48 protein-coding genes and 7 pseudogenes (1 of these 55 running past the window's edge) are annotated in these 57,671 nt (G+C 57.8%); 35 read left to right on the top strand and 20 right to left on the bottom strand.

Features of this window, described 5'->3' with window-relative positions:
- Positions 1-651, bottom strand: partial view of a LysR substrate-binding domain-containing protein gene (locus AC1DE4_RS21420; protein ID WP_169682431.1) — the 5' portion only. 210 nt of this gene lie to the left of the window's left edge; the window shows 651 of its 861 coding nt (coding positions 1-651); its start codon is at positions 649-651; its stop codon lies off the left edge, out of view.
- 302 nt (positions 652-953) lie between these two features.
- Between AC1DE4_RS21420 and speB the strand changes: the two genes are divergently transcribed.
- The 8 genes from speB to AC1DE4_RS21380 all read left to right on the top strand — a co-directional run bounded on the left by speB (position 954) and on the right by AC1DE4_RS21380 (position 8,846).
- Positions 954-2,015, top strand: a complete 1,062-nt coding sequence (gene speB / locus AC1DE4_RS21415; protein ID WP_113161497.1) for an agmatinase — start codon at positions 954-956, stop codon at positions 2,013-2,015.
- Positions 2,016-2,072: 57 nt separating this feature from the next.
- On the top strand, positions 2,073-2,858 hold the full coding sequence (locus AC1DE4_RS21410; RefSeq protein ID WP_477882926.1) for a transporter substrate-binding domain-containing protein: 786 nt from the start codon (positions 2,073-2,075) through the stop codon (positions 2,856-2,858).
- A 36-nt stretch (positions 2,859-2,894) separates the two neighbouring features.
- Complete coding sequence (locus AC1DE4_RS21405) at positions 2,895-3,563, top strand: amino acid ABC transporter permease (protein ID WP_477882869.1); 669 nt, start codon at positions 2,895-2,897, stop codon at positions 3,561-3,563.
- On the top strand, positions 3,560-4,207 hold the full coding sequence (locus tag AC1DE4_RS21400) for an amino acid ABC transporter permease (protein WP_477882867.1): 648 nt from the start codon (positions 3,560-3,562) through the stop codon (positions 4,205-4,207). Before AC1DE4_RS21405 ends, AC1DE4_RS21400 begins: the two co-directional genes overlap by 4 nt.
- Before the next feature lie 406 nt (positions 4,208-4,613).
- Positions 4,614-6,245, top strand: coding sequence for a phosphoethanolamine transferase (locus AC1DE4_RS21395; protein WP_477882924.1), 1,632 nt, complete (start codon positions 4,614-4,616; stop codon positions 6,243-6,245).
- Positions 6,246-6,292: 47 nt separating this feature from the next.
- A complete protein-coding gene (locus AC1DE4_RS21390; RefSeq protein ID WP_169682443.1) occupies positions 6,293-6,646 on the top strand; it encodes a response regulator in 354 nt (117 codons plus the stop codon).
- A gap of 677 nt (positions 6,647-7,323) precedes the next feature.
- Positions 7,324-8,085, top strand: coding sequence for a carboxy-S-adenosyl-L-methionine synthase CmoA (gene cmoA / locus AC1DE4_RS21385; protein WP_477882864.1), 762 nt, complete (start codon positions 7,324-7,326; stop codon positions 8,083-8,085).
- Positions 8,086-8,096: 11 nt separating this feature from the next.
- On the top strand, positions 8,097-8,846 hold the full coding sequence (locus AC1DE4_RS21380; RefSeq protein ID WP_477882862.1) for a methyltransferase family protein: 750 nt from the start codon (positions 8,097-8,099) through the stop codon (positions 8,844-8,846).
- 296 nt (positions 8,847-9,142) lie between these two features.
- On the opposite strand, the gene AC1DE4_RS21375 is transcribed toward AC1DE4_RS21380, so the two are convergent.
- Together AC1DE4_RS21375 and AC1DE4_RS21370 are read right to left on the bottom strand one after the other, a co-directional pair.
- A complete protein-coding gene (locus AC1DE4_RS21375) occupies positions 9,143-9,946 on the bottom strand; it encodes a 2OG-Fe(II) oxygenase (protein ID WP_477882860.1) in 804 nt (267 codons plus the stop codon).
- Between the two features lie 689 nt (positions 9,947-10,635).
- Complete coding sequence (locus AC1DE4_RS21370) at positions 10,636-11,031, bottom strand: protein-tyrosine phosphatase family protein (protein WP_477882858.1); 396 nt, start codon at positions 11,029-11,031, stop codon at positions 10,636-10,638.
- A 194-nt stretch (positions 11,032-11,225) separates the two neighbouring features.
- Between AC1DE4_RS21370 and AC1DE4_RS21365 the strand changes: the two genes are divergently transcribed.
- The 8 genes and pseudogenes from AC1DE4_RS21365 to AC1DE4_RS21330 all read left to right on the top strand — a co-directional run.
- Positions 11,226-11,975, top strand: coding sequence for a phosphatase PAP2 family protein (locus tag AC1DE4_RS21365; protein WP_477882856.1), 750 nt, complete (start codon positions 11,226-11,228; stop codon positions 11,973-11,975).
- A 172-nt stretch (positions 11,976-12,147) separates the two neighbouring features.
- A complete protein-coding gene (locus AC1DE4_RS21360) occupies positions 12,148-12,816 on the top strand; it encodes a response regulator (RefSeq protein ID WP_477817470.1) in 669 nt (222 codons plus the stop codon).
- A complete protein-coding gene (locus AC1DE4_RS21355) occupies positions 12,806-14,236 on the top strand; it encodes a sensor histidine kinase (RefSeq protein ID WP_477882854.1) in 1,431 nt (476 codons plus the stop codon). The genes AC1DE4_RS21360 and AC1DE4_RS21355 overlap by 11 nt, the downstream gene beginning before the upstream one ends.
- A gap of 1,054 nt (positions 14,237-15,290) precedes the next feature.
- Complete coding sequence (locus tag AC1DE4_RS21350; protein ID WP_477882852.1) at positions 15,291-16,019, top strand: hypothetical protein; 729 nt, start codon at positions 15,291-15,293, stop codon at positions 16,017-16,019.
- A 13-nt stretch (positions 16,020-16,032) separates the two neighbouring features.
- The gene (locus tag AC1DE4_RS21345) at positions 16,033-16,608 is read left to right on the top strand and encodes a hypothetical protein (RefSeq protein ID WP_477882850.1); all 576 of its coding nucleotides are present in this window, start codon (positions 16,033-16,035) and stop codon (positions 16,606-16,608) included.
- Positions 16,550-17,110, top strand: a pseudogene (locus AC1DE4_RS21340) (Tn3 family transposase); the annotation flags it as partial. The gene AC1DE4_RS21345 and the pseudogene AC1DE4_RS21340, both read left to right, overlap by 59 nt.
- Before the next feature lie 15 nt (positions 17,111-17,125).
- The gene (locus AC1DE4_RS21335) at positions 17,126-18,694 is read left to right on the top strand and encodes a hypothetical protein (protein WP_477882848.1); all 1,569 of its coding nucleotides are present in this window, start codon (positions 17,126-17,128) and stop codon (positions 18,692-18,694) included.
- 6 nt (positions 18,695-18,700) lie between these two features.
- A pseudogene (locus AC1DE4_RS21330) lies at positions 18,701-19,129 on the top strand (recombinase family protein); the annotation flags it as partial.
- Positions 19,130-19,853: 724 nt separating this feature from the next.
- Here the strand turns inward: AC1DE4_RS21330 and AC1DE4_RS21325 are convergent.
- The 9 genes from AC1DE4_RS21325 to AC1DE4_RS21285 form a co-directional block, all read right to left on the bottom strand.
- Positions 19,854-20,735, bottom strand: a complete 882-nt coding sequence (locus tag AC1DE4_RS21325) for an ABC transporter permease (protein ID WP_477882846.1) — start codon at positions 20,733-20,735, stop codon at positions 19,854-19,856.
- Positions 20,736-20,750: 15 nt separating this feature from the next.
- On the bottom strand, positions 20,751-21,569 hold the full coding sequence (locus AC1DE4_RS21320) for an ABC transporter ATP-binding protein (RefSeq protein WP_477882844.1): 819 nt from the start codon (positions 21,567-21,569) through the stop codon (positions 20,751-20,753).
- Positions 21,570-21,656: 87 nt separating this feature from the next.
- Entirely contained in the window at positions 21,657-22,670 is a 1,014-nt protein-coding gene (locus tag AC1DE4_RS21315) for an ABC transporter substrate-binding protein (RefSeq protein WP_477882842.1), read from the bottom strand.
- Positions 22,671-23,391: 721 nt separating this feature from the next.
- The gene (locus AC1DE4_RS21310) at positions 23,392-24,768 is read right to left on the bottom strand and encodes a sensor histidine kinase (protein WP_477882840.1); all 1,377 of its coding nucleotides are present in this window, start codon (positions 24,766-24,768) and stop codon (positions 23,392-23,394) included.
- 690 nt (positions 24,769-25,458) lie between these two features.
- Positions 25,459-26,055 carry a response regulator transcription factor gene (locus tag AC1DE4_RS21305; RefSeq protein ID WP_477882838.1) on the bottom strand — a complete coding sequence of 199 codons (597 nt, stop codon included), beginning with the start codon at positions 26,053-26,055 and terminating at the stop codon, positions 25,459-25,461.
- Positions 26,056-26,305: 250 nt separating this feature from the next.
- Positions 26,306-26,965, bottom strand: coding sequence for a helix-turn-helix domain-containing protein (locus AC1DE4_RS21300; protein ID WP_477882835.1), 660 nt, complete (start codon positions 26,963-26,965; stop codon positions 26,306-26,308).
- 668 nt (positions 26,966-27,633) lie between these two features.
- Positions 27,634-29,406 carry an adenylate/guanylate cyclase domain-containing protein gene (locus tag AC1DE4_RS21295; RefSeq protein ID WP_477882833.1) on the bottom strand — a complete coding sequence of 591 codons (1,773 nt, stop codon included), beginning with the start codon at positions 29,404-29,406 and terminating at the stop codon, positions 27,634-27,636.
- 165 nt (positions 29,407-29,571) lie between these two features.
- Positions 29,572-30,117 carry a 3'-5' exonuclease gene (locus AC1DE4_RS21290; protein ID WP_477882922.1) on the bottom strand — a complete coding sequence of 182 codons (546 nt, stop codon included), beginning with the start codon at positions 30,115-30,117 and terminating at the stop codon, positions 29,572-29,574.
- A gap of 463 nt (positions 30,118-30,580) precedes the next feature.
- Complete coding sequence (locus tag AC1DE4_RS21285) at positions 30,581-31,681, bottom strand: nucleotidyltransferase family protein (RefSeq protein ID WP_477882831.1); 1,101 nt, start codon at positions 31,679-31,681, stop codon at positions 30,581-30,583.
- A gap of 228 nt (positions 31,682-31,909) precedes the next feature.
- Between AC1DE4_RS21285 and AC1DE4_RS21280 the strand changes: the two genes are divergently transcribed.
- Complete coding sequence (locus AC1DE4_RS21280) at positions 31,910-32,437, top strand: NUDIX hydrolase (protein ID WP_477882829.1); 528 nt, start codon at positions 31,910-31,912, stop codon at positions 32,435-32,437.
- Positions 32,438-32,471: 34 nt separating this feature from the next.
- Here the strand turns inward: AC1DE4_RS21280 and AC1DE4_RS21275 are convergent, their stop codons facing one another.
- A complete protein-coding gene (locus AC1DE4_RS21275; protein ID WP_025659551.1) occupies positions 32,472-33,422 on the bottom strand; it encodes a LysR family transcriptional regulator in 951 nt (316 codons plus the stop codon).
- Positions 33,423-33,518: 96 nt separating this feature from the next.
- On the opposite strand from AC1DE4_RS21275, the gene AC1DE4_RS21270 reads away from it, so the two are divergent.
- From AC1DE4_RS21270 to AC1DE4_RS21230, 9 genes and pseudogenes are all read left to right on the top strand, one after another.
- Entirely contained in the window at positions 33,519-34,394 is an 876-nt protein-coding gene (locus tag AC1DE4_RS21270; RefSeq protein WP_477882827.1) for a dioxygenase family protein, read from the top strand.
- Positions 34,391-35,452: a maleylacetate reductase gene (locus AC1DE4_RS21265; protein ID WP_477882825.1), complete on the top strand. Its 1,062-nt coding sequence runs from the start codon at positions 34,391-34,393 to the stop codon at positions 35,450-35,452. The genes AC1DE4_RS21270 and AC1DE4_RS21265 overlap by 4 nt, the downstream gene beginning before the upstream one ends.
- A gap of 54 nt (positions 35,453-35,506) precedes the next feature.
- The gene (locus AC1DE4_RS21260) at positions 35,507-36,787 is read left to right on the top strand and encodes an ABC transporter substrate-binding protein (RefSeq protein ID WP_477882823.1); all 1,281 of its coding nucleotides are present in this window, start codon (positions 35,507-35,509) and stop codon (positions 36,785-36,787) included.
- Between the two features lie 129 nt (positions 36,788-36,916).
- The gene (locus AC1DE4_RS21255; protein WP_477882821.1) at positions 36,917-37,636 is read left to right on the top strand and encodes an ABC transporter ATP-binding protein; all 720 of its coding nucleotides are present in this window, start codon (positions 36,917-36,919) and stop codon (positions 37,634-37,636) included.
- Positions 37,636-38,358 carry an ABC transporter ATP-binding protein gene (locus AC1DE4_RS21250; protein ID WP_025659546.1) on the top strand — a complete coding sequence of 241 codons (723 nt, stop codon included), beginning with the start codon at positions 37,636-37,638 and terminating at the stop codon, positions 38,356-38,358. Before AC1DE4_RS21255 ends, AC1DE4_RS21250 begins: the two co-directional genes overlap by 1 nt.
- Complete coding sequence (locus AC1DE4_RS21245) at positions 38,345-39,208, top strand: branched-chain amino acid ABC transporter permease (RefSeq protein WP_477882818.1); 864 nt, start codon at positions 38,345-38,347, stop codon at positions 39,206-39,208. The genes AC1DE4_RS21250 and AC1DE4_RS21245 overlap by 14 nt, the downstream gene beginning before the upstream one ends.
- 6 nt (positions 39,209-39,214) lie before the next feature.
- A complete protein-coding gene (locus AC1DE4_RS21240; RefSeq protein ID WP_477882816.1) occupies positions 39,215-40,330 on the top strand; it encodes a branched-chain amino acid ABC transporter permease in 1,116 nt (371 codons plus the stop codon).
- Positions 40,323-42,077, top strand: a complete 1,755-nt coding sequence (locus AC1DE4_RS21235; RefSeq protein WP_477882814.1) for an FAD-dependent oxidoreductase — start codon at positions 40,323-40,325, stop codon at positions 42,075-42,077. The genes AC1DE4_RS21240 and AC1DE4_RS21235 overlap by 8 nt, the downstream gene beginning before the upstream one ends.
- A 7-nt stretch (positions 42,078-42,084) precedes the next feature.
- Positions 42,085-42,973, top strand: a pseudogene (locus tag AC1DE4_RS21230) (intradiol ring-cleavage dioxygenase).
- A 99-nt stretch (positions 42,974-43,072) separates the two neighbouring features.
- Here the strand turns inward: AC1DE4_RS21230 and AC1DE4_RS21225 are convergent.
- A complete protein-coding gene (locus AC1DE4_RS21225) occupies positions 43,073-43,456 on the bottom strand; it encodes a winged helix-turn-helix transcriptional regulator (protein ID WP_025659541.1) in 384 nt (127 codons plus the stop codon).
- Between the two features lie 107 nt (positions 43,457-43,563).
- On the opposite strand from AC1DE4_RS21225, the gene AC1DE4_RS21220 reads away from it, so the two are divergent.
- Complete coding sequence (locus tag AC1DE4_RS21220; protein ID WP_477882811.1) at positions 43,564-44,577, top strand: zinc-binding alcohol dehydrogenase family protein; 1,014 nt, start codon at positions 43,564-43,566, stop codon at positions 44,575-44,577.
- A gap of 348 nt (positions 44,578-44,925) precedes the next feature.
- Positions 44,926-45,120: pseudogene (locus AC1DE4_RS21215) on the top strand (transcriptional regulator NanR); the annotation flags it as partial.
- On the opposite strand, the pseudogene AC1DE4_RS21210 reads toward AC1DE4_RS21215, so the two are convergent.
- A pseudogene (locus tag AC1DE4_RS21210) lies at positions 45,109-45,289 on the bottom strand (IS30 family transposase); the annotation flags it as partial. The pseudogenes AC1DE4_RS21215 and AC1DE4_RS21210 overlap by 12 nt on opposite strands.
- 832 nt (positions 45,290-46,121) lie before the next feature.
- On the opposite strand from AC1DE4_RS21210, the gene AC1DE4_RS21205 reads away from it, so the two are divergent.
- Positions 46,122-47,348 carry a metallophosphoesterase family protein gene (locus AC1DE4_RS21205; protein ID WP_477882809.1) on the top strand — a complete coding sequence of 409 codons (1,227 nt, stop codon included), beginning with the start codon at positions 46,122-46,124 and terminating at the stop codon, positions 47,346-47,348.
- A 3-nt stretch (positions 47,349-47,351) separates the two neighbouring features.
- Positions 47,352-50,828 carry an ATP-binding protein gene (locus AC1DE4_RS21200; RefSeq protein WP_477882807.1) on the top strand — a complete coding sequence of 1,159 codons (3,477 nt, stop codon included), beginning with the start codon at positions 47,352-47,354 and terminating at the stop codon, positions 50,826-50,828.
- 233 nt (positions 50,829-51,061) lie between these two features.
- On the opposite strand, the gene AC1DE4_RS21195 is transcribed toward AC1DE4_RS21200, so the two are convergent.
- The 4 genes and pseudogenes from AC1DE4_RS21195 to AC1DE4_RS21180 form a co-directional block, all read right to left on the bottom strand.
- A complete protein-coding gene (locus tag AC1DE4_RS21195; protein WP_025659533.1) occupies positions 51,062-51,319 on the bottom strand; it encodes a type II toxin-antitoxin system Phd/YefM family antitoxin in 258 nt (85 codons plus the stop codon).
- Positions 51,320-51,878: 559 nt separating this feature from the next.
- On the bottom strand, positions 51,879-52,892 hold the full coding sequence (locus tag AC1DE4_RS21190) for a nucleotidyl transferase AbiEii/AbiGii toxin family protein (protein ID WP_477882804.1): 1,014 nt from the start codon (positions 52,890-52,892) through the stop codon (positions 51,879-51,881).
- Positions 52,885-53,478, bottom strand: a complete 594-nt coding sequence (locus tag AC1DE4_RS21185; RefSeq protein WP_025659531.1) for a DUF6088 family protein — start codon at positions 53,476-53,478, stop codon at positions 52,885-52,887. Before AC1DE4_RS21185 ends, AC1DE4_RS21190 begins: the two co-directional genes overlap by 8 nt.
- 65 nt (positions 53,479-53,543) lie before the next feature.
- A pseudogene (locus AC1DE4_RS21180) lies at positions 53,544-54,002 on the bottom strand (transposase); the annotation flags it as partial.
- 348 nt (positions 54,003-54,350) lie between these two features.
- Here AC1DE4_RS21180 and AC1DE4_RS21175 point away from each other — a divergent pair.
- Entirely contained in the window at positions 54,351-55,088 is a 738-nt protein-coding gene (locus AC1DE4_RS21175) for a hypothetical protein (protein ID WP_477882802.1), read from the top strand.
- Positions 55,089-55,094: 6 nt separating this feature from the next.
- On the opposite strand, the pseudogene AC1DE4_RS21170 reads toward AC1DE4_RS21175, so the two are convergent.
- Positions 55,095-55,766 (bottom strand): annotated as a pseudogene (locus AC1DE4_RS21170) (transposase family protein); the annotation flags it as partial.
- On the opposite strand from AC1DE4_RS21170, the gene AC1DE4_RS21165 reads away from it, so the two are divergent.
- The 4 genes from AC1DE4_RS21165 to AC1DE4_RS21150 form a co-directional block, all read left to right on the top strand.
- Entirely contained in the window at positions 55,736-56,074 is a 339-nt protein-coding gene (locus tag AC1DE4_RS21165) for a DUF5372 family protein (protein WP_477882800.1), read from the top strand. The pseudogene AC1DE4_RS21170 and the gene AC1DE4_RS21165 overlap by 31 nt on opposite strands.
- Before the next feature lie 180 nt (positions 56,075-56,254).
- Positions 56,255-56,704, top strand: coding sequence for a helix-turn-helix domain-containing protein (locus tag AC1DE4_RS21160; RefSeq protein WP_477882798.1), 450 nt, complete (start codon positions 56,255-56,257; stop codon positions 56,702-56,704).
- Positions 56,705-56,726: 22 nt separating this feature from the next.
- Entirely contained in the window at positions 56,727-56,996 is a 270-nt protein-coding gene (locus AC1DE4_RS21155; protein WP_025662880.1) for a hypothetical protein, read from the top strand.
- Positions 56,986-57,671: recombinase family protein (locus tag AC1DE4_RS21150; RefSeq protein ID WP_477882795.1), on the top strand; the 686-nt coding region annotated here is incomplete at its 3' end. The genes AC1DE4_RS21155 and AC1DE4_RS21150, both read left to right, overlap by 11 nt.

The raw sequence follows: 57,671 nt of genomic DNA, 5'->3' as shown, positions 1-57,671 counted from the left end.
CGCGACCAACGTGGAAGCAACGCATGCCGTCTTCCATTTAATGTTCCGCTGCGACAACGTCGCGATGGTGCGGACATTCCAGGGGCAGCTCTCATCAAACATGATCACCGGGAGCGGCCTGCTTGCGTCGACCACGAAATCCGATCTGACAACCCAGGTGAGATACTCGGTCCAGATCAGGATGGGTTTCCGATTGAGGACGGTGATATCGCAAACAACGATATCGAGTTTCCCTTCTTCAAACATCTCTGCCAGACGCCGGTTGGGCTCGACGATTATGTCGATGTCGACCTTGGGGTTCTGAGCCCTGAAGTCACGAAGGATATTTATCAGTCGACTGGCGGCGAAGTCCTCGACGACTCCGAGACGGATGCGCCCTTGAAGTATCTTTCCGGTGAGCCGACGGCCGACCTCGTCGGAAAGGACCACGATCTCTCGGGCGTAGGCCACCATGATCTGGCCGTGAGCGGTGAGCTCAAGTCCCTTGGACGACCGGGAAAAGAGCGTTACTCCGACGAGCTCCTCGAGCTTGCGGATCTGCATGCTCACTGCCGCTTGAGTTCGGTGCAATTTGGCAGCAGCGCCGTTGACCGTGCCGATTTCGGCGACCGTCAGGAACGCCCGCAACAAATATGAATCGAGATCAAGCATTAGGCGGGTTCTTCGTCTGCGTTAAACCAGCCGTGCGACGGTCTCCGTCTTCGGCTTAAGCGTGGACATTGTACGATCTGAAGTTCATGCGCAACGGCCAGAAGCTTTGCCGTCGTCTGTAATGTCATAATCGCCCCCCACGTCCAGCCTTATAAGGTTTTCTGAACGGACCCGCTGCTGAATGCTGCACTGGGAGCGACTTGAGTATCAGAAATCGTTATAGGCCCTCACGAAATATCAAGGTTGTAAAGCCATTTGGCTCGGCGAATGATGGCATCTCGGATCAAACGGGGGAGCTTATCTTGACGATTGACCAGGATTTTCTGGAGGACCTACGCCGTCGCTTCGGCAATGCCGCCGGCGGTGAAATGCAGGATCCACATTTTCGCGAAGTTGCTGCAAGCGTCTTCAAGGATGGCGACAGCCGCAAATGGCCGTTTGCCGATCCGGCGACCTTCCTTGGCGCGTCCTTCATCGAGAACGGCATCAGGCCGGAGGTTTTGGAGGCCCTTGATGTAGCTCTTATCGGCGTGCCAATGGACCTTGGCGTAACCAATCGAGCCGGATCACGGTTGGGCCCGAGGGCTGTCCGGGCGATCGAACGTGTCGGACCCTACGAGCATGTTCTTCGGGTCGCGCCGATGGGCAAGCTCAAGGTCGCTGATGTCGGTGACGTTCCGATGAGAAGCCGCTTTGATCTCGCCGGTTGCCACGCGGACATCGAGGCCTGCTACCGCATGGTCGCCAATACCGGAGTGATCCCCTTGTCCGTGGGGGGTGACCATTCCATTTCCGGCGCGATCCTCAAGGGATTTGCAAGCCGTACTCCTGTTGGAATGATCCACATCGATGCCCATTGTGATACGGCCGGGCCATATGAGGGCTCCAAGTTCCATCACGGCGCGCCGTTCCGGGAGGCTGTCCTCGCCGGTGTCCTCGATCCCAAGAGAACGATCCAGATCGGCATTCGAGGAGGAGCCGAATACCTCTGGGAATTCTCTTTCGCTTCGGGCATGACGGTTATACACGCCGAGGAAGTCGCGGAGATGGGCATCAAGGCCGTCATCGCGCGCGCACTCGAGGTTGTCGGTTCCGGCCCGACATATATCAGTTTTGATGTCGACAGCCTGGATCCCGCCTTTGCGCCGGGAACGGGAACACCGGAGGTTGGTGGACTGCTTCCGAGAGAAGTTCTCGCTATGCTGCGTGGTTTCCGAGGCGTTAATCTCGTCGGCGGCGACGTGGTGGAGGTCGCGCCGCAGTATGACGCGACTACCAATACTGCCCAGATAGCCGCACAGGTGCTGTTCGAACTGCTTTGCCTTGCCATGTTCAGTCCGTCCGCACGCAAGCGGGCCGCCTGAAACAGTCGGACCTGTCGTCAAAATCCGGAACCAAGAAAAAGGGAACCTAAAATGAATATGAGCAAACTAGGAAGAACCATCGCCGCTGCTGCCGCATTTACTCTGGTCGGGCTGTCGGCACATGCCGACGACCTCGCCGACATCAAGGCCGCCGGCCAAATCAGTGTCGGCATTTTCTCTGATTTCCCTCCATTCTCGTCGGCCAGCGCCGACATGAGCCTCAGGGGATATGATGTCGATGTCGCCCAGAGCATTGCCGACAGTCTTGGTGTGAAGCTCAACCTCGTAAGCGTCACCGGACAAAACCGAATTGCCTATCTGAACGACAAGCGCGTCGATATTCTGATGAGCGTCGGCTTTTCCAAGGAGCGTGCCGAGGTCATCGATTTTGCTGCTGCCTACGCCCCGTACTACATCGCGGTCATAGGCCCGGCAGCTGTTTCGATCAAAGGCAAGGATGACCTTGCCGACAAGACAATTGCGGTTAACCGCGGTACGCTCGAAGACACCTCGTTGACTGCTGCAGCACCGGCATCGGCAACGATCCAGCGCTTCGAAAACTACAATTCGGTCATACAGGCCTTCATTTCTGGTCAAACCGAGTTGATGGTGGTCGGAAACGATGTTGGAGCGCAGGTCCTGGCACGCCAGGACGCGTTGAAACCCGAGCAAAAGTTCCAGCTCTTGACGTCGCCTTCGCACATCGYCCTCCGCAAGGGCGAGGAGGGTCTCAAGAGCACCGTCAATGACGTCGTTGCCAAGATGATCTCCGAGGGGAAACTCGACGCAAGCTCGAAGGCCTGGTTGAAGACGCCACTCAACCCTGAAAACCTGAAGGATTGATCGAAATGAGTGCTCCCCGCCGTGAAAGGATTGGCGATGTCCTATAGCCTTGGCTTCGACTGGCTCTGGGGCGGTGCGGGAGCGCTCGCATATGGTGCGGGCATGACACTTTTCCTGATTGTCTGCACCACAGTCTTCGGGACGCTTCTCAGTGTCTTCGGTGCTGCTGCGCGAAGAGGTCGGTTCGGCTGGGTGCGACGGGCAGTTGGCATCTATGTTGAAGTGATCCGGAACACGCCGTTTCTTGTCCAGTTGTTCTTCATCTTCTTTGGCCTTCCAAGCATTGGAATCCATCTCAATCCTGTAACAGCGGCAATACTCGCCATGACCCTCAACATGGCGGCCTATACGACCGAGGTCATTGGCGCCGGCTTGGATGCGATTCCGAAAGGTCAAAGCGAAGCGGCACTGGCGCTGGGGCTGAAGCCGAGACACGTGTTTTTTAAAGTCGTCTTGCCCCAGGCGCTAAAGGTTATCTTCCCGGCCCTGACAAGCCAGATCGTCATCATGATGCTGGAATCAGCCGTGGTCTCACAGATTTCCGTTCGGGAACTGGCGCAGGAGGCCGATCTTTTGCAGGCCCGCACGTTTCGTTCATTTGAGACTTATCTGGTCGTAACCATGATCTATCTTGCCATGTCGGCGAGCCTCAGGCGGTTGCTGATCGCTGGTGGTCGTCGGTTTCTTGGAGCGGGAATATCATGATCGAATTCACGTTCTGGGATATTTTGCGCAATCTTGCCTTCGCGACGCGTTGGACAGTTCTCTTGTCGATCGCCGCCTTTGTCGGCGGGGCAACGGTCGGCATCGCAATCCTCTTTGCTCGGATATCGCAGTCCTTTTGGCCACGGCGGCTCGCGTCAGGCTACATAGCGCTATTCCAGGGAACACCTCTGCTCATGCAGCTTTTCCTGATGTTCTTTGGATTGCCCATGTTGGGATTCCGGATTGAGCCTTGGACGGCTGCCGTGTGCGGGCTGACGCTCTATGCCAGTGCCTATCTGGCCGAGATTTGGCGGAGCGGCGTCGAGGCGCTTCCACGCGGACAATGGGACGCCGGTGCAAGTCTGGGTCTGCACCGCTTGCAGGAGCTTCGGCTTATCATCCTGCCTCAGGCGTTCCGGATAACTCGCGCACCGACCGTCGGGTTCCTGGTGCAGCTGATCAAGAGCACCGCCTTGACGTCCATTCTCGGCTTTGAGGAACTGATGAGGACAGCAAATGCGATCAATAACGCCACGTTCGAGCCCTTCAAGGTCTACGGACTCGTTGCTGCAATCTTCTTTGCCCTGTGCTATCCGTTGACTGAGTACGCGCGAAAGCTCGAGAGAGACGCCCCAATTCGTTGATAACGGCTTAGGGAGAGACCTTACGGATTTCCTGCATCGCACCAGCCATAGATTGAGATCATCCGTCGGCTGGGCTTCCTGCCGGGCCTCTACTTTGCCGGCCTTGACTTTGCCTCCACGCTTAATTCAGGCATCATCTTGGCGATCACCGAGGAAGCTCCTCGCCTTATCGAACGCATCGCAAGGCATTTATGACCGGCGAAGGCGTCGCCGTCAGCCAATTCCTGGTGCAGGGGCCATTTGTGTCCGTTTCATCCTCTTGGCGACATTGCCGTTGAGCGACGCAAAGGGCTCCAGTGACGGCAGCCGCGACCGTTGGATCACCTTCATCTCTTCCGATTTCAGGTAACTGTCAGCAACTCTCTCCAAAACGGGTGTTTGCATCGGAGAGGTAAAATTGACGAACATGCCTGCACATGCGAGCTCGCTGCGGCCGAGGATTGGAAGCATCCCGCTCTGCGTACTGACAAGCTGCTACATCCTACTATTCTGCAACAACACGTTCTGGCGGAAGGCAACTGACTATCTCGGAAGCGGAAGCGGCTCGCTATGGGCGTTGTACCTCGCGATGTCGGCGCTGTTCATTGCTGTAATTACTCCATTTTCGACTAAGTACCTCATCAAGCCGTTTTTGATCTTCTTGATCGTCGTCGCCGCCGTGGCGTCCTATTTCACAGACACGTTTGGGGCGGTTATCGACAGTGACATGATCCGCAACGCGATGGAGACAACGCCTGCGGAAGCGCAACACCTGATCACGTTCGAATTCATTGTTCACGTTGCGATCTTCGGGATCGTGCCATCTCTTGTGATCGGCTGGGTAAGGATTGTTCACCGCCCGTTCCTGAGAAAGGTTATCTGGAACCTGACAGCAATCACCGCCTCACTCGTGATCTTCGGAATCTGTGGGGTGACCTATTCGAGGGAGTACACCGCTACCGTCAGAGAACGGCGGGACATCACAAGGAGCGTCAATCCCGTCACGCCGATTGTCAGCACGGTTCGTTACATCTTGAACGCAGGGAAAGAGGCATCGATTGTGGTTCAGCCAGTCGGTGCCGACGCTACGGTCAAACCTCCCGAACCGCCTATCAACAAGCCGCGGGTTACGATAATTGTCGCCGGCGAGACTGCCCGCGCGGAGAATTTTTCGCTTGGTGGATATCCGCGCGAAACCAATCCGCGCCTCAAGGCCGCAAATGTCATCTATTTTCCAAATACAACCAGCTGCGGCACGGCTACCGCGACCTCTATTCCCTGCATGTTTTCGCGGTTCACTCATGCGGATTTCACCCACGCAAAGGCTATGGCGAATGAATCACTTCTAGACGTGCTGGCTCATGCAGGAATTGGCGTTGCCTGGTTCGACAACAATACGGGCAGTAAGGGCGTTGCTGATCGTGTCCAATACCTCGACTTGGCGAATTCGAAAGATCCGCGATTCTGCCAGGGAGGCGAGTGCCTGGACGGCATCTTCCTGGACAAGCTTGATGGCTGGTTGGACCATGTCAAAGGCGATAGCGTTCTGGTACTCCATCAGCTGGGCAGCCACGGACCCGCTTACTATCTACGATATCCCGAACATCAAGGTAGGTTCGTTCCCGACTGCCGTACCCCTGAGCTTGGCAAGTGTTCGACCGGGGAGATCGTCAATGCCTATGACAATTCGATCCTCTATACGGACGACTTCATCGCGACCGTCATCGACCGCCTCAAGTCCCGGTCGGGCAAGATGGCGACGGGCCTGATCTACATGTCCGATCATGGGGAGTCCCTCGGCGAGAAGGGGCTCTACCTTCATGGAACACCGTACATGTTTGCTCCCTCGCAGCAGACGCACGTGCCGTTCCTAACGTGGTTTGACAACGACTTCAGTAAGTCGATGGATCTGGACACGGATTGCCTCCGAAGAGAGGCACTTGGCGCGACGTCTCACGACAACCTGTTCCACAGCGTGCTCGGTATGATGAACGTGGAGACGTCGGTTTACGACAAGCGGCTCGACGTATTCGCAAAGTGCAGAAGTCGAAATTCGTGAACATCGTTTCCACGCGACAGCAACACAACAGATAGGAGCGCGATCGGGTGAATGTGCTTGTCGTCGAGGACAACATCGACATCGGGGACGCGGTATCGTCTCATATCGTGGCTGATGGGCATTGCGTTGACTGGTGTGTGAACCTGAAGGACGCTGCCTGTCGACTGACATCGAAGAAGTATGACCTGGTGCTTCTGGACCTGTGGCTGCCGGACGGCAATGGCCTATCCCTCCTGCGAGCTATCCGAAGGGAAGGTGACAAGACCCCGGTTATCATCATGACGGCGCAGGACCAATACAGCGATCGACTGGCGGGAATTGAGGGTGGGGCGGACGATTTCCTCGTCAAACCTTTCGACCTAGACGAACTCTCCGCACGAATGAAGAAGATCAGGCGATGAGGCGGGCGTATCACGCAATGAAACGGCCGTTTGGCAAAGCGCGAGTGAACTCGGCAGTTGCCGATCGGTCAATGTCCTTTGCTTTGCCGCTGTTGGCTACCGCAGGTCTCTTCCATTTCTTGCTTGAAGTCGGTGAGGACGATAGCGAGCTTGGGATCAGACTTTCCTTCTTTCGTCGAAACGCGCGGAGGATGTTGGCCTGCCTCTCGAACCTGCCTGGATCATTACGAGGATGGGGAACGCCTCTGTGGGGTGGCGGTTCTTCTGTTTATTACCATGGGCACGGTCGGTCTTTCTGTGGTTTCACGCCGAGCGGTCGAAGCCCTGTCCCTTCCTGTTTCGCTTGCAGGCAACGGGCTATCCAGCAACAGCCTGACGTTATGGGCCCTCGCGACGTTGTAACTCGTCTTTGGCGGTCGGTAATGCCAGTTTTACTGGCGGTCACGCTATGGTTTCGGCGGCCACAGGCAATTGTCGCCTCCCGATTCTACATATGCCAGCTTAGTACGTGTGGTGCGCACGGATCTTTGGGCTGGCTCGCCTTCGATGTAGTCCGCCAGCTGTGTCAATGGCGTCGCTTTCAGGTAACCGTCAGAATGCTGTGACAAAACCGTAGCGCGCCGGGTGTGCAGGGGAAAAGCACGCCCTTTTGACATGGCTATACATTTGGAGCGGACATGACCGATAAGTCTAGCCGTCTTGTGCTGCATACAAACTCGCGTGACGAGGTGTTTGCCGATGAAGGCAATGCTGTTGAGGATTTCTCATTCAACTCCACCGTCGCGAATGTCTTCGATGACATGGTGAGCCGCTCTGTCCCGTTCTACGGAGAGATGCAGCGGATGGTTTGCGAGTTGGCCCGGGACTTTGCTCAGCCTCAGTCCAACCTCTACGACATTGGTTGCTCGACGGCCACGACGCTCCTCGCACTAGACCACGTCGTCGACAACCACGTGGACTTCGTCGGTATCGACAATGCCCCGGAGATGCTCAAAAAAGCTGCTGAGAAGATCGAGGAGTCGGGAACGAACCGATCTATCGAGCTCGTCACAGGCGACCTTCACCGCGGCTTCTCCGTGGAAAACGCCAGCGTCGTGACGATGTTGTTAACTTTGCAATTTGTACGTCCGCTCTTCCGCGAGCGGGTGATGAAAACGATCTACGACGGTCTTAACGAACACGGATGCTTGCTGCTGATCGAGAAGTTGACCAGCGAGGACACGACCTTCAACAGGCTCTTCATCGACCACTATTACGACTTCAAGCGGCGTAACGGGTATTCCTCGATCGAAATATCAAAGAAGCGGGAGGCGTTGGAAAACGTTCTCATCCCTTACCGCCTCGAGGAGAACACCCAATTGCTCAAGGAGGTGGGCTTCAAGAGCACGGAAGTGTTCTTCCGTTGGTATAATTTCTGCGGCATCGTCGCGGTTAAGTGAGACAAGAAGCCATGAAGGATCTCATGCTGTCGATCGGGAATTTCTTTTTCAAATATCGAAACCAGGCGTTTCCGCTCATCATTGTCGCATTGTTTGTCGCTGCGCCGCCGGCCGCGACGGTTCTTGGCAGTGCGACGCTCGAACGGTGGAAAGACGCCGCCGCACTGCTCATCGTATCCGCGGGTTTGATACTGCGCGCAACCGTGATCGGTTATGCCTACATCAAGCGTGGCGGCCTGAATAAGCGGGTCTATGCCAAGGACCTGGTCACGGAAGGCATGTTCGGTGTTTGCCGCAACCCGTTGTACGTTGGGAACATGCTCATCTACTCCGGGCTCTTCCTGTTCCACGGCAATCCAGTGGTCGTTGCCGTCGGATGCTTGTTGTTCGGGTTTATCTACCAGTGCATCATTTACGCCGAAGAGGAATTCCTGGCTGACAAGTTCGGGGAGGCATACAGCGCGTACTGCCGGGACGTCCCCAGGTGGGGGCTCAAGCTGAGTGCATTCTCGGCATCCACGGAAGGAATGGCATTCAATATCAGGCGCGTTATTGCCAAGGACTACTCGACGATGTCGTCAACGCTGATCGCGCTGGTGGCTACCGAGTTCTACAGGGTGGCGGCAGATTCCATATCGGATCAGGAGCTCTCTTATGCGATGGTGCTTGTCGGGCTTTTCGTTGCGGTGATTGTACTTACTGGTCTGGTGAGCTCGATGAAGAAAATGGGTGTCTTTGACGAACTGAAAGCTGCACGCTGAAATCTCCTTCGCGTGAGTTTCCTCGGGCCGAACCGCAGGACTGGCTAAGGTTCTGGAGTTCGGTTTTGAGTTTTGGAGGCGCGAGAGAGTGTCCTCGCACTGGGCGATCTTGAAGACCGTATCGACTGGCCGGCTGCCGGTTTTCACCGACGAGCCGACGACGCCGAGCATTGTCTGCCTGCCAGGCGTTCTGTCGTGAACGGCTTCCACATATGGTACCCCCCCGGGTGACGGTAACTGAGCGCTTAGGGGCAGACGGAATGCGAAGGAACGTTAAAGTGCCCGGTGTGGTGCTACTAACCTGGTACTTTGAACAGCGCGCGTGCACGATCGACAAGCTTGCGCCCGACGGAGCGTCTCGGCATTTCAAAAATGATGTTGAAGAGGCGGCGGTAGCTGTCGTCGGGAGAGGTAAGTGCTGTAGCGCCGTGCCAGGCCGACGACGTGTTCTTGAAGAGAAAGCTGTGGTTGTCGGTGATACGAGCCGCAGTGCTCGTCTCGAAGTCCGCGAAATCGGGATTCATAGCTTCGATCTTCTTGCCGCCGAGTACCAGCGTGGCGCCCCCCCACTCGGGATTCCAATCATCGCTCGTATTGAAATAGAGAATATGCGTCCCGATCTTTGGTGGGGTGTCGAGATGCGGCGAGACCTCGGATCCCCGCGAGCCAACGTGCCAGGCATAGCGCGGGATGAATGTGGAAACTCCGAGCGCACGGCGAATGAAACGTTGGTATTCTTTGCTCGTCTCTAGTTCGTCCAAGAAACCCTGCCAGGCCGCGGGCAGTTGTTCGCGACCGACAACGCCACCCGCTTCCGCTGGCCTGTCTCTATGATAGATCGAGTCCTCGTAGGCCAGATAGTGGCGGTTGTGCGGGCGCTGACCATGAGATCGACGTATATTGTTGTGGTGTTCGAACAGCTCAAGCGATGGGAAGTTGGTATAGAGGGACTGAAATCCCTCCCGGGTCAAAAAGCCGCCAATGTTCTCCCAAGGAAAGGGTGCCCTTTTCCTGAACGCGTCAAGGTCGAACTGCCGCAGCAGTTCGTAGTCAATAAAAGTCCCCTTCATAGAATGCCCCTCCGCTGCCTCTTTCCCCAAACCGGTACTTCAAAAATTGCGTAAATTGCTGACCCGAACCTGAAGCGGGCGCCATAGGATGTTGATTTGCTCGCGCTGACGCAGAATTGCTGCTGTTGCGGGCGAGGCTTCGGCTGATTAACTGTTGGATCAGGATATACAGCATCGACTCCAGCGCGCCAACCTCGCCCTGACGGCCCTGCAGTAGACGAGGTGAAGGTTGTTGCGGACATTCTTCAGATTCGGCTACGATCGCGATTTCGCTCGGCCCGTTGTCCGGAATGGACGGCCCGGGCGGAGAGTCCTAAGTCGGTATATGCGGCGACCTGGCCTGTTCCTTGGTGGCCCCCAAGTAGAATTAACGATCATGGCGCGTCGCTTCTGGAGTGATGCCGTTCTGTGCGGTCGGCGTGTCTTCTGGGTGCAGTTCGAAATGTCGGCCATTTCCCGGAAAGGGACGTAACTGAAGCGGCTACATGGTTCAGGCGGTTGGTGGGCGTCATCTCGTTGCGAACGGAGTTCCTCGGAAGCGATGGCGGGTACCACGACAGGCGACCGTGTTTCGATCGGCCAAAAAAGCCAGCTTCTAATTTAGTCCTAAGAGATCGCCACCGCCGGGGCAGAGTTCGCTGATCTTCGAGGACGGCACCCCGTCGTACTGTGCAAGACGGACGGATTGGCGATACGGCCGAAGAATCCAGCCTAACCCCTTATCCCGAAATGATCTTCCAGATCTTCCCAGCTCTTATCCATGGCATATGCTGACGAAAGACGAGGGATACCAACATGGCCAAAATAGTAAGATAGCTGCCGCTCGGCGGAAGGCTTGCCATGAGCTCTACAAGACGGTCCGCCTGCTCAGGTGTGAGAACCTGGGAGGCCGACATCGGGTAGTCAACATGCTCGACGCCAAGTTTGCCCGCGGTCGCGAGTTCCGCGAAATAGCATGTTCCCTTGTCGCCAGTCGCACGCAAATTGATGATCGATTTGATATCGTGGCTGGAGACATACCTCGCAAGTTGCCGGGGAGTAGGTTGAGCCGAGGGATACAATTGCCCTTCAATCACTGTGTGGAAATTGCGGAAAGTTTTCGGAACGCCCTGCACGAGCCTGCTCTTCCTCGGGCTGATGGTCGCTATCGTGATCTATATGACGCTGTCCTAAAGCTCGAGCGAGCCGACAGAAGCAACCCGTTAACTGTCGCAAAAGGTCATCGTCGGTATGATTTGCCGGTTCAGGTGTTTGTCAGGCTGATGATGGATACGCGACAATCTCAGGCTTCATTCGTTGAGATTTGAATATGGTGAGACAGTCGGTCTATACGCCAGCCCCTCCGGCCACAGCAGTACTCGCACTAATCGGCGCATGGTTCGCGTTGCTGGCCACGTTCTATCTCCATCCTTCCCTTGACGTCGAGGTGTCCTCGTTCTTCTTCACCGGCCCACTATGTGAGGCAGCTCTTCCAGATTTTGTCTGCGGGTACTTCCCACTTCGTCGACTGCAGGTCGTCGAACACGTAAGGCAGATACTGTACGTGCTTCCATACGCAGCGGCAGCGCTGATTATCGTGGTCGGCGCGAGTGGCGTTCTTTCAACGGAAATCCGCAAGCGCATTCCGATGGGCAGACTAGTGGTTGCGATCGTAAGCCTTTGCTTGGGGCCGGGACTAATTGTAAACGGGTTTCTGAAATCCTATTCGGGCAGACCTCGGCCTGTACAGACGAGTCTCTTCGGCGGCCCCTTCGATTTTGCAGCAGCCGGGACGTTCGTTGGCGAGTGTGCGAAAAACTGTTCCTTTGTCTCTGGCGAAGCCTCCGGGGCAGGGTGGATGCTCTGTCTACTCTTCCTGCTGCCGTCCCGTATTCGCCTGTGGGTTGGACCGCCATTGGTCGCAGGCTCGTTGATAATGGCAGGTTTGCGTGTCGCAGTTGGTGCACACTACGCGTCTGATGCGTTGCTTGGCTGGCTATTGGCGATCATCCTCTTCATGGCATTGCTGATTGTCGAAGCCCGGATTGCCGACAAGCTGAAAGTCGGCTGGCCGCGGTGAACGCCCAGCCTATACGGCGCGGCGCGTTAATCCAGCAGTTCTGCCGGGTTATCTCGAAAGCCCGTCTTAACCGCCGCCGACTCTCGACGGTCTTAAGGTATCTCGCACACATGGGTTTGTATTGAAGCTCTCTCGCATTCAACAAACGGCTCGCATGTGCTAGGGACAGACTATGAAAATCTTGATCGTTGAAGACAATAAAGAACTTGCCGATTGGCTCGGCAAGGCGCTTCGGCAAGCCCAGTATGCAGTGGACATCGCCTTCGACGGCGAAGATGCCGAGTTGATGCTCAAGGTCGCGAGCTATTCGGTGGTCATTCTTGACCTCTCCCTTCCCAAGATCGATGGCATGACGCTGTTGAAACGCATCCGTCAAAGTGGCGAGAAGGTGCCCGTGATTATTCTGACGGCCAATGCCAGCCTTGACGGTCGGGTAGCCGGGCTTGATGGCGGCGCGGACGACTACCTCGCGAAGCCCTTCGAAATCGCGGAATTGGAAGCCAGGATCAGAGCGGTCGTACGGCGCGGGCAAGACAGGGCCGCGCCCGAAATCATGGTGGGCGATCTGAGATTTGCTGGCTCAACGCGTCAGTTCTTCATCGGCGGTGAACCGCTAGCCCTTACTCCGCGCGAACACGCGGTGCTGGAATACCTGGTTATGAAGGTGGGGACCACGGTGTCAAAGGCCACGCTGTCCGAAAGCGTATTCGGTTTCGATGACGAGGCCGACCCGACTGCAATCGAGATTTATGTTCACCGTCTGCGCAAGAAGCTTGAGAGAAGCTCAGCGCAGATCGCGACGTTGCGTGGTCTAGGCTATCTGCTCCGAGATGCGCAGTGATATGCGGCTGGCGTGGTACAACTATCCGCGGTCGGTTTTTGGGCGGCTTCGCGAAAGCCTGCGAGCGCAACTGCTTGCGTGGGTGATCCTGACGCTCTTCGGTGCGATCTGCTTCAATCTTTACGACAGCTTCCGAACCGCAGACGCCGCGTCGAAGCTTGTTACAGATCATACCTTGCTTGCCTCGGCCCGCGTCATCGCGGAAGCGGTTCGCGTTGACGCAGGAGGTACCGTTGAGGTTGATGTCCCGCCTGCGGCAATCGAAATGTTCGATACCGGATACGAGGATCAAGTCTTCTACCAAGTCATTACGGCTTGGGGAAATCTAGTCGCGGGATATCCCGAACTGCCATTGCCGACTATTGAACGGGTAGGGCAGGATCGCGCCTTTCGTAATGCCGGGGTACGAGCGCTCACGCTGAACCACCCGGTTGTTGGGCTCCCCAAAGACGGCGAAATCGCCGTGACGGTTGCGGTCACGCACAACGCTCAGTATGCGTTGCGGCGCCGTCTATGGTTCTCGGATTTCACGAAGCAGGTTGTCCTCGTCCTCCTCGCGGGCGTTGTCACGATTATTGGTCTCCAGCGTGGGCTCGCTCCCGTGCTTAGATTGCGCGATGCGGTTCGTGAGAGAGGTCGAGATCGGCTCGACCCCTTGTCACCGTCGATGGTGCAATCCGAGCTGCGCCCACTTGTTCTCGCGCTCAACGACCATATGGAGCGGGTCCAAAACCAAATGGCCGCTCAACGGCGATTTGTCTCGAACGCAGCACATCAACTCCGCACGCCCCTGGCGCTCATTTCAACGCAGGCCAGCGTTGCGGCAAGGGAGAAAAATACAGAGCGCCGCGATGAGGCCCTACAGGCGCTTCGCAACAGCACGCATCAGATATCGCGACTTGCCAGTCAACTCCTAACCCTGTCCCGTGCAGAGCCTGGAAGCAGACGGCCACGGACAGACGTTGTCGATCTCGTCGCCGTTGCAAGGGAGGTACTGGGCACGCAAGCCGAGGAAGCGCTTCGCCGCGGCATCGACATCGGGCTCGAGGAGAATGGTTCCGTCGACGTTGAGGGCGACGGCACCATGTTGCGGGAGATGCTGGTAAACCTCGTTGACAACGCCATCCGCTACACGCCTGCGCCGGGCCGGATCACTGTGGCCGTAACGCGACAAAATGGGACAGCCGTGCTTCGTGTCGAGGACAACGGGCCGGGAATTCACCCAATGGAGCGCGAGCACGTCCTCGAGCGCTTCTATCGCATTATCGGCACCGAAGGGGAGGGAAGCGGCTTGGGGCTAGCCATCGTTCTTGAGGTTGCGACGGGTGCCGGTGGAACCGTTTGGCTGGATGACGCCAAGGGTGGCGGACTGGTGGTAACCGTTCGGCTGCCTGCAAGAGCCAAACACTGTGCGTGTTAGCAGGCCCCAACATGCTCAGCCTCGCAAGAAACCAGGCTGACAGGTCAAGGCAAGTTGAGGGCCCTTCAGCCACCCGGAGGCCGGTCTGTCGCAACAGATGATTGGCTAGCACCAAAAAAATAGGGCCATCGACAGTCGAGGCCCAAGGTGTGGAGGTTTGAAACCTCCAGAGGGGAACGGTCGGTGCATGGGATGGGAGGTATTACCCACGTTAATCACCGACTGCACAACATATACGGGCATTTAGTCGACAAAGCAATGGACTGGATCCATCCCCGGGCAACTCTGCGCAGCTGAATAACACGCATAGGTTAGCATCGGTCCATCCTGGTTTTCAATGGTGGCGCTGCGTTGACGATAAGCGACGACACACTGCGGTTGTCTACGTCAGCAGCTGGCCCTGCGCAGGGCTGCATCAGAAAGGGTCTTACAAGGGCTGGGTGCCCACGAGGAAAGATGCTGCCCCAGTTGGCCCTGTCGGCTCGAAGCTGGGATTTTGGCCAAGTTGAAGAACGTTGTGGGAACGCTGCGGGGATAGTTGACGTGTGATTTGCCGGGGGCCGACATTCCGCTTCTGTTTTGTGGAGTGGAGTGACGAGTTTGAGCATTTCGCATGAAGATTTGGCCGAGCGGTGGAGCTTGAGTTTTTCCGATATCGAATTTGTAACCGGTAAACCGACGTCGGCGCGCCTTGGTCTGGCAGTTCAGCTGAAGTTTTTCGCCGCGTACGGCTTTTTCGCATAGGATCACAGTGCCATTCCCGCCGATGGTGTCTCATATTTGGCCGAGCAGCTTGGATTTGATGCGGATACCATGCACGAGTACGATTTCGCTGGTCGAACTGCGCGCCGGCATTGCGCCGAGATGAAGCGCGCCGATCGGGAGGAGCTGACGTTATGGATTGCCTGCCGAGTTGTGCCCGACCGGGCAGTCGGCCGGCGCAATGCTGGATGAGGTTTTTCTCTGGTGCCGGGATCGGTGCATATACGGTCCGTCGCCGAAAGAACTCGAACGCTTGGTGCGTTCGCAACGGTAGCGCTATTTCGATGACCTGATGGCCGAGACCAGCGCTCGCCTGTCTGAACGCGCCGTCGCATTGCTGGAAGGATCGATCACCGATCCGGACGGTCCGACCGGCTTCAACACGATGGGAGGTGATGCTGGACAGGCATCACTCGACAACATCCTTGGCATGACGGCGAAGCTTGCCTTCATCCGAAAGCTCGATCTGCCACAGAATATTCTGGCGACCGCGGGCAAGGCATCGGCGGAGCAGATCGTTCGCCGTGTCTCCGGCGAAAAGGCTTGGGAGATGCGCCGGCACGCGCCGGCCAAACAGATCGGCCTCTACGCGATCTATCTTTCGACAGGACAAGCGCAGCTCACGGACGCCATGGTCGATCTGCTGATCGAGACGATCCACAAGATCGGCTCGCGCTCGAAACGCAAGGTGGTCGGCGAAATCGCCAAGGATATCGAGCGCGTCTATGGCAAGCTAAAGGTGCTGGTCGACATTGCCGTCGTCTCGATCGACGAACCGGCGGGGCGGGTCTGCGATGTTATCTTCCCGATCATCGGCAAGGAAAAGCTTGCTGCCATCATCAAGGAGAGCCAGACGAAAGGCGCTCTCGACCGGCCGATATATAAGGTGATGCGGGCGTCCTGGGCCAATCATTACCGGCGCATGTTGCCTAGCCTGCTCTCGGTAATGGAATTCCGGTCGAATAATGGTCTGGCGTCTGGTGTTGTCGGCATTGGAATGGATCAGAAGCAAGATGGATGACGGATGCCGGTCTGTGTCTGCGCAGGATGTGCCTATCGACGAGGTGGTCCCAGCCAGATGGCGCAGCTCTGTCATCGATGACGACGGTCGGGTCAACCGGATCAGCTATGAGCTTTGCGTGCTCACGCAATTGCGCGATTGCATCCGCTCCAAGGGGATCTGGGTGTTTGGTGCTGATCGTTACCGTAATCCCGACGATGATCTTCCCAGGGATTTCGAAGTCCGGCGTGACGCCTATTATTCCGGCCTCAACCTGACCCCGGACGCACGCGCCTTCACAGCTGGCATTCGGGCGGAGCTGGAAGACGAACTGCGGCTTCTGAACGAGACGATCCCGCGAAACGACAAGGTCAGGCTGCTGTGGCGCGGCGAAAACCGCATATCGATCACACCGTTCAAGCCCCTGGCCGAGCCGAAAGGTCTGGAAGCGGTCAAGGGCGAGATCGGTCAACGCTGGCCGATGACAGGGCTGCTCGATGTGCTGAAGGAGGCAGCGCCCAATACCGGTTTGCTGGACGCCTTCGAAATCGAATCTCCTGCCGATCCTTTCCAGCGGGATCAGCTGGGAAGAGATCGAGCAGCAGTATGACGAAATGGTCAAATACACCGCCGCCATGCAGACGAGAACGGCGGATCCGGAGGCCATCCTGCGGCGGTTTGCCCGCGCTGAGGTGACGCATCCGACCTATAAGGCGCTGAGCGAACTCGGCCGTGCGGTCAAGACGATCTTCTTGTGCCGGTACCTTCGCCAGGAGGCGTTTCGCCAGGAAATCAACGAGGGGCTGAACATCGTCGAGAACTGGAACCGCGCCAACGGTTTTGTGTTCTTCGGCAAGGGCAGCGAGATCGCCACCAACCGCATCGATGAGCAGGAAATCTCCGCCTTGGCTTTGCACCTGCTGCAGGCATCACTGGTCTATGTGAACACGCGCATGCTGCAGACCGTGCTGGTGGAACTGAAATGGGCCGGCCGGATGGCGCCGGAAGACTATCGGGACCTCACCCCGCTCATCTACAATCACGTCAATCCACACGGTCGATTCGATCTCGATTTGAATTGTCGGATCGACTTTGATCGGCTGGCGGCATAACTTTTGGAGACGATAATGGTCAAGATCGCTGAAGCATGCCTGAATGTTCTCTACCAGCACGGGTTGTCGTCGGCACAATTCCAGTTCTGGTTCGAGAGAGCAAAGTATGATCTCCTGGCCGATGGCATGGCCTGCGACGCCATCGTTGCGGAGGTTGTGCAGTCCATGGACAATCATCCTGATGCGGCAACCTTGTTCGGATTGTTGCTGGATGAGGCCCGAATGGGCATCGAGAATGACAGCTCATATGGAATGGCTTTCCTGGAAAATGCAGAAAAGGCCATCAAAGCTCACATTGCCGCCGACGCGTTCGAGCCGCTCCACCGTTTGAAAATCGCGGGTCTGTATCGCCGTTCCGGGCTGCCCGTGCCAGACATCCTGATGCTCGATCCGGAGGGGGAAAGCGCCGCCGTCGAGGTTGCGATGCCGGATCTTGATGGCGCACTTGCCGTTCTAGCGGCGGAAGTTGAGGCTGAAGGTGGTGGCCCGTACGAGTTCTTCAGCGGCCTGGATGAGATGACGGCAGGAATGCCGGACGATGTCAAAGCCGGGTTTATTCATCATCTTATGAGCCTCGATAATCCCTTTTTGGAACGCTGCGCGCTCTATTGGCTGGTGTCTGGGGCAGCATTGACCCGGGAGGCCGTGGCTGCCGGCCTACGAGAAAGGCTCATGCGCGGGGAGCTGGCGCCTGAAACCTTATCCTATTTACCGATTATTCGTGGCTGGTTGCCGGCGAGCGCCGCCCGGACGGCTATCGATGACATTAGCAAGCTGGCTCGGCGACAAGGTCTTGCCGATGTTTCCAATCAAAACAGGGCGAAGCCGATCGTCAGCGACATCATGGCGACCACGGCTGACGGTGTCGGAGCGCAGGGCATTACGATCGTCGGAAAACTGCAAGACCGGACATTTGTTGCGATGATCCTGTTAAAGACCGGTTACGGCATCAAAGATGCCTTTGTCATTCGTTGCCGCTCAAAGCGCGAGGCAAACAGCATCATCTCCTATTCTCGCCAGGAAACAAACAGCGTCAAAATAGATAGAATGGCTGCCGAGCTGCTGCTGGAGGCGGCTCTGGCGGATGGGATGGAAAACGGCCATCCACCCGCGCCTGGCTTCATTGACGTCATGGAGGCTTGCGGCTTGAGCCAATTGCAGCCCCAGGAAAGAGATCTGCAGGCTTTGCTGGAACATGCCGATCCACAAAGGGAAATCCAGAATGCGACAGCGGCACAACTGGATCGGATGCTTCGCAACGAGTCCGCACTGGATGCGCTCGTCCCGTTCGCCGATAGCTGGTTTGAAGACACAGCAGAAACACGCACCATTCTCCAGGGCTCGCGCTCGTCGCGAACAGTTGAAAAAAGGATCTGGGCCTTTCTCGAAGGGCGGCGAGACATTTGGGCGAGACGATTTTTGCAAACCGCCATCATTCTCAAATCGGCCAAGAAGGAGCGAATGTCAAAAGCACTGGCAGCCGCAGCCTTCGCGCTGATGCACAAGCATCATCTACAGGACATTCCGCTCATGGAAGATATCGTTATGGCCACACTGGATTCAGGCGGCGTATCTCCGTGGTGATATTGCGCCTCGCTCGAAGGCCGGCCGCAACTGACGACCATCCTCGACTTCATCCATGCCGGCGAAACCCTCGTCATCACCCGCATCGACCGGCTGGCCAGATCTCTGCGCGATCTTCAGGTGATAGTCGACCGGCTTAAGGCCAAGGGCGCGCATCTGGTGGCCACCGAGCAGCCCGTCGATACCTCCACAGCCGCTGGAAAGGCGTTCTTCGACATGCTCGGCGTCCTCGCGGAGTTCGAGACCAATCTGCGGCGCGAGCGACGAGCTGAAGGCATCGCCGCTGCCAGGAAACGTGGCATCTACAAGGGCCGCCCGCCGAAGATTGACCGCGCAGAAATCCTGCTTCGTCTGCAACAGGGCCACGGGCCAAGCCAGATTGCCCGTGATCTCGGCATATCGCGCGGCACGGTCTATCAGGTCCGTAAAGGTGTTTCCCCAATGAGCAAGGCCGCCCGCGTCACCCGTTTGACACCAACTTCATGCGAAAAAATCCAGGCCCTTATGCTCGAAGCGTGCAAAACGATCGCCGCAGATCACGGACTGGTCATCGAAAGCGCCGGATGGCGTGGCCTGGAGCCCGGCTTCGCGTTCGAGCCGTCGTTTCGTGTCAGTATTCCCGCACCAGATGGAAAGCCGCTTAATCTGAAAAAGGAGATGTTCGCTCTGCTGGCCGAACAGTACGGCCTGGAAGCGACTGACTTCGGACGCGAGTTTATCGCCAGCGGTGAGCGCTTCCGGATCACGGGCATTGATCCGCGGCGGCCCAAATATCCAATCTCGGTGGAGCGTATTCCCGATCGCCGAGGCTTCAAGTTTACCGCCGACAATGTGACTATGCTGCTCAACGCGCAAGTCAAACCCTGACGTTCACCAATCGTTCTTCAACTTGGCCAAAATCCCAGCTTCGAGCCGACGGGGCCCAGTTGCCGCGCTGGATAAGTGGACGGGTCGGACACCTCGTAGCTTCGATTCTTCAGACATGCCGTCGCGCACCGAATTTGAACGACGACTCTCTGCGAAGGAGGAATTGCTGGACACGTGTCGTGTGATGGCAATCTATTGCTTAAAAGCAATAGATTATTGCGGTTTACGCAAGAAATAGATGAGGCCGGGCCCGTACGAACCCAGCCCCATGGTCCTTGGGAGGACTAGGTGCTTATTGCGTGTCGATGTGCTGTTGCGGACGCCATTTGGCGAGCCTGTTTTCGATCAACGTCATGATGAATTCCGCGAAAAGCGTAACGACCATCACAAGCAGGATCGCGGCATACATTCCGGCAGCATCGAATGTTCCTTTTGCGATTGAAATCAACTGGCCGATGCCGAACCGAGCTCCGACGAACTCGCCGACAATCGCACCGATAATCGCAAAGCCGAAGGATACGTGCAGGCTGGCGAAGATCCAGCTCATGGCAGAAGGGATCACAACTGTGCGCGTTACTTGCCAGTCAGATGCTCCCAGGATGCGAGCGTTGGCAATCATGTTGCGGTCCGCCTCGCGGACGCCCTGGAAGGCGTTGGCGAACACCACGAAGAACACCATGATGAAGGCGAGGGCAACCTTGGACGGTAGCCCAAGGCCCATGATCATGATGAAGATCGGCGCGAGAACCACACGCGGGATCGAGTTGATCGCCTTGATATAGACCGAGAAAATGTCCGACAGGAACTTGTTGCGGCCAAGGCCGATGCCGACGAAAACGCCGGTGATCGATCCCGCGAAGAACCCGATCAGGGCTTCTTCCATTGTGACCCAGAGATTGTACCAGAGCGAGCCTTCAGTGGTTCCCTGCGTCGCCCATTCGTAAAGCCGCTGCATCACCTCGCTGGGGCTGGAATAGAAGAACGGATCTATCCAGTGCATGTTGGAGGAGAGCTCCCACATGCCGACGACAGCTACCAGGATAAATACCTGCCAGAATAGAACGAGGTTCTTCCGGCGCTTTATGGCTTTCAGCGCACTAGCTTCAATTTCGGCATCAGAGGTGCCGGCGGAGAAGATTGGCGCGGTTCGGGCCTCGAAAGTCGTGTATGCCATGTCTGATTGCCTCCCTTAGGCTGCTTCGCTTGCGCGCCTATAGCTGGTCTCGACCTCTTGCCGCAGGTCGTCCCAGATCGTCTTGCAGTAGTCGATGAAGTTCTGGTCATAACGGATCTCAGACACAACGCGCGGGCGGGGCAGGTCGATCGTGTAAACCGACTTCACGGTCGCCGGACCTGCGGTCAGCACGTAAACCTTGTCGGCGAGCGCGACGGCCTCTTCGAGGTCGTGGGTGACGAAAATGACCGATGCTTTCCGATCCGCCCAAAGCTTCAGGAGTTCTTCGTGCATTACAGTGCGGGTCTGGACATCCAAGGCCGAGAACGGCTCGTCCATCAGCAGGATTTCAGGTTCATTGATGAACGTCTGCGCGAGCGAAACGCGCTTGCGCATTCCACCGGACAGTTGATGGGGATAGTGATGGATGAACTTGGATAGCCCGACGCGTGCGAGCCAATCCTTTGCACCTTTCTCGGCTTCAGCCCGCGACTTGCCACGGAAGAGTGGACCGGACATGACGTTGTCGAGGACATTCTTCCAGGGGAAGAGAGCGTCGGTCTGGAACACGAAGCCAACACGAGGGTCTATGCCGTTGATTGGGCCGCCCATCAACCGAACTTCACCTGCACTTGGCTTCGCAAGACCTGTGACCAGATTGAGAGTGGTCGACTTGCCGCAACCCGTTGGGCCGACGACCGCGACGAACTCTCCGCGGCCAACCGTCATGTTGAAATCGCGCAGTGCCGTCAATGACTTTCCGGTCGGGGAAACAAAGCGACGGCTAACATTGACCAGCTCGATCGCTGGGATCTGCTTGTTGTCCTGATTCATGGTGATACCTGTGCGTGGTTTTGGGGGCGCACACGCGATGCCCAGGGTGGGAGCCACTTCCGACTGACGGAAGTGGCGCAACGTGACTTACTTTACGTTCTTTACGAACTCAGTCGTGTAAGTCTTTGACAAGTCGATCTGCTTGCCTTTGACGTTCTTCGAGAATTCCGAAAGGACCGCCAGGACTGTCTTGGGACCGTCTTCCGGCATCACGCCGTCTGGCGTGAACATTCCCTTGCCCTGGTCGAGTGCCTTGACGTACCCGTCCTTGTCGCCGACGTAGAAGTCCTTAGGCATCTTGTCTGCGATCTCGGCCGCCGAGTGCGTATTGATGTAGCGGAGCGTCTTCACGAACGCATTGGCCAGCTTCTGGGCCTCGTCCTTGTGTGCATCTGCCCAGGAGGTTTCGACGTAGAACGATGCCGCCGGATAGGTGCCGCCAAGCGCCTGTCGCGTCGCCTCGACAGTTCGCATGTCTACGAGGACAGTTGCTTCTCCTGTCTTCAACATGCGCGAGATCGTCGGCTCGGTCGTCATCCCACCCTGGATCTGATCCTGCTGCATGGCGGCGATGAACGTCGCGCCTGCGCCTACGGGGATGGTGACGACGTCGCCGGGCTGCAACCCAGCCTTCGAGGCCATGTAGAGGGTCAAGAAATTGGTGGACGAGCCAAGACCCGTTACGCCAAGGCTCTTACCTTTGAAGTCTGCCGGCGACTTGATGTCCGGTTGCTTCGTGGAGGCGAGTTCAACTTCGCCTGGTGCCTGGCTGAACTGCACGATGGACTCGACGAACTTGCCCTTGGCCTGCAGGTCGACACAGTGGTCATAGAAACCAACAACGCCCTGGACGGCACCTGCAAGCAATTGGTTCTCGGCGTCGACGCCTGCGGCTTCATTCAGAAGCTCGACGTCCAGGCCTTCATCCTTGAAGTATCCGAGGGATTCGGCGAGCTTTGCAGGCAGGTAGATTTGCTTCTCGTAACCGCCAACCATGATGGTGATCTTGTCAGCGGCGCGGGCCGTGGATGCACCAAACGACGCGGCGGCGATCAGTGCGGAAACAGCGATGCTATTAAAAAGACTGCGTGACGAACGCATTAAGGTCTCCTCCAGTATGAGTTACGCATCGCCTGTCATCACGATACAAGTGCTTCCTCCACGATGCAGCTCCTTGGTAGCCGCTCGAAGCTTTCAACTGGCTTTCAGTGGTTCGGCTAGCGCGATAGGGCCTTCGTAGAAAAGCACAATCTTACGAAAGCGTATAATCGTGGACAGAGTGCGGAGATTTTAAGGGCCGGTGTTATTTGCGATTGCCACGACCCCCGAAGCCTCGATGAGTTTCGTTCCCGCCCAGAAAACATTACACGCGCGGCATGTGCCGGCCCAGCCCCGATACATTTCTGATCAACCTCGATGGGTCAACGGATCGAGGAAAACGCATGGCGTTTCTTCTCAGCCACATCGGTCTCGCTTTCGAAAGGGTATCGGCGATAGATGGGCCAAGCTCCAGCATCCGATCGATGACTTCGACGAGCGTGGCCTGCGACACCGACGACCAAATCGCCACGAGACTGGCTGATTTCTCGGCCACGCCGAGTTGGTAATCCGCCCGTTTTCAACGGAGCTCCACAGTAGAATTCACGCGGCCATGTCAGTTTCTTTGCGGGCTTGAGGCCGCCGATGCCCTTACCGGGCCGTTCGTTGTTGTAGGTCCTGGCCGCTGCGTGGCAAATTTCGGTGCCCACACAATGCCTTCTCGATTTCAGTAGGACAATTGTGGGCGCTTTGGTCGCCTTCTAGCGACGGCCACATCAACGCCTTAGGACTGCTTTGTCTCGCGGTGACATCGAGCCTCGTCGACTGTAAGCGGCTGCCGCCGGTTTGACGACGCTATCCCGCCCGTCGCCTTTGGTAACACTATCTCGAAGATCGCTCCCCGACCTTGATGGTTCTGGCCAGAAAGCTCCCCTCCAGCGCGCTCTACGATACGGCGAGAAAGAGAAAGGCCCAAACCCATACCCGAAACTTTAGTCGTCGAAAATGGGACAAAGAGGCTCTGCAGCATATTCTCCTCGATACCAGGTCCCCGATCCCGTACTTGTATAGAAATACGATCGTCAGTGCGCCGAGCACTGATCGCGACAATCCGGTCTTTGGCGTCAAGATGCTCGCCCACCTCCAACGCATTGCGAACGAGATTGTAAACGACCTGTTCAAATTCAACTCTGCCGATTTTGCAAAGCAGCGGTCCCTCGTCGAAATCGAGTGCGATTTCGAAACCACACTCTGCGAACAGAGCTTGCATGAGGGTGACAACCTCACGTATCGCCGCAACTATGTCGGTGCAGGCTGTGTCTGTTGGCTTCGGGCTTACGAAGCTTCGGACATTCCTGATGATTTCGCTCGCTCTCTGCGCGTCTTTCACGTTCGAGGAAAGAATACTCGTCACGTTCGCCTGGGGTGTCGACGTGGCATCCATCAACTTCACACCAGTTTGGCTGTTGATGAGAATGGCTGTCAGTGGCTGAATCAGCTCGTGAGCAATTGCTGCCGCCATTTCCCCAATCGCGTAGACTCGCGACGCGTGTTCGTGCCGCTTTTCCAGCTCGAGGCGGTTAATATTCTCTTTCGCGAGGCGCTCGGCCTCTCGCAGGCGCCGCGTGACCTGTCTTTGGTGGAGAGCATATGAAGACAGGCCCGCTATAAGCATGGAGAATGTGGAGAAGACGTACAGCATGCTGTTGTCGAGGATCGCGTCCAGGGCGATTGGTTTTTCAACATTGATGCTCGTTTTCAGGAAATTGTCGTTTGGTTTTTGATATATATCGCCGATATAAACCTCAATTCGTCGTTCTATGGTTGAAAGGATAATTGAAGTGCTCGTTTTTGTGGGTGCATTGGAGAATAGAGTCAATTCGTCCGAGGTCCATGTAACTTTAGGGCAATTATCGACTAAAGATGGCTTGAGCATTTCTCTAGAATCGATCGTTATTATAATAGAGAAATGATTGTTGTAGTTACGGAGGTGTTCAACGATGTAGTATTTGTTCTGTAATTTACTGTCTACGACAACTTGAACCTGACCATGGTGGCCTGCTAAGGCCTCAAACAGCTTTGCAGATTTCAGGATCGGGCTCTCCCCTTCGGTGGGCACTTGCACGATCGGTTTCAGTTGCACCTTCTCGTCCGGCTCCATTTCATACCACGCTATGCCAGATATTTGCGGGTACCGGGCGTGGAGGTTCTCCGCGAGATTCGTAAAAGACGCGATAGAACGGCTACGTGGAGCGTCCGCTACCATCGTAAGTGATTGCATGAAGCCAAAGTTCTGGCTGTTCCGACTAACTGCCAGACGCTCAAGGCTTTGGGCGTAGGAAGCAATGTTGTTCTCAACTTTGTCTATATGGAAAAATATCAATACTATTGTAGATAGAATCTGAAGAGCGACCCAAATCAAGACGGCGGGCACTGCCGAATTAACTGCGGTTCTCAATCGCTGGGAAGCAAACAAGCTAGCAATCTCTGGAGTTAGAATAAAGTTACACGTCGTCGTGAGCGAAGGTGGCGCTGACGACGAATGCCCGCATCGGTATATTTACTTAGATGCAACCTCTAACAATTGCTGACTTAAGAATTTATCCTCGATGAGGCAGATGATGGTGGAATGAAATGGCTCAGCGAAATCGTCGATCGTGAAGGGTTGCGGAAGGAGACTGTCCTTCATTGGTTTAAGAAGGTCGAGCAGGATATAGCCCGGCTTCAAAGGTCAACCCGTCGGCCTGCATACTCGGTACTATCGCATCCCTCACCGATTCATCGTCGTCATTGAGATGCAGCGGATTTCGGCGGCGTCTCGGTGTCTTTCTTCCTCACCCAAGTCAGCTACCTATACGGATGCTAACATCTGAATATGGACGAACTCAGCAACGGACCGTGTGCCCAGTTTGGTGGAAATGTTGGCGCGATGTGCATCGACGGTTCGGGTGGAAATAGCAAGCACCTTCGCAATCTCTTTGGTGCCGAATCCGCGACACAACAAGTCGAATACCTCCCGCTCTCTCAGCGTGAGCTGATGCACCAGAAGGCTCGCTTCGTCGCGTTCCAGGAGTGTTTCCAGTTGTGCGAATGCTGGTTTGAGCGCTTCCCGTAGCTCGTCACCACCAATGGGCTTGCATAGGAAATCGACCGCGCCGGCGCGAAATGCCGCTCGGCAACTTTCGAGATCTCTGGTTCCGGTGACGACAATGATGGGCCAGTAAATACACGCCTTAGTCAACTCCGTTTGCAGTTCCAAGCCACCCTTCGTCGGCATATGTAGATCAAGCAAGATACAGCCCGGCTTCAAATTCGGCACACTGGACAGAAAAGCGTTGCAGTCGGGAAAACCCATGGCGATCAACCCGTCGACGTGCAAATTCAGCAGAATCGCATCCCTGATCGATTCATCATCATCGATGAGATAGACCGGATTTCGCTGAACCATTTACGGATACCATCACAACTGCATAAAAAATGAAATCTCAGGAAGATACCGCGTTTCCATCTGCAATTGGTAGAGGCGCCGGGTAGGTAAACATACCGATGCGCATGTTGCTGAGCTGCTAAAGCCGTCTATTTGAGGGGACCGATCTCGGCGCGCCCAGCGTTGCGGCGCTTGCCTCGGCACCTGCCTTTAGTCTTCACGCATTGCTGAAGTTGGGTTGGCGGTGGTAGCGTTGCAATGGACGGTAGCGTCACAAGACTTTCTGTTTGTAAGCTTGCACAACCGCCTGAACCCTGTTGTATGCATTCAACTTGCGCATAGCCGATTTTAGGTACGCATTAATTGTTGATCCGGAAAGGGACAGGATGATCGCAGTTTCTTCACTTGTCTTACCTGCCGCCGCCCAGCGCAGGCACTCGATCTCGCGCCGAGATAACGGCGATCTTTGTCTTGAGGCAACAGATTGCCTGAAGTAACTGTTTATTGCAGCAAGACATTTCATCATGACAGAATTACTATTATGGTATTGATGCGGGTGTGACGTAAACAGTAATAGATATTTACTGTCTTCCGGGTCGTATATGCAGAAGGCAGAAAGTCTGGTCCCCAAATTTGACACGATGAATACTGAATCATTGCAAGTTGCTATTCTGGTTTCTAGATCTATCTCCATCGGCAACGTCGAAAGCTTCAGAAGATCCAGAAGTTTTGTTTGAAAAACGCTTTCCTTGCATATTTGAAGAATAGCGTCCTTTGACCAATCTGTGCCAATAAGCATGTCAGAAAAATTGGCAGTGCCAGCGTCGGGAAATTTGAGGACGGCATACGATTTGAAATGCTCCTCGTCGCATATCTTTTTTAGATCGGCGCAGAGCGTAGCAGTGCAAGGGTGCTTAACGAACAGCGTCATACGGAAATGCACCTAGTTACTTGGCCGGAATCCGCACCATACCCGCCATTCGGCTGTAGTCTGCAAAGGCGGCCCGTGTCTGAAGTAGCCCATCAAAAACCGCTTGGAAATGTTCTCTAAATCCGCATCTGAAATCCCCTTGCCGGCGGATGTGGCACAGCATCCTTACATCCCGCTTTTCCACTTGTATGTTCGTAGCTTTGCCTACGTGGATCGGCGCGGCTTAGCGGGAACCTCTGCTGCTGTCGCAGCGCTCATCGGGCGCGCTTGGAGCTGCTGGCGTCTTCTCTATTGGCAGGGTGCAGTGGACTCACCAAGACACCTCGGTTCCAGTCGATAACGCTATGCACCGAAGTCTGTTCTACCAGGCGCTTAACCCCCATGGGTAAGGCGTTGCCGTCAGTTGCTCATCGGAGTGGCATTGAATTTTTCCTTGGTGAGCGGATCTGCGGTCTGAGCCCGTAGCAGCCGGAATGCTCTTCAAGGGTTTGTTGCGATAAGGGATCTTGATCTCCGAGATCGCCGTGCTTGAGAAGGAGCTTCGCATACCCGCCACGCAAGATGCCCTCGCTTCTTGACTGATGACAATTCCGTTGTCGGCGCAATTTGCGCCACAGCGCTGGAAGCCTTAGCGCCGCCGCGGAGCAGGCTGTAGACTACCGCGTCAATCACTCGGTGAGACCGGCTTTGCGCAGGCCGTCCACAACGCGCTCGAAATCGGCAGGGTTCCTGTAGGGCAGCACTTTGCGCCTGTGCTCCAGCGAATAATCAGGATTGATGCGGAACACTTCATCCCACTCCTCGCGCGCCTCCGCGAATCGGCCCAAGTGACCATAGCTCGCCGCTAGCAACACGCGTGAGATGTCGGTGCCGGGATTGCGCACAAGCCGACGCTTCAGGAAGGAAACGGCTTCCTCGTACCTGCCCAACTGAAACATCGCCTGCGCGTGGAAGTGGAGGAAGATGTCGGGATAATATGGGTTCAGCGCAACTGCCCGCTCGAAACAGACCAGGGCTTCGTCGGACCGGCCCGCATAATGCAGAGCGTTGCCGAGGCTCTCGTGGCCCTCGGCAAGATTGGGAGCAAGCGCGATCACGCGTTCAGCCTCGCGGATGGCCACGTCAAGTCGTCGCAGGTACAAGTTGGTGACGCCCAGCGCCCAATGCGCGTAGGGATATCGATCGTCGAGGGCGACCGCATGCGTCGCAGAAACGATCGCCTGTTCCAGTGACTTCGAGGGCGATTGGCTCCACTGGTTGACGTAGGCCAGTGCCTGCGCCACGGCGAGGAACGCGTGAGCCGGGGCAAAGTTGGGGTCCAGATCGATGGCGCGCTGCAACAATTGCTGGCCCTCGATATTCTGCTCTCTCGTGAGCCGCCACATGTGTTCACGACCCCGCAGGAAGCAGTCATAGGCTTCCAGATTTTGTGTCTGCTCGGCCGCGAGGCGCTGCTGGTCCCCGGACGTCAGCTTGAGTTCCAAAGCACCGACGATCTGCTGCGTGACGTCATCCTGCACCGCGAAGATATCGCTCAGGTCGCGATCGAAACGCTCAGCCCACTGATGCCCGCCAGTGGTCGCATCGATGAGCTGCGCGGTGATCCTTACCTTGTTGCCTGATTTGCGAACGCTCCCCTCCAGCACGTAGCGCACGTTGAGATTGCGCCCCACCTCCTGCACGTTCACGCTCCGGCCCTTGAAAGTAAATGATGAGTTGCGAGCAATGACAAAGAGCTGCGACAGCTTCGATAGCGCAGTAATGATATCTTCGGAGATGCCGTCGGCGAAGTACTCCTGCTCGGCATCGCCGCTCATGTTGACGAAGGGCAGCACGGCAATCGAAAGCTCAGGCGGCGATTCGGCCGGAGCATGAGCCACGGCGCCTGCGCTTGCTGCTGGCTTTGCCTCCGCGGCGGCACTGACCTGAAGCGAATAGACCCGGATCGGCTCGGCGATGTTCTTGAGCTGCATCACTCCAAGATCGCTGACGGAGAGATCGAGCCTCGCCTTGACCTGGCGATAGGCATCCTCGGACAGGCAAATGGCGCTGGGGGTCGCGATACCCTCGAGACGGGAGGCAATGTTGACGCCATCACCCATCAGGTCGCCATCGCTTTCCTCTACTACGTCCCCCAGATGGATGCCGATCCGGAACTCGATGCGCCGATCCTGCTGAACGCCGGCATTGCGCTCGGCCATGCCATTCTGTACCTCGATGGCGCAGCGCACGGCATCGACAACGCTGCGGAATTCGACCAGCGCTCCATCTCCGGTGCGCTTGATAACGCGGCCATTGTGCACGGCGATGGTTGGATCGATCAGGTCGCTGCGCAGTGCCCGCAACCTTGCAAGGGTGCGATCTTCGTCCTCGCTGGCGAGCCGGCTATATCCGACTACATCAGCGGCCAGAATTGCAGCCAGCTTGCGATTCTCGCTCATAGGGTCATCCCCCATCTCCACGATAGCAGGAAGACAGAGACAGGAGAACTTCCGCTTGGAGCGATCTCTTCTGAGATCAGGTTCTCTGGTGCATCTGCGACCTGCAACCTGTTCGCCGACGATGTCTGCTTTGGAGCAACGGCAAAGCTTGCAGCAACGGACGCGTCAATCGTGGCAGGAGGCCGCAATTTTCCTGGCGGCAGCCTGGACAAGCCCGAGCCGTTTCAGCTCGAGGCGTGCGTCGGGAAGGGCGCGATGAGCCGGATTGACAGGTTCCGACTGGGCGATGACATCGGCGACGAAACCAGGAATATCGACATTTGCGCTATCGGCACCAAGGATGGCAGACGCCGCCTCGATGAAGAGATCGTCTGATTTCCGAAGCCGCAATGCATGGCGTGGCTTTCCTGCACTCCTAAGCAGTGCGCTGAGCCACTTCCCGTCCCAGGAGGGCGAACTTGCATAAGGCTCGTGCCCCGAAAGCTCTACCATCAATTCCCCCACGACGTGTTCGATGTCGCTTCCTTCTTCCTGCAGGCGGTCGCGCGAAATACCATGGATCTTTTCCGCATCTGCGGACCAGTCCGTCCATCCGGACTTCGGTTTGATCAGGAATGACCGCGAGCGCCCATCCTCGAAGACCCAGGCGATCTCGACGGGGTAGCTGTGCTTGCTAAGGGAGGAGGCTTCGAAGTCGAGAAATACGATCATCGCCAGTAGGTAGGGCGTGATGGAAATGGTCGCAATCCCGGTTCCGCGATCGGAGCCCTTTCTCGTCGATCGGTCTGATGGTTCGCCCTGCTCGAATATCCCACTCACGACCATAGTTGTGGCACGTTAGCTCACCAGCAGTGTTTTTCGGTTTGCTGGCAGGGATGGGCAGCATTCTTGCGTGTCGCGTCCAGTGCCGGACTGCCCATAGCCGAGTCGAAGCGGTTGGCCCGGCTGTCGCGGGGTTTGCCTGGCTGCTTGAGTTTGATGGGCTCGCATCGCACAATTTGAGTACAAGGCATCGATGGGTGCTTCGACCATCTCGGCGGTGCCGAAATCAAAACATCGTTTCTTCGCAACTCGCGATGCAGTTGGGGGTATTTCTGATTGCTAACAAAAGTATAAGGTTTGGCAACTTCAAGTTGAATTTTTCGTTGCAAATCATTGCGCGATAAGCAACCCGTCAGACGTTATGCTCATTGGATAGACGGGCCTTTTCCACTTCCTCTGGCGGCAGAATGCCAAACGTGCGATGGACGGCCGGTTCATATTGGTTGTGAACCGCATCAACGCCCGCCGTGATCGCACTCCTCCATGACGGCCCTCGACCCCACGCCTCACGCAAAGCGGCAGCCAGTTCCCGACCATAGGCAGTTTCTTGCAGTGCCTCGAAAAGCATTCCGGCCTGGCGCAAGTCTTTGTCCTTCTTTGCGCGCCCACCGGCATCATCGAGGCGACGACCAGCGACAATCAGCTTATGGACCGCGAACCGCGACGGATCGGGCACAACGACTGAGACACCGGCACCATGCAGCAGGATCGTTCGGACCGGATCACGGATCAGGAAATCCATGTATCGGAGCGGTTCCGCCGCAGCTCCGCCGAGCGCGGGCATGTTCGCCGGTTGATCAGCGTATTCCTCCGATCCCCGGTTTGTCGTCAGGAACTCGACGCGGTAGCCGCTATCATTCCGGAAAGCATTAGAGCGGGGCGATCCGGATATGTGCGGGAGCGCCCGGAATGACGGATCGATCCCTTGCAGCAGTTCCACAACTGACGGCATGGAATCTGCCACTTCTCCCGAGATCGCGTAATCTTGGGCAATGTCGGCATCACCCGTCAGGATCGCGGCCATTGGTAGGCGCACGCCAAGGTATGCCGCATAGCATTGAAAGGCGACCGTTCCCACCAAGACGCCACGAAGCCGGAAAAGACCGGCTGCAGCCAGCGCCTCGACGACCGCGCCCGTGAAGCGATCCGGCGCGATCATACCGGCTTCGCGCGTCAGGGCTGAGACCATTTTTCGCCGGTTCTGGTAATCGTCCTTTTCAGCCCTGAACGTTGCGACCCGAGCGGAGATTTCGGTATCGTCAGCAGGTCCGACATAACGCCGCTTTTGACCGCCCGCGCCGTCTGGTTCATCGAAATACCAGTATTTGCGATTATCGACTGTTACCGGGACGAAGCGACCCGTCGGAGGAAAGTCGGCCGACCATTGAGCATCGAACGTCCGCTGTTGGAGTTCCGCTACCATCGTGCGAAACATGAGGTCAATTTGCTTCATGAGATCGGCTCTCCTATACCAGTTTCGCAAATCTAGTATAGCTAACTCGTTTGGGCAAGCTGCATCGTCCAGCTGGTGGTCTATACTGTTTCCGCAAATCTAGTATAGCCACCGTTTGGCCGCGCTGATGGACCTCGATCGGGTACTCAAGGATCGTGGCCGAACTCGTGGGTTGCCGTCAAAGGCGATGTATCCTCATGGCCTTCTCCCGGCCATGTCTCATGCCATTTGTATCGCGGCGCTGGGCCATTCTCCCCTTGGCCAAAGTTGTCAGGACGGAAGATATTGACGGCAACTCCACTCCGACCGGCGCTTGGCAGCTCCCTTGAAGATACGGTCGAACAGGCAGGCGCACTGTGCTTTCGCCAGGTTGAGTCTGGTGGCGAGCCTGAGGTCTTGCTTATTTCCAGCCGTCGTACCGGAGACTGGGGTATTCCCAAAGGGCACATGGAAACTGGGGAGACTGCATCCGAGGGTGCCGTGCGCGAAGCTTTTGAGGAGGCAGGCGTTCGTGGCATCGTGACGAGGGATCCGGTTGGATTCTTCAGTTACCAAAAATCCGGAACCTCTTCGATCTTTCGTGTTCGCTTGTATCGCATTCGCGTTACCACGACCTTCGACGATTTTCCCGAGAAGGGTCAACGCATCCTACGTTGGCTACCCGCATCGATTGCGGCGAATGAGGTTGCCCATCCGGACTTGCGCGGTCTGATTTCGATCGCCTTTTCTGTCACTGACTGTCACACCAAAGTTTAGGAGCCTTGTTTCGGCGGGGTAATGCAAAAGCTGTTCAAAGCCCCCAGATGACAGCCTCTTCATGGCGTTTGATGAGGTGGCGGAGATCCTGAAAGCCGGTTCGGATGAAGGAGGCGAATTGTTCGACGGCGGGCGTCCTTGGGGCGTCCGTCCTCTTCAGGATCGCCAGCGCCCGCTCCGGGTGGGGAATGTTCACCGGCAGGGCAGTGATCGTCTTTTCCTTGCGTTGCGCGAAAACGACGCTGTGCGGCATCACGGTCAACGCGTCTGCCGATTTCAGATAGTTGATCACTGCCATAAGCGACCCGCCTGAATAGCGGATCTTGATCTCTGTCGCGCCGAAGGAGAGCAGCAGCGCGCGAAGGTCCGTCATCAGCGGGCTTCCGGGCGGCGGGGCGACCCAGGGATAATCAAGCAGATGGCTCGGCTGCGGCCGGCGTTTCAAGAGCAGCGGATGCGTCATGCGGCAGGCAATGACGTTGCGGCCGGGCAGGATTTGCTGGAATTCCAGCCCGGAGCCCTCGTCGAGAATGTCGATCGGGCAGATGGCAAGGTCGATCTGGTCGGCTTTCAACGCGGCGCGCAGATCTGGGAAATAGCCGTAGCTTTGATCTATGCGCACATCGGGATGGTGTGCCTGGAATTCTGCGCAGAGCCCGGCGATCAGGGCATCCATGAAGAACGGCGTACCGCCGACGCGCACGACGCCGCTCTTGCCAACTCGGAAGCTTTCAAGGAGATCGGAAGCCTTGCGGGAGGCGGCCAGCATGACGAAGCCATGCTCTGCCAGTGCCAGGCCGAAGGGCGTCGGCTGCAGCGGTCGGCGGCCTTTGATGAACAGCGGTTCGCCGACGCGTTTTTCCAGCATGGAAAGTGTGCGCGATACGGCTGGCTGGGCGAGCCCGAGCAGGGCCGCGCCCTCCGTCACGCCGCCAGTCTTGACGACGGCAGCAAGCTGGATCAGGTGACGTTCATCGATCTTCATAACGATCTGTTATATTGAGCTGAAGCAAAATCATCAATCCATCCGCTTCCGGTTGTTATGATGGATTTATCAGACGACGGAATGGGGAGGTGGAGCATGTCGTTGGGTGCCAAAGCGCTCACATTCAGCGAAGCGACATCGTCGGAAGCCTTCGCCGAGCGTTTTTCTACGGGTTCAGACAGCAATCTGCCGCGGCTGATCGCTGCCGCCGTAACCCATGTGCACGATCTTATCAAACAGTTCCGCCCGACCCAGGACGAGTGGCGAAAGGTCATCGCCTTCCTGACGGAGGTCGGGCACGCGTCGGATGAGCGTCGCCAGGAATGGGTGCTGCTCTCCGACCTCATCGGTGCCTCCGCGCTGGTGGAAGAGATCAACACCCGCCGGCCGAAAGGCGCAACGCCGAACACCATTCGCGGCCCCTTCTTTCGCAATGACACACCGGAGCGCGCCTGCGGATCCTCCATCTCGCTCGATGGCATCGGGGAGCCGCTCGCCGTCTCGGTACGGGTGAATGATCTCGATGGGCTGCCGATCGGCGGCGCCGAGGTCGTGACCTGGCAGGCCAATTGCGAGGGATTTTACGAGAACCAGCAGCCCGACCTGCAGCCCGAACACAATCTGCGCGGCCTGTTCCACACGGATGCGCAGGGCCACTTTGACTACCGTTCTGTCGTGCCCTCGGGTTACGGTGTACCGGATGATGGACCGGTCGGGAGACTTTTTGCCGATACCGGCTATCCTCTGCGCCGCCCGGCGCACCTGCATTTTGTCATCCGCGCCAAGGGATTCGAGACGATCACCACCCATATTTATGATGCCAGCGACCCGCATCTTTCCGAGGATGCGCTGTTCGGCGTGCGGCCAGAACTTGTTTCCCGTTTCGAGCCCGCCGACGTCGATGGCAGGCACGGCAAGGCCGCAGATCTCACCTTTGTCATGGTTCGCGCCAAGCCGGGGAGGGCGTCATGACCCAACCCTTTTCCTATGCCGGCAGCTCGGCCCGCATCATCTTTGGTGAAGGCGCGAGAAGCCAGGTGGGCCAGTGGATCGAGAAAACCGGCTGCAGGCGGGCACTCGTTCTCTCGACCCCGCAACAGAGGGCGGATGCCGAGGCTCTGGCTCGTGAGATCGGCAACCTTGCCTGCGGCGTGTTTTCGGGTGCCACCATGCACACTCCGGTCGATGTGACGGAAGCAGCGGTGAAGGTGGCGGCTGCGACGCTGGCGGATTGTGTCGTCTCTCTCGGTGGCGGATCGACCACCGGGCTCGGCAAGGGGATCGCCTATCGAACCGACCTTCCGCAGATCGTCGTACCGACCACCTATGCCGGTTCGGAGGTCACGCCGATCCTCGGCCAAACGGAAGCCGGCCGCAAGACGACGATACGCGATGCGAAAATCCTGCCGGAGGTCGTCATTTACGATCCGGCACTGACCCTCGGCCTGCCGGTCGCCATGAGCATCACCAGCGGGCTCAATGCCATGGCCCATGCAATGGAAGGACTTTATGCGCAGGACCGCAATCCGATCTCGACGCTGATGGCGCTGGAGGGCCTGCGCGCCCTTGCGCGCAGCTTGCCGGAGATCGTCAACGCACCTCGCGATGTAAAAGCCCGCGGTGACGCGCTCTATGGTGCCTGGCTCTGCGGCACGGTGCTTGGCACGGTCGGGATGGCGCTGCACCATAAGATCTGCCACACGCTCGGCGGCTCGTTCGATACGCCGCATGCAGAAACTCACGCGGTCATGCTGCCGCATACAGTCGCCTTCAACGCCACTGCAGCCGCTGCGGAACTTGCCCCGGCTGCGGAGATTTTCGGCGGATCGATCGGTGGCGGGCTCTGGGATTTCGCAAAGGCGATCGGAGCGCCGCTGTCCTTGAAGGAATTCGGATTGAGCGAGGCCGATCTTGATCGCGCCGCGTCAATTTCGGTCGAAAATCCCTACTGGAATCCACGGCCGATCGACAAGACGTCGATCCGGGCCTTGTTGCAGGACGCCTTCGAGGGGAGGCGGCCGACAGACTGACATTTGCATGCCGCTTTGCGCGCTCTTTGGGAGGAGAGGACAATGGGAGGAAGCATGTTTACCAGACGCGATTTTTTGAAGACGACGGCCGCCGGCGGGGCCGTTCTCGCCACATCGGGCCTTGCCGCCCCGGCGATCGCCCAGAACGTTGCGATCAAGCTCGGCTATGTCAGCCCGCAGACCGGCCCGCTCGCCGCCTTCGGCGAAGCCGACAAGTTCGTCATCGATGCCTTCCTGGCAACGACCAAGGGTATGGGCCTTAATTACGAGGTGGTGGTAAAGGACAGCCAGTCCAACCCCAACCGTGCGGCGGAAGTGGCAAAGGAACTGATCGTCGATAACGAGATCAACCTCATGCTGGTCTCCTCGACCCCGGAAACGACAAACCCGGTCTCGACCACTTGCGAGGCCGAGGAGATGCCCTGCATCTCCACCGTTGCGCCCTGGCAGCCCTGGTTCATCGGCCAGCAGGGCAATCCCGGCGACCCGGCCTCATGGAAGCCGTTCAACTATGCCTACCACTTCTTCTGGGGGCTTGAGGATATCATCGCCGTCTTCACCGGCATGTGGGGCCAGATAGAGACCAACAAGAAGGTCGGCGGACTCTTCCCGAACGATGGCGACGGCAATGCCTGGGGCGACAAGGTGGTAGGCTTCCCGCCCGTCTTGGAAAAGCTCGGCTATGGGCTGACAGATACCGGCCGCTACCAGAACCTGACGGACGATTTTTCCGCACAGATCAATGCCTTCAAGCAGGCCGGAACCGATATCCTGACCGGCGTGATGATCCCGCCTGACCTCACCACTTTCTGGAACCAGGCCAAGCAGCAGGGCCTGAAGCCGAAGATCGCTTCGATCGGCAAGGCGCTTCTCTTCCCGCAAACGGTGGAGGCGCTGGGCGATGCCGGTCACAACCTGTCGACCGAAGTCTGGTGGACGCCGAGCCATCCGTTCAAGTCGTCGCTGACGGGCGAAACGGCTGCGACCGTTGCAGGGGCCTTCACCAAGGCGACGGGGCGTCCCTGGACGCAGCCGATCGGCTTTGCCCACGCCCTGTTCGAGCTAGCGGTCGATGTGATGAAGCGCGCCGAGGACGTGGGCGATGGCGATGCGGTGGCCAAGGCCATCGGCAAGACCAAGCTCGATACGCTCGTTGGTCCAGTTGCCTGGGGCAGCGACAAGCTGCCGCCTTTTGCCCAGAAGAATATTGCCAAGACGCCGCTGGTCGGCGGCCAGTGGCGACTGAAATCGGGCGGCGGGTACGATCTCGTGGTTGTCGAAAACAGCCTGGCGCCGAATGTGCCGCAGGGCGGCAAGCTGGAGGCATTGGCCTAGGCTCTTTTCGGGGAGGAGGGGAACCGGAATTTTTGCATTTGCTCTTGCTTCTCCCCGCGCGGGGAGAGGTGGCCCGTCCGGCCGGATAAGGCGTTTTCCCGGAAAGCCACATAAAGAACCGAGAACGTGATGCCCATACTGGAACTTAACGCTGTATCAAAATCCTTCGGCGCGCTCGTCGTTGCCGAAAACATCGGCTTTTGCGTGGAGCCGGGCGAGGCGCTCGGCGTCATTGGGCCGAATGGCGCCGGCAAATCGACCCTCTTCAATCTGATCAGCGGCAATCTTTCCGTCGCGACCGGCACCATCCACTTCGATGGCCGTGACGTCACCCGTCAGCCCCCGATGCAGCGCTGCCTGGCCGGCATGGGCCGCACTTTCCAGATCCCGCAGCCTTTCGATCAGCTGACTGTCTATGAAAACCTTCTTGTCGCTGGCGCTTTTGGTTCGCAGGCGAGGGAAAGCGAGGTCGCCGGTCTTTGCGCTGATATTCTCGTGGAAACCGGTCTGATTGCCAAGGCCAACATGCCCGCGGGCGCGCTTACCCTCCTTGAACGCAAGCGGCTGGAGCTTGCCCGCGCGCTCGCCACAAAGCCGAAGCTTTTGCTGCTCGATGAAATCGCCGGCGGGCTGACCGAAGGCGAATGCCGCCAGTTGGTTGCCACCATCAAGCGCGTGCATCAGCGCGGCATCGCCGTCATCTGGATCGAGCATGTGCTGCACGCCTTGACCGCAGTCACCGAGCGCATCCTCGTGTTGAATTTTGGCCGGGTGATCGGGGTCGGCGATCCGGAGACGATCATGGCCTCCAGCGAAGTACGCGAAATCTATCTGGGAATGGAGGTCTGATGCCAAGCCTCATCGAAACCCGGGCCCTCACTGCCTTCTATGGCGATTTCCAGGCAATCTTCGGCGTCGATATCAGGCTCGACGCCGGTGAGACCGTCGCCGTGATCGGCGCAAACGGCGCCGGTAAATCGACCCTGATGCGCTCGATCGCGGGCATCATCACCAATCGTGCCGAGATGATCCTGCATCGCGGCGAACCGATCGGCGCGCTTGCCGCCCCCGATGTCGTGCGCCGCGGCATCGCGCTGGTGCCGGAAGGGCGAAAGCTGTTTTCCTCTCTCACCGTCGAGGAAAACCTGCTGGTCGGAGCTTACGGCCGCTCGGTGGCCGGTCCCTGGACCCTCGACAGCATCTACCGGCTTTTTCCAATCCTGAACGAGCGCCGCCGCAATCCGGCGACCGCGTTGTCTGGCGGCCAGCAGCAGATGGTGGCAATCGGCCGGGCGCTGATGTCGAACCCGGACGTCCTGCTTTGCGACGAGCTGAGCCTCGGTCTTGCGCCCGTCGTCATCAAGGATATCTACGCCGCCTTCTCCAAGATTAGTGCCGCCGGCGCTGCCATCATCATCGTCGAGCAGGACATCGCCCAGGCGTTGAAGGTTGCCGACCGCGTCTATTGCATGATGGAGGGCCGCGTTACGCTGTCCGGTCAACCGGCGGAGTTTAATCGCGCCGATATCCATGCGGCCTATTTCGGAGCAGAGCCCAATGAGCTTCATTGATACGCTTCTGCAGGGTGTGCTGCTCGGCGGCCTTTATGCTCTTTTTGCCGCGGGCCTGAGCCTTGTCTTCGGCATCATGCGCCTTGTCAATCTGGCCCACGGCGACCTTATCGTGCTCGCGGCCTTCCTCATCCTTGTGATCGTCTCCACGCTCGGGCTCGATCCCTTCGTCGCCGCCGTTATTGCAGCCCCGCTGATGTTCGCCCTCGGCTGGGTGCTGCAATATCACCTGCTGAACCGCACTCTGGGCAAGGATATCCTGCCGCCGCTGCTCGTCACCTTCGGCCTGTCGATCGTCATCCAGAACGGCCTCCTGGAAGGGTTCACCGCCGATAGCCGCCGCATCTCGGCCGGTGCGCTTGAAACGGCGTCTGTCAGTCTCGGCAACATCAGTGCCGGTGTGATGCCGCTGATCACCTTCGCGTCCGCGATATTGGTTATCGTCGCGCTCAACCAGCTGATCTATCGCACAGCGCTTGGCCGCGCCTTCCGCGCCACCTCCGATGACGTAGTGACCGCAAGTCTCATGGGTATCCGGCCGAACTCGATCTTCGCCGTCGCCACCGGGCTTGCGATGGTGATCGTTACGATCGCGGCGCTCTATCTCGGCACGCGCGCGAATTTTGACCCGACGGCGGGGCCGGCGCGGCTGATCTACGCCTTCGAGGCTGTCATCATCGGCGGGCTTGGGTCACTCTGGGGCACGCTTGCCGGTGGCATCATCCTCGGTGTCGCTCAGACCGTCGGCGCGGCTATCAATCCGGAATGGCAGATCCTTGTCGGGCATATCGCCTTCCTTCTCGTGCTTCTCTTCCGGCCGCGCGGCCTGTTTCCCCGAGCGGCGGACTGAGACGCCATGACCCCAGGTCTTGAAACCATGACGACCGAGATCGAAGCGCCCGCGGGCTGGCGGGTGGAAACGCGCACACGGCTTTCCACCATATTCGCCGTCATTTCCCTCGTCGCGGTCCTGGCGCTGGCGGCGGCTCCCTTCCTTGTCTCGCGCGGGGTGATTCAGGATCTGTTCTTCATTCTCACCATGCTGGCGCTGGCGCAGAACTGGAACCTGCTTGCCGGCTATGCGGGTCTGATCTCCGTCGGTCAGCAGCTCTTTGTCGGGTGTGGTGCCTACGCTCTGTTCGGCCTGGTGATCCTTGCTGGTCTCGATCCGATCCTCGCCATCCCGCTTGCCGGTCTCTTCGCCATGATCATCGCCGTACCCACGGCCTTCTTCGCCTTCCGGCTTTATGGTCCCTATTTCGCGATAGGCACCTGGGTCATCGCAGAAGTCGGGCGGTTGCTTTTTGCGCAGTGGAAGACGCTCGGTGGCGGCACCGGCACCTCGCTGCCACGCGAAGCGACACGGGAGATGCTCGGCATCTCGCTGCTTCAGGACTGGTTCGGCATGCGCGCTTCCGCGGCTGCCGACGCGCTGGCATACTGGTTGGCGTTGGCGCTCGCGGCGCTGACGATCGCCTTCGTTTACAAGTTGCTGCGCTCCAAGCAGGGCCTCGGGCTCGGGGCCGTGCGCGACAACGAAACGGCGGCCCGAGCGCTCGGCGTCGATGCGCGGAAGCTCAAGACTGCGATCTACCTGCTGACGGCGTTTCTCACCGGCATCGTCGGCGCGCTCATCTACCTGCAGAAGGCGCGGATTTCGCCCGATGCTGCCTTCTCGCTCACCGATTGGACGGCCTATGTCGTCTTTATCGTTGTTATCGGCGGCATCGGCACGATCGAAGGTCCGATCCTCGGCGTCATCATCTTCTTTCTGCTGCAGAATGCCTTTTCGAACTACGGCTCCTGGTATCTGATGGCGCTTGGTGGGCTGGCCATCGTCACCATGCTTTTTGCGCCAAGGGGGCTCTGGGGGCTGATCTGCGACCGCACCGGTTGGGAACTCTTTCCGGTCCGCCGCCTGCTGAAGGGCGGACCACTCAGACAGGATGACAAGGGAGGGCCGAATGGCTGACATCACCACCGACGTTTTGATCATTGGAACGGGACCCGCGGGCTCGGCGACAGCCGCGCTGCTTGCGACCTACGGTCTCGAGCCGCTGGTGATCAACCGCTACCGCTGGCTGGCAAACACGCCGCGTGCGCACATCACCAACCAGCGCACCATGGAGGTTCTCCGTGATCTCGGCCGCGACGTGGAAAACGAGGCCTACATGTTTGCGACCGAGCAGGATCTGATGGGCCAGAACGTGTTCTGCACCGCCGTTGCGGGGGAGGAGATTGGCCGCATGCAGAGCTGGGGCAACCATCCGCTTTCGCGTGCCGAGCATATCCTGTCCTCGCCCGGGCGCATGAACGACCTGCCGCAGACCTATATGGAGCCGCTGCTCTTCAAGACGGCCTGCTCGCGTGGCGCGCAGTCGCGCATGTCAACCCAGTATCTGAGCCATGTGCAGGATGCCGAGGGCGTCACCACCACCTGTCTCGACCGGTTGACCGGCAAGGAAATCACCATCCGCTCAAAATTCCTGATCGGTGCCGATGGCGGCAACTCCAAGGTCGCCGAACATGCGGGTCTTTCCTTCGAAGGAAAGATGGGGGTCGCCGGCTCGATGAACATCCTGTTCGAGGCCGATCTTTCCCGCTATGTCGCCCATCGTCCCTCGGTACTTTACTGGGTGCTGCAGCCGGGCGCGGATGTCGGCGGCATCGGCATGGGGCTCGTGCGCATGGTGCGGCCGTGGAACGAGTGGCTGATCGTCTGGGGTTATGACATCAACCAGCCGGCGCCTGAGGTCGACGAGGCCTTCGCGACCAAGGTTGTGCGCGAGCTGACCGGCGTTGCCGACCTCCAGCCCAAGATCAAGTCGGTCTCCACCTGGACGGTCAACAACATGTATGCGACGACGCTTTCGAATGGCCGCGTCTTCTGCATGGGCGATGCCGCCCATCGCCATCCGCCGTCGAATGGTCTCGGTTCCAACACCTCGATCCAGGATGGTTTCAACCTCGCCTGGAAGCTCGCCATGGTCATCAAGGGGCAGGCCGGAACGGGACTGCTCGACAGCTATCAGGCTGAGCGTGCGCCGGTCGCCAGGCAGATCGTCACCCGCGCCAACAAGTCGATCGAGGAATTCGGTCCAATCTTCAAGGCGCTCGGCCTGCTCGATTCCGTCGATCCGGTGAAGATGCAGCAAAACATGGATGCGCGCTGCGACGATACCGCCGATGCCGAACGCCAGCGCGCCGCAATCCGCGAGGCAATCGCCTACAAGGTCTATGAATTCGATGCCCATGGTGTCGAGATGAACCACCGCTATGACTCGACCGCTGTCGTCAAGGATGGCCAACCGGAACCGGCCTTCGGGAAGGACGCCGAGTTGCATTTCCAGCAGACGACATGGCCCGGCGCCCGGTTGCCACATGCCTGGCTGTTTGGCGCCGATGGTGGCAAGGTGTCGAGCCTTGATCTCACCGGCCACGGCGTCTTCACCATCCTGACCGGCATCGGCGGCGATGGCTGGGTGGCGGCGGCAAAGGCATTGTCGAAGGAATTCGGCCTGCCGATCACCGTTCACAAGATAGGCCCACGGCAGGCATGGCAGGATCTGACTGGTGACTGGGCCCGCATCCGCGAGGTCCGCGATTCCGGTGCTGTGTTGGTGCGGCCGGATCACCATGTTGCCTGGCGCGCAGATGCGGCGGTCGCCGATCCCGAAGGCGTCCTGCGCCGCGTGTTGAAGACCATCCTGGATCGGTGAGGTGATCATGAACGCCAAGGAAAAGGGCTATTTCACCGAGGAAAATTCCGTCGAGGTGGTCACAAGCCGAAACGCCGATGCGAAGAGCGCGCGCTTGAAGGAGGTGATGGAGGTCGTCACCCGCAAGCTGCACGAGGCGGTAAAGGAACTGGAGCCGACGCAGGAGGAGTGGATGGAGGCGATCCTCTTCCTCACCCGCACCGGCCATATGTGCAACGAATGGCGGCAGGAGTTCATCCTCCTGTCAGATGTGCTCGGCGTCTCGATGCTGGTCGATGCGATCAACAACAGAAAGCCCTCGGGCGCCTCCGAGAGTACCGTCCTTGGACCATTCCACGTCGCGGATGCGCCGGAACTCCCGATGGGTGCCAATATCTGCCTCGACGAGAAGGGCGAGGACATGGTGATCAGCGGCCGCATCCTCGATACCGCGGGCCGGCCGATTGAAAATGCGGTCATCGATGTTTGGCAGGCGAATGACGAGGGGTTCTACGACGTGCAGCAGAAGGGAATTCAGCCGGATTTCAACCTGCGCGGCATTTTCCGAACGGGTGCCGATGGACATTACTGGTTTCGCGCGGTGAAGCCGAAATACTATCCGATCCCGGACGACGGCCCGGTCGGCCAGCTGCTTGGCCATCTCGGTCGCCATCCCTATCGGCCGGCGCATCTGCACTATATTGTCAAGGCAGACGGGTTCGATAAACTCACCACCCACATCTTCGATCCGGATGATCCCTATATCCATTCGGATGCGGTCTTCGGCGTCAAGGAAAAGCCTGCTCGCAAAATTCTGCCTGATGAACGATCCTGTTCGGGCACACGAACTCGGGTTCCGGGATAAGTTCTGGCAGGTGGAACACGATTTCGTACTGGCTCCAAATCCGCGTCTATGAGCCGGAAGCGGGTCCCCGCCGCGGCAGTATTCACGACGATCGCGCTCTACCGCGCCTTGAAGAGAAGACACTGATGGAAGTGGCGCGCAACCTTCGTCCTTACGCGGCTTTACTCTCATGAGGGGCAGGAGTGCCTTTAGGCTTGCCATACAAGTCGATATTGGCATCGCCCCAATGCTTCAGGGCGAGGAGGATCGGCTCCATGCTGCGGCCAAGCGGGGAAAGGCTGTATTCCACTTTCGGCGGCACCTGCGCATAGACCTTTCGTTCGATCAACCGATCCTCTTCGAGCTCGCGAAGCTGGTTCGTCAGCATGCGGGGAGTGACGTTCTGCAGCTGCCGCCGGATCTCGTTGAACCGGAGCGTGCCAGAAAGAAGGTGGAAGAGCACCACAGACTTCCATTTACCATCGATGAGGCCGATCGCAGCCTCGACAGAGCAACCCGGCGAGCAGTCGAACCGGGAATGACGAACCTTTCCCATCTACAGTATCCTCTTTGACACTACGTGCATATTTTGTGCGTATTGCGCTTTCGCGAATATACGCCAGCTTATGCCTCATATCAAACAGCAAGAAGCAGGAGCTGAACATGAAGGCTGTGGCGTACAAGTCAGCAGGATCCATCGAGCGCAGAGATGCCCTGGTCGACGTCGAACTTCCTCGTCCGACGGCGTCCGGCCGCGATATTCTGGTCGAAGTGAAGGCCGTGTCGGTGAATCCGGTCGACACCAAGATCCGCAGAAGCGTAAATCCTGCGCGGGATGAATGGAAAATTCTGGGTTGGGATGCCGTCGGCAAGGTCCTCGAGACTGGCCCGGACGCGGGCGACTTCTCAGTCGGTGACGAAGTGTTCTACGCAGGCTCCCTGATCCGACCCGGCGCCAACAGCCAGTTCCACGTGGTCGACGAACGTATCGTGGGACTGAAGCCGAAGACGCTGTCCGATGCCGAGGCTGCAGCCCTACCTCTCACGGCTATCAYTGCCTGGGAAATGCTCTTCGACCGGCTCGACATCCGCAGGCTGGTGCCAGGCGCCGCCAACGCCATCGTCATTATCGGCGGTGCTGGCGGCGTGGGGTCGATCGCAATCCAGCTCGCACGCGCTCTGACTGATGTCACTGTCATCGCAACCGCATCTCGGCCGGAAACGCAGGAATGGGTGAGGTCTTTGGGTGCTCATCACGTGATCGATCATTCAAAACCGATCGCCGAACAGGTGGCTGCCCTCGGCATCGGTGCCCCGGCTTATGTCTTCTCGACGACGGAGACCAACCGTCATCTGAAGGAAATCATCGAGCTGATCGCTCCGCAGGGGCGCTTCGGCTTGATAGACGATCCTGAAACCCTGGACGTGACAGGTTTCAAGCGAAAGGCGGTCTCGACACACTGGGAGCTGATGTTCACGCGTTCGATCTATCAGACGGCAGACATGGCGGAGCAGGGGAAGCTGTTGAACGAGGTCTCTCGTCTCGTCGACGATGGCAAGATTCGCACGACCTTGACGGAGACACTATCGCCGATCAATGCAGCAAACCTGCAAAAGGCGCACGCCTGGATCGAGAGCGGTAAGACCAAGGGCAAGGTCGTTCTTGAGCGCTTCTGAACCACCGTAGGCGGATCTCCATGGTGTGATCCGCCACCTAGCCATGTCGAGCCAGATCTCGCCAGGGACCGGGATGTTAGGTCTTACCAGACCTCATTCCCTACTGCTCTTTGCCACCTGTTAGACCCAGGCATGTTGCGACCAGCGACCGGCACAGTCAGGTCTAACGAGCCGCGAACCTTCTTGAGCTTAGAGGTTGTCGAAAAGTCTTTCCTCGCCGATTGACCTCTCGTTGTCGCCATTGGCTTCGCCTCATCAATGTAGAACATTTATACAACATTGGAATGAGTAGGTCGCAGGATGCGCACGTCGGGCGCCAACGCCCCCCGAGGTGGCGATGGCCCGAACAATTCGATCTATGTCGCTTTCAGCGAAGCGATGCTTGCTTGGCTGAAGGAATACCACATGAAAATGCTGATCTGGACGGGCAAGGAGAAGTTCACCTTGGCTGAACACGAGGAAATCGTGAAACGCCTGGAGGCCAATGATATGGACGGTTCGAAAACCACTATCCTCAAGCACCTCGAACGCCCTGGCGCGATGCTTCGGCAGGTGTTGCCACAGCTTGATCGCATGGCCGTCGGCCGGGTATGCGAACTTGTAGATCGTTTTGGCTGACCGAAATCTGATGGCGCTCCAGACACATCCGACCGGCGATTTGCTGTGGCGACCAACCATGCACGATCCGCTCGATCACGGACTGCCGGACATGTTTGTCGAAGCGAGAGCTCGGCCCGCGACGTCCGTCGGACTGATGCCGGCCATCTCTGCAAGCACATTGAGGGCGCACCGTCGCCGCGACCGGGAGCGAAAAGCCCGGCATCGACCTCCAGCTTCGCAGCGTTCCGCGCTCCACATGTAATCCTCAAGCTCTCGGCTGACACCGAACTTGACCGTAAATCAAAACTGTCATTTGCGTTTTGTGGCCATGTTGATACCTCGAGCACGAGGCGCGATGGACGGTCACTCGCTTAGCCCTGCGCGTTTCCGGCCGTAAACCTATTGACAAAACAGAACATACCGTGAACACATGCCTTCATGTCCAGGCGCAAAGGCGAGCTCACTCCGGCAGAAATCGACCGGACGTATCCACCCCAGATAGCGCTGTTTGCCGAGCTGTTCCTCGGCTGACTCGAGCAGGCGGCGTTCTGCCAGGGAAACCACCTTCTCATCTGCCCGCGCGGACATCAGGTCGAATGCGAGGATTGGAATTGCAATGTTTTTTGCTTCGCTGCAAAGCCGCACGCGGAGCGTTTCATGCAGGAATTTGGCGGCGAGGCGTCCGATCGGCGCGACAGGGGAGGGCGCAAACTGGATGAGTGGTTTAACGCCAAGCTACGCTATGGAAGTGATCTACTACGCGACGAGCACACGTTGCTCCGTTTCTTATTTTGGCGCAGGCATTCTCTACGAGTCTTCTGAGTTCAGAGCCATCTGCATCGCAACACGGTTAATCGAAACCGGTGGACAAAGACCGCAGCTGGCTACCCGCTGAAAGTGGTGGCGTTAAAGTGAACCTTTAAGCAACAGACCGGAGACGTGCCATGACATCGTTCAGATTCATTCATGCCGCCGACCTGCATTTGGGCAGTCCCTTCAAGGGGCTGTCGGTAAAGGATGAGCAGCTCGCGGCGCTCTTTTCGAGGGCGACCAGACAGGCGGTAACGCTGCTCGTCAGCCGTGCGGTCGAACTCGCCGTCGACTTCGTCGTCATTGCTGGAGACATCTATGACGGGGACTGGAAGGACAACAAGGTCGGTCTGTTCTTCAATCGTGAAATGGGTCGGCTGCAGCGGGCGGGCATTCCAGTCTACCTGATACGTGGAAACCACGATGCTGCGAGCGTGATCACCAAGACGATCACACTACCCGACAACGTGCACGAATTTGCAACGAGCAAGCCTTCCACCTTCCTCATCGACGAGAAGAAGGTCGCCCTCCATGGACAGGGTTTTACGGACCGGGCGGCATACGAAAATCTAGCAATCGGGTATCCTTCGGCAATTGCGGGCTGGTACAACATAGGAGTTCTGCACACCTCAATGACTGGACGTGAGGGGCATGAGGCCTATGCGCCGTGCTCGGTCGACGATCTGCGATCGCGTGCTTACGATTATTGGGCGCTTGGCCATGTTCATGAATTTGAAATAGTCGCATCCGATCCTCTGGTTGTCTTCCCAGGCAATCTCCAGGGTCGAAGCATCCGTGAGCAAGGCGCAAAGGGTGCAGTACTTGTTACTGTCGATGATGGCATCGCGACCGTTGATCGCCTTATCGTTGACAGCGCCCGATTCATCTCAATCGGTATCGACGTTAGCGAAGGCGATCTCGATGCCGACGTATTGAAGCGGATCGAGGAAGAAGCGATTCGGTTGTCGGCGGAATTCGACGGCAAGCCAGTCGCGGCACGCATCCGGATTTCTGGGGCCTGTGCCTTCTACGACGACCTGGCGCGTGATCGAGCGCAGTGGCAGGATGAGGTGCTCGCGGCCTGCCAGCGGGCGTACAGTGACATCTGGATCGAGAAACTTGAGCTGCGGCTCTCCTCCTCGGTGCCCGTCGCGGCGACCTCCTTTGCAGGAATTGAGCTTTTCAGGGCGTTAGAGGATCATGGGGACGATGCTATCCATGTCGATGAGATCCTGATGGAGATCTTGCCGAAGATGCCCGGAGGTCTTGCTACCAACGACAGCCCGCTTGGCCTGACAAATGTCGAACTGGTGAAAGAGGCACGTGAGCTGCTTCTGGCACGAATGGCGACGGCAGGCTGAATCATGCGCTTCGATCGGCTTGATCTTCTCCGATACGGCTCACTTTCGGACCGATCCATCCCATTTCGGCCGGATGCAAAGTTGCACATCGTTTATGGACCGAATGAGGCGGGCAAGTCCACCTTGCTCCGTGCCCTGTCTGATCTCCTGTTCGGCTTTCAGAACGAAGTTGCCGGATTGCACAAGTTCGAGCCATCCATCCTCAGGGTCGGCGCGAGCCTAACGCGACGTGACGGTGCATCGATCGATTTCCGGCGCCGTAAAGGTCGCAAGGCAACATTGGTCTCCAATTCGGAACAAGAGCTGCCTCTCGCGGACGATATCCTTTCTCCCTTTATTGGCGGGGTGAACCGATCAGTCTTTGAAAAGGCTTTCGGAATGGATTCTGCCAGGCTCCGCCACGGGGGAGAGGAGATGGCGACGGGCGATGGCGAGATCGGCCGCCTCCTGTTCTCGGCCGCCTCCGGACTGACGGGGCTCACCCAGCTGCGCAAGAGCTTGGACGGTGAGGCTGACGCGATCTTCTCTCAGCGAAAGTCGAAGGACCGGGCCTTCTATCAGGCGCTCGATCGTCACGAGGCTGCGCGGCAGTCCGAGAAAGTTCATGAGCTCCGTTCGCCCGACTGGAAGCGCCTCTCTGATGAAATCCGTGAGGTCGAGCGCCAGTTGGAAGAGCTAGGGCACGCGCGCCTGCGAACGAAAACGCGTCTTGATCTTCTACAGAACCTACGCACGCTCGAACCGCTTCTGACCGATGTCGATGTAGAGTTGGCCGGACTGGCGGAATTTGACGAGATCGCCGCAGTGCCGAATGAGATCGAGCAGCAGCTCGAAAACCAGCTGGCGCGTCTCCATGAACTCGCCGCGCGAGAAGCTGCTTCCCTTGCGACGAGCGAGCGCATTCGGGACGAGTTTGAGGCACTGCAGCTCGACCCTGCTGTTTTAAACCAGCGAGACCTGATCCACGAGCTTCTCACGGAGAAGGTGGCGTACTCTCAAGCGAAGGCCGATTTCTCGAGAGTCCGGGCAGAGGTAGCGGATTTCGATCTTGAGCTTGCTGGCCTTGGTCGAAGGGCAGGGCACCGGGGTTCGGTGGAGACGCTCATCCAGACACAGCCGGCTGATGCTCAAATCAATCGTCTCAATAGTCTTATCCGCGATGGAAACGAGCTGAAACGCGCCGAGACGAGCCTACGGCAGCGCCTGGAAGACCAGACCTCGGAATTCAGCCGTATGCAACGAACCGAAAGCGGTGGCACGCTTCAAGATGTCGGGCCTCTACAGGAACGTCTTGGTGCCCTCCAGCCAGATATCCGATCGCTCGAACGGATTGACGAAATTGATACCGCGCTGGCAAGGGCACGCCAGGATATCGGCGAAGCGAAGGCTCGCCTGGCTCCTCCAGTCCAGGACCTCGAAGCGCTTCTGAAGCTCCCGCTTCCGGACGAAGTTGAATTGGAGAAACACCGCCCGAATCTTGTAGCAGCTTCCGACCGTGTGAAACGTGCCCAGGAAAAGCGGACAGAGCGCCGCTTGGAGCGCGAGGACGTAGTACAGCTCATCTCGGACCTCGAAGATGATCGGCAACTCATTACCCGTTCGATGATCGAAGAAGCGAGGGCTGTCCGCGATGCGGCCATTCAAGGACTTCAGTCCGGTAATCTCTGGGACGGCGCGTTGCCAGTACTCGTTCGCGAGGCGGACAAACTGTCGGACGGTGCACTTTCGCAAGCTGAAAGAACCGCGCGCCACTCGGCGCTGACGCTGAGATTGGCTCGACTTGATGGTGACATTGGTACCTGTGATATCGAACTCGAGGCCGCACGGGATCACCAGGAAGGTGTATTGGCCGCATTCTCGGGACTTTTCGATCATGCAGGAATTCCGGTTCTCGATATAGACCAAATGGGCAAATGGCTCCGCGGCATAAATGCCATCGCCAAGAGGCGCGAGAACGTCCGGGACCTGGAAGATCAGCTTCGCATTGTTCAAAGCCGGAATGTCCAAGTTACATCTGAACTTGCGAGCATCGCAGCAGCCATCGGGCTCGAAGCAAAGCTTGCCGGTCCGCTTTCCTCGAATGTCAGGCTCGTGGAGACAAAGCTGGCCGAACTGGCAAAGGCCTGGGATGAGCGGCGTATCGTCCGCGCCCGGCAGGAAACGCTGGAGAACGACATTGCTGATGGAGAGCGCAAGATCGCTGCCTTGGCCACAGAAGTTGATGAGTGGCAGTCGCAATTCGCTGAGACATGCGTTGCTTTCGGGCTTGATGGTGCTCCAACCTTGGAGATGGCTGAAGCTGCAATCCAGGTCTGGAAAGAAATCCCGCGCTGTTACGCTGAAAGACAGAACAGACAGCGCCGTGTCGACGGCATGGCACGTAACATAGATCAATTCGAGGAGAAGCTGTCGGGCGTCTGCAAATCGATCGGTGATGATCTTTCCAAACTCGCTCCGTTACTCGCTGTCGATACCTTGCACAAACGAATGACCGACGCACAATCCGCCGAGGATCGTAATCGACATCTCGCTACAAGCCGAGAACGAGTGTCCGCTGATCTTAAGCAGATAGCCGAAGAAAGCCAGTCGATCAGCCAGGATGTGGCTGCTCAGTTGGCTCGTCTGAATGTCCGGATAGACGGCAGGACACTTCTCGAGCGTCTCGGAAGGCGTCGTGCCGTGGTCGAGAAGCTTGACGACAGTCGGCGGAGGCTGTCGCTGCATTCCAGAGGCATCAGCGAAGACGACATCCGGATAAAACTTTACGATTTCGATCGAGTCGCCGCCGATTTGGAGATCGAGACGCTTGCGGCCGAGGATACCCAACAGTTCGACATGTTCGGCAAGCTCAAGGGAAGACTCGCTGAGCTGGCATCGACAAAAGAGGCGCTCGAGACCGGACTGAGCGCGGAGGAGGCTGCTTTCGATAAAGCATCTGCGGAACAAGAGACACAGGATCTGGCACGGCAGTGGGCAGTTCTGAGGCTCGCCTCAAAACTGCTATCAACCTCTTTGGAACGCTACAGGGAGTCACAGGCAGATCCGCTGCTCGCACGGGCAAGCGAGTACTTCTCCACATTGACGAATGGATCTTTCGTTCGCTTGGTGCAGGAATTCGACGATCAGGATGCGGTAAGGCTAAAAGCAGAACGATCCGACGGCGAGCGGCTTCCGACGAAAGCCCTCAGCGAAGGATCCGCAGATCAGCTTTACCTAGCCTTCCGCCTGGCGTTCATTGAGGACTTCTGCAGTCGCAACGAGCCACTTCCTTTCATAACAGACGATGTATTTCAGTCGTTCGATGACGAGCGCAAGGCTTCCGGGTTGAGAACTCTGGCGTCCGGAGGACGGGCGTTCCAGCCGATCTTGTTCACGCACGAGGGCAAGATTGTCGAAATTGCGAATGACTTGCTGCGGGGTGATGTCGATGTCATCAGCTTCGAACGCGTCGCATCGAGCCTGACAGACGCGTCGAGATGAACCCGCGCATCTTTCCACTCACGGATTTCAAGCGTGGCGACATTCGAGCTGGGAATCTCCAAGGCGGTTTGATCGGAACGGGAGGCGGTGCCTGAGATAGCCAATAAGATCAGGCTAGTCTGATTGCCTTTTGGGATTACCAGAACCATGCAAACCGGGCGTGACTTTCTGCCTTCAGTTTCTCTCTTGTCGCTCTGCCATGTCCAGAGATGATCGAACCATTGGCCGGAGCATCAGCCCTTGATCTCGCTTCCTTCCGCTATTAGCCGGTCCAGTTCGGGACCGATCAACTTAGCCAATTCGGGGGGGACTTCATGGGGGCCATAGACCCTGCGTGGACCACCTTTTTGTTTCATGGACTCGAAATCGTCGTAGGTCATGAGGACGTAGCGGGCCTTGCGATGTTGAGTAATAGCGACTGGCTGGCGATCTGCCGCCATGGTCACGGTCTTAAAATCCCGCAGCAATTCTTCCGTTGAGAATTTTTCCATCGTGGGCCGCTCCTTCGAATTGTGCGAATATGCGATTTATCCGACTATTTGGTAAGAGTAATGTCCGCTGCGCTACGGGTGCCGATGCTCGCTTGGAGATATGGCCAATCCGTGAACTCCGTGCCACGCTCGAAAGTGATGGGAGCGCGAGCGAGGTGGGGTAGGGCTTGGGTTCGAGGCTCGTATGCTTCGGGCCCGAGGTATCGATCTGGTGCTCGATGAGACGTTTGCGAAGTTCGTCGAGTGCCACATTCAAAAATTTCGATTGAAGTTCAGTGAAATGTCCGGCGGTGGGCTTGTAGCGCGCTTTTCCGCTTCGCTTCCAGTTCCTCTCGAAATGCTTTCAAAGCGCGGCGTCGCGGTGTCTGGCCCGCTACCACGCGCGCCCATTAGCCCCGGGGAGGCTTGGGAACCTGCATTTTCTCGCAAAGCTTCCGACTGCGACGTCGGAGATGCCTTGCTTATTAGCGATCTCGCTGGTCGGGCGTTCCCATACCAATGCGAAGAGTTCCTCTCTCGACAGGTCGCGTCTTGCCATCGGAGGACCTCCAAGCAGCTGTCAGCTTGCGACGTTTGCCTTGCCACAGATGGCAGCACACCGCTCGAGCAAATCGTGGAACGTCTCGGCGTCATCGAGAAGGAGACCGTCCTCCACCATCCTGGAGTAGTCTTCTTCGAGGGCTTTCCGTCCCTCGCCGACCGGCGTCAGCACCAGGTTGCCGTTTACCGCCGCCTCGTAGTCAATTGGCGATCGATCGGCGGCTTTCTCCGCGAAGAACGTCGACTTATGCGTGGCGACGGCGGTTGCTAGCCCGCGGTCGGAAATTGCTCTGTCGGCCAGACCAATGTCGTCAAGGCGCACGATGTCGTGCCAATGGCGCGAAAAGCGCTCGCCTCGGAGTCGCTGCTGTAGGCAAAAGACATGGATCGCGGTGGCCTTTTCCCAGAACGTCCGTTCCGCGTGCATTACCCTCGGGTTGGCCGTCGGAAAGTCGACTCCCTCAACGAGGCCGACCGCATCGCAAGTGACCTCTCGCAGGCTGGCCGGCTCGCCCGTCGACCGAGCTCCAAACTCCAGCATCACACTGGGTGCGACATAACCAGATTCCAAGCCGATGGCCTGGTAGTCGATATAGAGCCTGTCGGCCTCGACACGGACCTCCGCTGGAAGCGATTGGCTCTCTAGCTCAGCGGCGATGATTGGTGCAACCGTGTCGCTCACCCACATCGGTAGTCGCCGTCGCACCTCGCTCGACCATCGCTTCTCCTCGCTCCGGGTTTTCGGGAGCGCTTCTTCGCTGTCCCCGACAAGATCAGGGGCAAGCGCGCGGATGTCGTATGTGAGGTCGACGTCTTCCGAGAATCGTCGAATGGCGCCGTAGGCCTTCGAGAGCGAAGTCCCGCCTTTGAAGACAAGGCTCTTTCCGAGCGCCGTGGCGTAGAGTGTTCGAAGCGCCCAGACAACCCAGACGTCCTTTTCGAGCAAGTGGACTGGACGCTTCGATCGATCTGACGCAATTGCGAGAACCTCTCGCTTTTCCTCGGATGAGAGCTCGAGGAAGTGATCAGCCATGCGCTGCCTTTCCGACGCTTCGCGCGAGCCAGGTCGGAAACTGGGGTGCTGCAGCAACAAGCTCGTTGAACGCCTCGGGGGGCAGTTTCCGCTTGATGCTTGAAAGAGCATCATCCGCTCGCTCCGGCCCCAGCCAGGCGAGCGCGCGTACAGCGACGCCGGCCGGCCGGCTAGCGAGCGACAACTGCCAGCGAGGGACGTGCTTGAGCTCGACCTTTTGGCTTCCGACATTCATCGTCCGGCTGCGGCCAGACGTCAGGTAGATGGAGCGAACCGGAACCTGCGTCGTGAGCCCAAGGGCATTGGCCGCCGCCGCTCCATTCGAAACGATGACCTCGCCACGTTGATGTGCGATTGCCTCGACCGCTTGCTCGACGGTCGGCGGCCTGCTTCCGAACCGGCTTCTGATAGCCTTCATATAAATACCACGCCCAGCCCTGATCAGTTGGCCACGCTCATGCAGCCGCGACAAAGCCTGGTCCACTGCGGCCCGGTTTCCGAGATGCAGGAGGCCTTTTGCGGACAGGGCCGTACCCTGCGGCAACTGCTCGGCATAAGCAAGAATTTGAGATGGCAGTCGTTGCATGGTAATTCTCCTGTCAGAAATATATTCAATTTTCTGACATTCTGCAAGTGAGCCCATCAATGCATTTTACGCCTCACGTGTCGCGGCCTGCGCCTGGGGCGATACACCGGCAGGTGTTGCCACAGCTTGATCGCCTGGCCGTCGGCCGAGTATGCGAATTTGTAGATTGTCTCGTGGCTCACCGAGATCGGATGGTGCTCCAGGCGCGTCCGACCGGCAATCTGCTGCGGTGACCAGCCGTGTACGATCCGCTCGATCACCGACTGCCGGACATGCGAGAAGCGCGCGAGCTTGCGCAGCTTTAACCGGCGATCACAGGCCATCTGATGCGCGGTCACGCAGTAGTAGCCGCTGAGATCAGGAACTTCCTTGTCGACGAATATGTTGCGTCGGACTTCGCGAAAGATCGTCGAACGATGCCTTCCGAGCTTCTCTGCAATGGCGTCRATACTGAGCCCAGCCAACCTCYAACGGGCRATCTTACGGCGTTCGTCCAATCCRATCTGAGAGTAGGTGCGCTTCATTGCATCGTCCTTGCAATTGATAACCCATTGGGATCATTAGCAAGTCGCACTTCATTCTAGAACCCACCCGGCTACACCMYWTGTGGCGGCAAGGTTGAAATGTCCGCCGGTTTGCAAAGTAGAAATGTCACCTTGGGCGGGTCTTCAGCCATTTAGAAATGCGACACTCACCATGTCCACTTGCACTGAGGCAAGCCCCCGACCGGACCGGCTGGGCCRGGTTGCAAGGGAAGGGAGGGGCGGGTGGGACACACCCCTTCGGCTTTAGCTTTGTCACTGGCAATTGTTCTTTTACCGCTCGATACTCGCTAGCACTTGCAAGGCCCAGTTGGGGATCAAAACCGCACGATGCTTCCGGAAATCAACCTGCAAGGTGACATCGACATCGCCGCGTTGTCACCACTTCTTCGCGGCATGCTTCTTTCGGTTGCCTATGCTGACGGCGAGGGGGGCATAGGATTGACGGCAACCGGCGCCATGAACCGCAAGTTCGTGGATTGGGCCGCTGTTAACTTCCTCTGGCCCGACTTTACAGCCGAAGATCTCTACAGCATGCACAAGGTGCTCAATGAACGCGACATGCCGCCGCTCTGGGTCGTGCGCGACATGACCCATCATCTGAAGCTGCTTCGTCGGAAAAAGGATGTGCTGCTGCCAACCAGACGCGGCCGCGAGTTTCTGGTGAACCCTAACGCCTTCTTCGATCTGGTCGCCACGGATTATCTCTATTCCTACATCCACGCCACCGAACGGGAAGAGGAGGTGCAAGCGCGGTTGCGCTGGTGGCGCATGTTCCTCAATCTTCTCAATATCAAGGCCAGAGAAGGTTGCACGCCAATGGAGGTTGTGAAAATCCTCTATCCAGATCTGGCGCCTCTTTCGGAAACCGAAATGACCCTGGAGGCCTGGAAGCTGAAATCCGATCTAAAATACGGCGTCTTACGGCGCTTGTGCTGGCTCGGCTTGCTCTATGAAGCAAGAGAGGGCCTCACACTCTTCCAGGACGGATCCTTCCACAAGACACCGCTTTGGTCCGCATGCCTGCAGCTGGAATCGGATACGCAAAGCGACATCGGCGTGCACTGACGATCTTTATTCCGCCGCTGGCTGCCTCAATAACGCTTTCTCTCGCCGTGCAATCACCGCCGGATCGTTCATGTAATCTGTCCTCGGCTTGCGTCCCCGCTTCTGATAGCCGTTGGCGGTGCTACCGTCCCGAATGCCAAACATATGATCCTTCTGCCCGGTGCGTCGGGGACCGCTCTTGCTGCGTTGCTGTTCTCGGCCGGCTTGCAACTCGGCGACGATCGACAGCATGTCGTCCAGCCGCTTGTTGTCGACGACCTCGGCACGATGCACCGAGCGCAACGTATCGAAGGTCCTGTAGGGCAGGGAAAAGCTCTCGTGCATGATCTCGAGCCGTCCGTCCGGGTAGTCGCAGACGATCACTTTCTGGCCAGCCAGTGGCCTGGAAATCTCGGTCGGATCGAGAATGAACAGCACCTTGTCGTAGCGTAGCGTCAGAGATTGCGACAGCGTGCGGACTTCCTTCCGGCACATGGCACCATCGAGGTTCTCGTGGTTGGCCAGCGGTCGGTGCATGTCCTTTGGATTGCGTGGTTGCTTGCCAAAGCGAGTGTTGAAATCCGCAATGAACTCAGGCGCATAGGAATTGGCAGCTTCGATCGTATCAATGCCGCGAAGCCGTAATTCCTTCACAAGCCGATCCTGCAATGTCTGGTTGGCACGTTCCACCCGACCCTTCTTTCAAGTCCAGGACTGCAGTTCGTACTGACACTCAAGCCCGCATAGAGTTCGAGGTTACGCACCCGTTCCATCCGTGGCGCCGACAGCGCTTCGTGCTGTCGACACGCAAACAGAACTGGGGCGAAGACCGCGTCATGTTCTACGACGCCCAAGGACGGTTGCGTTCGCTTCCGGCCTCGTGGACCGATGTCAATGAGGCCGACTTGTTCAGTCAGGTTGCTGCAGGTCGGTCCTTCTCCCGCCCAGACGATCTGTCGGCGCTGGCGTCGTTGATTGATCACATTAAGCGCCGCCAGGAAGAATGACGAAGCGTCAAGTAAATTACGCCGCATATGTAAGGCTAATTATGCCGAGACGCGATATCATTGATCATCAAAGCAAGGGGTAATGCTCGATGTTGCATGGGTTTCGGCGATATTTGAGATATAATTTGATTGACGTGTGAGCAAATTGCGGCATAATTTACATTACACAGGGAGGCTCCCATGACCAAAGAAAGCAAGCCCGATCGCCTGCGCCAGATGGGCGCCTTGAACCCCAAGCCCGAGGGCGTCCGCGCCCCCTGGTTCCGGGAAGCAGGTTTCTTCGATCCGCTCGATCTCGTGCAAGTGAAGTACGAGATGCTTCGTCACGCACGCGAAGACGGTACTAACAAGGCCGATGCGGCCGCGCTTTTTGGGCTGTCTCGGCAGACCTACTATCAAGCGGAGGCCGCGTTCGAGCGCGATGGCATGTCCGGCCTCTTACCGCGCACCCGCGGGCCGAAGTCAGCCCACAAGCTTACCGGCGAGGTCATGCGTCTCGTCGAGGAGCATCTCGATGCGAACGGTGAACTGCAGGCCCGTTCGCTGGCGGAACTGGTGCATTCGAGACTGGGCATCAGCGTCCACCCTCGCAGTATCGAACGCGCAGTGGCGCGTAAAAAAAAACGATGACGGGCCGACGCACGCAATCACCATGCCGGCGAACTGTAAGGAGATTTACGAAGCGCTCCGCGCCGATGTTGTTTGCGGCACGGCCTGCGCGAGGCGGATGGGCGCCATCGTCTTTCACGGCCTGTGGCGCGGCCTGACCGTGCTGATCACGCCAGAGCAGTCCACGATCGCGCGACAGCACTCGGCGCCTCGGCCCAAGACAACGTCAGTGGTCGCGCACGATCGCCAGCTCGTGCACATGCTCGCCAATATGGTGCTGGCAGCAGAGACAGGAGGAAGCCATGTCTACTGATAACGCCATGAAGATTAGTGCCGATCACCTGCGGCGCGATGCATTTCTCTACGTCCGCCAGTCCTCCCTTCGTCAGGTGTTCGAGAACACCGAGAGCACGAAGCGGCAATATGCATTGCGGGACAGGGCGGTGGCGCTGGGTTGGCCGATTGAGCGCGTCCACGTCATCGACAACGACCTCGGCCTTTCCGGTGCACAGTCGCAGGACCGCGACGGCTTCCAGCGCCTGGTGAGCGAGGTCGCAATGGGGCACGCAGGGATCGTGCTGGGGCTGGAAGTATCTCGCCTGGCTCGCAACAATGCTGACTGGCATCGCCTTCTTGAGTTGGCCGCCATGTCGCGCACGCTCATCATGGATGAAGATGGCGTCTACGACGCGGCGTCGTTCAACGATCGTATGCTACTCGGCCTGAAGGGCACGATGAGTGAGGCCGAACTCCACATCCTGAAGTCTCGACTGCAAGGCGGCATTCTTAATAAGGCGCGTCGCGGCGAGCTCGAGTTACCGTTGCCGATCGGATTCGTTTACACGCCTGATACGCGCGTGGTTCTCGATCCGGATCGCCAGATCCAGGACACGGTGCGCATGCTGTTCGATACCTTCCGGGAGGCGGGATCAGCCTGCGCGGTCGTGCGGCGCCTGCGCAGCGAGAAGATCCTGTTTCCTCGGCGCAT

The organism is Rhizobium sp. 10N414 (assembly GCF_056394785.1).
This window is presented reverse-complemented; position numbering and strand designations above follow the sequence as displayed.

Bases quoted from the DNA above. Each gene is read 5' to 3' on its own strand.
- AC1DE4_RS21405 (WP_477882869.1), top strand. From the start codon at position 2,895: ATGTCCTATAGCCTTGGCTTCGACTGGCTCTGGGGCGGTGCGGGAGCG.
- AC1DE4_RS21400 (WP_477882867.1), top strand. From the start codon at position 3,560: ATGATCGAATTCACGTTCTGGGATATTTTGCGCAATCTTGCCTTCGCG.
- AC1DE4_RS21395 (WP_477882924.1), top strand. From the start codon at position 4,614: ATGCCTGCACATGCGAGCTCGCTGCGGCCGAGGATTGGAAGCATCCCG.
- cmoA (WP_477882864.1), top strand. From the start codon at position 7,324: ATGACCGATAAGTCTAGCCGTCTTGTGCTGCATACAAACTCGCGTGAC.
- AC1DE4_RS21380 (WP_477882862.1), top strand. From the start codon at position 8,097: ATGAAGGATCTCATGCTGTCGATCGGGAATTTCTTTTTCAAATATCGA.
- AC1DE4_RS21365 (WP_477882856.1), top strand. From the start codon at position 11,226: ATGGTGAGACAGTCGGTCTATACGCCAGCCCCTCCGGCCACAGCAGTA.
- AC1DE4_RS21360 (WP_477817470.1), top strand. From the start codon at position 12,148: ATGAAAATCTTGATCGTTGAAGACAATAAAGAACTTGCCGATTGGCTC.
- AC1DE4_RS21355 (WP_477882854.1), top strand. From the start codon at position 12,806: ATGCGCAGTGATATGCGGCTGGCGTGGTACAACTATCCGCGGTCGGTT.
- AC1DE4_RS21350 (WP_477882852.1), top strand. From the start codon at position 15,291: ATGGCCGAGACCAGCGCTCGCCTGTCTGAACGCGCCGTCGCATTGCTG.
- AC1DE4_RS21335 (WP_477882848.1), top strand. From the start codon at position 17,126: ATGGTCAAGATCGCTGAAGCATGCCTGAATGTTCTCTACCAGCACGGG.
- AC1DE4_RS21325 (WP_477882846.1), bottom strand. From the start codon at position 20,735: ATGGCATACACGACTTTCGAGGCCCGAACCGCGCCAATCTTCTCCGCC.
- AC1DE4_RS21320 (WP_477882844.1), bottom strand. From the start codon at position 21,569: ATGAATCAGGACAACAAGCAGATCCCAGCGATCGAGCTGGTCAATGTT.
- AC1DE4_RS21315 (WP_477882842.1), bottom strand. From the start codon at position 22,670: ATGCGTTCGTCACGCAGTCTTTTTAATAGCATCGCTGTTTCCGCACTG.
- AC1DE4_RS21310 (WP_477882840.1), bottom strand. From the start codon at position 24,768: ATGGAGCCGGACGAGAAGGTGCAACTGAAACCGATCGTGCAAGTGCCC.
- AC1DE4_RS21305 (WP_477882838.1), bottom strand. From the start codon at position 26,055: ATGGTTCAGCGAAATCCGGTCTATCTCATCGATGATGATGAATCGATC.
- AC1DE4_RS21300 (WP_477882835.1), bottom strand. From the start codon at position 26,965: ATGACGCTGTTCGTTAAGCACCCTTGCACTGCTACGCTCTGCGCCGAT.
- AC1DE4_RS21295 (WP_477882833.1), bottom strand. From the start codon at position 29,406: ATGAGCGAGAATCGCAAGCTGGCTGCAATTCTGGCCGCTGATGTAGTC.
- AC1DE4_RS21290 (WP_477882922.1), bottom strand. From the start codon at position 30,117: ATGATCGTATTTCTCGACTTCGAAGCCTCCTCCCTTAGCAAGCACAGC.
- AC1DE4_RS21285 (WP_477882831.1), bottom strand. From the start codon at position 31,681: ATGAAGCAAATTGACCTCATGTTTCGCACGATGGTAGCGGAACTCCAA.
- AC1DE4_RS21275 (WP_025659551.1), bottom strand. From the start codon at position 33,422: ATGAAGATCGATGAACGTCACCTGATCCAGCTTGCTGCCGTCGTCAAG.
- AC1DE4_RS21270 (WP_477882827.1), top strand. From the start codon at position 33,519: ATGTCGTTGGGTGCCAAAGCGCTCACATTCAGCGAAGCGACATCGTCG.
- AC1DE4_RS21265 (WP_477882825.1), top strand. From the start codon at position 34,391: ATGACCCAACCCTTTTCCTATGCCGGCAGCTCGGCCCGCATCATCTTT.
- AC1DE4_RS21260 (WP_477882823.1), top strand. From the start codon at position 35,507: ATGTTTACCAGACGCGATTTTTTGAAGACGACGGCCGCCGGCGGGGCC.
- AC1DE4_RS21255 (WP_477882821.1), top strand. From the start codon at position 36,917: ATGCCCATACTGGAACTTAACGCTGTATCAAAATCCTTCGGCGCGCTC.
- AC1DE4_RS21250 (WP_025659546.1), top strand. From the start codon at position 37,636: ATGCCAAGCCTCATCGAAACCCGGGCCCTCACTGCCTTCTATGGCGAT.
- AC1DE4_RS21245 (WP_477882818.1), top strand. From the start codon at position 38,345: ATGAGCTTCATTGATACGCTTCTGCAGGGTGTGCTGCTCGGCGGCCTT.
- AC1DE4_RS21240 (WP_477882816.1), top strand. From the start codon at position 39,215: ATGACCCCAGGTCTTGAAACCATGACGACCGAGATCGAAGCGCCCGCG.
- AC1DE4_RS21235 (WP_477882814.1), top strand. From the start codon at position 40,323: ATGGCTGACATCACCACCGACGTTTTGATCATTGGAACGGGACCCGCG.
- AC1DE4_RS21225 (WP_025659541.1), bottom strand. From the start codon at position 43,456: ATGGGAAAGGTTCGTCATTCCCGGTTCGACTGCTCGCCGGGTTGCTCT.
- AC1DE4_RS21205 (WP_477882809.1), top strand. From the start codon at position 46,122: ATGACATCGTTCAGATTCATTCATGCCGCCGACCTGCATTTGGGCAGT.
- AC1DE4_RS21200 (WP_477882807.1), top strand. From the start codon at position 47,352: ATGCGCTTCGATCGGCTTGATCTTCTCCGATACGGCTCACTTTCGGAC.
- AC1DE4_RS21195 (WP_025659533.1), bottom strand. From the start codon at position 51,319: ATGGAAAAATTCTCAACGGAAGAATTGCTGCGGGATTTTAAGACCGTG.
- AC1DE4_RS21190 (WP_477882804.1), bottom strand. From the start codon at position 52,892: ATGGCTGATCACTTCCTCGAGCTCTCATCCGAGGAAAAGCGAGAGGTT.
- AC1DE4_RS21185 (WP_025659531.1), bottom strand. From the start codon at position 53,478: ATGCAACGACTGCCATCTCAAATTCTTGCTTATGCCGAGCAGTTGCCG.
- AC1DE4_RS21175 (WP_477882802.1), top strand. From the start codon at position 54,351: ATGCTTCCGGAAATCAACCTGCAAGGTGACATCGACATCGCCGCGTTG.
- AC1DE4_RS21165 (WP_477882800.1), top strand. From the start codon at position 55,736: ATGTCTGGTTGGCACGTTCCACCCGACCCTTCTTTCAAGTCCAGGACT.
- AC1DE4_RS21160 (WP_477882798.1), top strand. From the start codon at position 56,255: ATGACCAAAGAAAGCAAGCCCGATCGCCTGCGCCAGATGGGCGCCTTG.
- AC1DE4_RS21155 (WP_025662880.1), top strand. From the start codon at position 56,727: ATGCCGGCGAACTGTAAGGAGATTTACGAAGCGCTCCGCGCCGATGTT.